At 66.0% G+C, this 43,257-nt stretch carries 45 protein-coding genes and 1 tRNA gene; 32 read left to right on the top strand and 14 right to left on the bottom strand.

All coding sequences use genetic code 11. From position 1 onward, the window contains the following. Window positions 1-167: 167 nt before the first annotated feature. On the bottom strand, window positions 168-950 hold the full coding sequence (locus tag ACFWUP_RS29550) for a crotonase/enoyl-CoA hydratase family protein (protein ID WP_379239253.1): 783 nt from the start codon (window positions 948-950) through the stop codon (window positions 168-170). 79 nt (window positions 951-1,029) lie between these two features. Here ACFWUP_RS29550 and ACFWUP_RS29545 point away from each other — a divergent pair, with 79 nt between their 5' ends. Beyond that, window positions 1,030-2,673, top strand: coding sequence for an acyl-CoA synthetase (locus tag ACFWUP_RS29545; RefSeq protein WP_379239252.1), 1,644 nt, complete (start codon window positions 1,030-1,032; stop codon window positions 2,671-2,673). Window positions 2,674-2,807: 134 nt separating this feature from the next. On the opposite strand, the gene ACFWUP_RS29540 is transcribed toward ACFWUP_RS29545, so the two are convergent. The 4 genes from ACFWUP_RS29540 to ACFWUP_RS29525 form a co-directional block, all read right to left on the bottom strand. Further along, window positions 2,808-3,197: a type II toxin-antitoxin system death-on-curing family toxin gene (locus ACFWUP_RS29540; protein ID WP_379239251.1), complete on the bottom strand. Its 390-nt coding sequence runs from the start codon at window positions 3,195-3,197 to the stop codon at window positions 2,808-2,810. Continuing rightward, window positions 3,194-3,433, bottom strand: coding sequence for a type II toxin-antitoxin system Phd/YefM family antitoxin (locus tag ACFWUP_RS29535; protein WP_379239250.1), 240 nt, complete (start codon window positions 3,431-3,433; stop codon window positions 3,194-3,196). The genes ACFWUP_RS29540 and ACFWUP_RS29535 overlap by 4 nt, the downstream gene beginning before the upstream one ends. 99 nt (window positions 3,434-3,532) lie before the next feature. Then, a complete protein-coding gene (locus ACFWUP_RS29530; protein WP_379239249.1) occupies window positions 3,533-4,735 on the bottom strand; it encodes an acyl-CoA dehydrogenase family protein in 1,203 nt (400 codons plus the stop codon). 15 nt (window positions 4,736-4,750) lie between these two features. Then, window positions 4,751-5,944, bottom strand: coding sequence for an acyl-CoA dehydrogenase family protein (locus ACFWUP_RS29525; protein ID WP_379239248.1), 1,194 nt, complete (start codon window positions 5,942-5,944; stop codon window positions 4,751-4,753). A gap of 186 nt (window positions 5,945-6,130) precedes the next feature. On the opposite strand from ACFWUP_RS29525, the gene ACFWUP_RS29520 reads away from it, so the two are divergent. From ACFWUP_RS29520 to ACFWUP_RS29465, 12 genes are all read left to right on the top strand, one after another. Further along, window positions 6,131-6,319, top strand: coding sequence for a ferredoxin (locus ACFWUP_RS29520; RefSeq protein WP_379239247.1), 189 nt, complete (start codon window positions 6,131-6,133; stop codon window positions 6,317-6,319). 43 nt (window positions 6,320-6,362) lie between these two features. Continuing rightward, window positions 6,363-7,265, top strand: a complete 903-nt coding sequence (locus ACFWUP_RS29515) for a 3-oxoacyl-ACP reductase (protein ID WP_379239246.1) — start codon at window positions 6,363-6,365, stop codon at window positions 7,263-7,265. Window positions 7,266-7,590: 325 nt separating this feature from the next. Next, on the top strand, window positions 7,591-8,355 hold the full coding sequence (locus ACFWUP_RS29510; RefSeq protein WP_379239245.1) for an MlaE family ABC transporter permease: 765 nt from the start codon (window positions 7,591-7,593) through the stop codon (window positions 8,353-8,355). Beyond that, window positions 8,355-9,206 (top strand): MlaE family ABC transporter permease, encoded by an 852-nt coding sequence (locus tag ACFWUP_RS29505; RefSeq protein WP_379239244.1) that lies wholly within the window; start codon window positions 8,355-8,357, stop codon window positions 9,204-9,206. The genes ACFWUP_RS29510 and ACFWUP_RS29505 overlap by 1 nt, the downstream gene beginning before the upstream one ends. 4 nt (window positions 9,207-9,210) lie before the next feature. Further along, window positions 9,211-10,413, top strand: a complete 1,203-nt coding sequence (locus tag ACFWUP_RS29500; RefSeq protein WP_379239243.1) for an MCE family protein — start codon at window positions 9,211-9,213, stop codon at window positions 10,411-10,413. Continuing rightward, window positions 10,410-11,438: an MCE family protein gene (locus ACFWUP_RS29495; RefSeq protein WP_379239242.1), complete on the top strand. Its 1,029-nt coding sequence runs from the start codon at window positions 10,410-10,412 to the stop codon at window positions 11,436-11,438. The genes ACFWUP_RS29500 and ACFWUP_RS29495 overlap by 4 nt, the downstream gene beginning before the upstream one ends. Beyond that, window positions 11,431-12,498, top strand: coding sequence for an MCE family protein (locus ACFWUP_RS29490; protein WP_379239241.1), 1,068 nt, complete (start codon window positions 11,431-11,433; stop codon window positions 12,496-12,498). The genes ACFWUP_RS29495 and ACFWUP_RS29490 overlap by 8 nt, the downstream gene beginning before the upstream one ends. Next, complete coding sequence (locus ACFWUP_RS29485) at window positions 12,495-13,757, top strand: MCE family protein (protein WP_379239240.1); 1,263 nt, start codon at window positions 12,495-12,497, stop codon at window positions 13,755-13,757. Before ACFWUP_RS29490 ends, ACFWUP_RS29485 begins: the two co-directional genes overlap by 4 nt. Next, entirely contained in the window at window positions 13,754-14,956 is a 1,203-nt protein-coding gene (locus ACFWUP_RS29480; protein ID WP_379239239.1) for an MCE family protein, read from the top strand. Before ACFWUP_RS29485 ends, ACFWUP_RS29480 begins: the two co-directional genes overlap by 4 nt. Next, entirely contained in the window at window positions 14,953-16,356 is a 1,404-nt protein-coding gene (locus ACFWUP_RS29475; RefSeq protein WP_379239238.1) for an MCE family protein, read from the top strand. Before ACFWUP_RS29480 ends, ACFWUP_RS29475 begins: the two co-directional genes overlap by 4 nt. After that, on the top strand, window positions 16,353-17,120 hold the full coding sequence (locus ACFWUP_RS29470; RefSeq protein WP_379239237.1) for a hypothetical protein: 768 nt from the start codon (window positions 16,353-16,355) through the stop codon (window positions 17,118-17,120). The genes ACFWUP_RS29475 and ACFWUP_RS29470 overlap by 4 nt, the downstream gene beginning before the upstream one ends. Further along, window positions 17,117-17,602: a h domain protein gene (locus ACFWUP_RS29465; RefSeq protein WP_379239236.1), complete on the top strand. Its 486-nt coding sequence runs from the start codon at window positions 17,117-17,119 to the stop codon at window positions 17,600-17,602. Before ACFWUP_RS29470 ends, ACFWUP_RS29465 begins: the two co-directional genes overlap by 4 nt. A gap of 174 nt (window positions 17,603-17,776) precedes the next feature. Here the strand turns inward: ACFWUP_RS29465 and ACFWUP_RS29460 are convergent, their stop codons facing one another. Both ACFWUP_RS29460 and ACFWUP_RS29455 read right to left on the bottom strand, forming a co-directional pair. After that, window positions 17,777-19,303: a trehalose-6-phosphate synthase gene (locus ACFWUP_RS29460; protein WP_379239255.1), complete on the bottom strand. Its 1,527-nt coding sequence runs from the start codon at window positions 19,301-19,303 to the stop codon at window positions 17,777-17,779. A gap of 45 nt (window positions 19,304-19,348) precedes the next feature. Then, complete coding sequence (locus ACFWUP_RS29455) at window positions 19,349-19,507, bottom strand: hypothetical protein (protein ID WP_379239235.1); 159 nt, start codon at window positions 19,505-19,507, stop codon at window positions 19,349-19,351. Between the two features lie 176 nt (window positions 19,508-19,683). Here ACFWUP_RS29455 and ACFWUP_RS29450 point away from each other — a divergent pair, with 176 nt between their 5' ends. From ACFWUP_RS29450 to ACFWUP_RS29435, 4 genes are all read left to right on the top strand, one after another. After that, window positions 19,684-20,517, top strand: a complete 834-nt coding sequence (locus tag ACFWUP_RS29450) for an alpha/beta fold hydrolase (protein WP_379239234.1) — start codon at window positions 19,684-19,686, stop codon at window positions 20,515-20,517. Between the two features lie 129 nt (window positions 20,518-20,646). Continuing rightward, window positions 20,647-20,883 carry an MbtH family protein gene (locus ACFWUP_RS29445; RefSeq protein WP_379239233.1) on the top strand — a complete coding sequence of 79 codons (237 nt, stop codon included), beginning with the start codon at window positions 20,647-20,649 and terminating at the stop codon, window positions 20,881-20,883. A gap of 76 nt (window positions 20,884-20,959) precedes the next feature. After that, a tRNA-Thr gene (locus tag ACFWUP_RS29440) sits at window positions 20,960-21,034 on the top strand. A gap of 323 nt (window positions 21,035-21,357) precedes the next feature. Further along, on the top strand, window positions 21,358-22,635 hold the full coding sequence (locus ACFWUP_RS29435; RefSeq protein ID WP_379239254.1) for an ATP-binding protein: 1,278 nt from the start codon (window positions 21,358-21,360) through the stop codon (window positions 22,633-22,635). A gap of 34 nt (window positions 22,636-22,669) precedes the next feature. On the opposite strand, the gene ACFWUP_RS29430 is transcribed toward ACFWUP_RS29435, so the two are convergent. Then, a complete protein-coding gene (locus ACFWUP_RS29430; protein ID WP_379239232.1) occupies window positions 22,670-23,302 on the bottom strand; it encodes a Uma2 family endonuclease in 633 nt (210 codons plus the stop codon). A gap of 225 nt (window positions 23,303-23,527) precedes the next feature. Between ACFWUP_RS29430 and ACFWUP_RS29425 the strand changes: the two genes are divergently transcribed. Both ACFWUP_RS29425 and ACFWUP_RS29420 read left to right on the top strand, forming a co-directional pair. After that, window positions 23,528-24,067 carry a hypothetical protein gene (locus tag ACFWUP_RS29425; protein ID WP_379239231.1) on the top strand — a complete coding sequence of 180 codons (540 nt, stop codon included), beginning with the start codon at window positions 23,528-23,530 and terminating at the stop codon, window positions 24,065-24,067. A gap of 146 nt (window positions 24,068-24,213) precedes the next feature. Next, entirely contained in the window at window positions 24,214-24,420 is a 207-nt protein-coding gene (locus ACFWUP_RS29420; RefSeq protein ID WP_379239230.1) for a hypothetical protein, read from the top strand. 212 nt (window positions 24,421-24,632) lie between these two features. Here the strand turns inward: ACFWUP_RS29420 and ACFWUP_RS29415 are convergent, their stop codons facing one another. Together ACFWUP_RS29415 and ACFWUP_RS29410 are read right to left on the bottom strand one after the other, a co-directional pair. Then, entirely contained in the window at window positions 24,633-25,058 is a 426-nt protein-coding gene (locus tag ACFWUP_RS29415; RefSeq protein ID WP_379239229.1) for an HIT family protein, read from the bottom strand. 14 nt (window positions 25,059-25,072) lie between these two features. Continuing rightward, on the bottom strand, window positions 25,073-25,450 hold the full coding sequence (locus tag ACFWUP_RS29410; RefSeq protein WP_379239228.1) for a PH domain-containing protein: 378 nt from the start codon (window positions 25,448-25,450) through the stop codon (window positions 25,073-25,075). Between the two features lie 226 nt (window positions 25,451-25,676). Between ACFWUP_RS29410 and purD the strand changes: the two genes are divergently transcribed. Beyond that, window positions 25,677-26,960, top strand: coding sequence for a phosphoribosylamine--glycine ligase (gene purD / locus ACFWUP_RS29405; RefSeq protein WP_379239227.1), 1,284 nt, complete (start codon window positions 25,677-25,679; stop codon window positions 26,958-26,960). Between the two features lie 99 nt (window positions 26,961-27,059). Here the strand turns inward: purD and ACFWUP_RS29400 are convergent, their stop codons facing one another. Together ACFWUP_RS29400 and ACFWUP_RS29395 are read right to left on the bottom strand one after the other, a co-directional pair. Further along, entirely contained in the window at window positions 27,060-27,242 is a 183-nt protein-coding gene (locus ACFWUP_RS29400; protein WP_379239226.1) for a YegP family protein, read from the bottom strand. Window positions 27,243-27,325: 83 nt separating this feature from the next. After that, window positions 27,326-28,498: a M23 family metallopeptidase gene (locus ACFWUP_RS29395; RefSeq protein ID WP_379239225.1), complete on the bottom strand. Its 1,173-nt coding sequence runs from the start codon at window positions 28,496-28,498 to the stop codon at window positions 27,326-27,328. Window positions 28,499-28,817: 319 nt separating this feature from the next. Here ACFWUP_RS29395 and ACFWUP_RS29390 point away from each other — a divergent pair, with 319 nt between their 5' ends. The 5 genes from ACFWUP_RS29390 to ACFWUP_RS29370 all read left to right on the top strand — a co-directional run bounded on the left by ACFWUP_RS29390 (window position 28,818) and on the right by ACFWUP_RS29370 (window position 33,842). After that, window positions 28,818-29,981 (top strand): pyridoxal phosphate-dependent aminotransferase, encoded by a 1,164-nt coding sequence (locus tag ACFWUP_RS29390; RefSeq protein WP_379239224.1) that lies wholly within the window; start codon window positions 28,818-28,820, stop codon window positions 29,979-29,981. Window positions 29,982-30,138: 157 nt separating this feature from the next. Then, on the top strand, window positions 30,139-30,792 hold the full coding sequence (locus tag ACFWUP_RS29385) for a TetR/AcrR family transcriptional regulator (protein WP_379239223.1): 654 nt from the start codon (window positions 30,139-30,141) through the stop codon (window positions 30,790-30,792). Between the two features lie 6 nt (window positions 30,793-30,798). Continuing rightward, window positions 30,799-32,220, top strand: a complete 1,422-nt coding sequence (purB, locus tag ACFWUP_RS29380) for an adenylosuccinate lyase (RefSeq protein WP_379239222.1) — start codon at window positions 30,799-30,801, stop codon at window positions 32,218-32,220. 106 nt (window positions 32,221-32,326) lie between these two features. Further along, window positions 32,327-32,749, top strand: a complete 423-nt coding sequence (locus ACFWUP_RS29375) for an HIT family protein (RefSeq protein ID WP_379239221.1) — start codon at window positions 32,327-32,329, stop codon at window positions 32,747-32,749. 133 nt (window positions 32,750-32,882) lie between these two features. Next, window positions 32,883-33,842 (top strand): alpha/beta hydrolase, encoded by a 960-nt coding sequence (locus ACFWUP_RS29370; RefSeq protein WP_379239220.1) that lies wholly within the window; start codon window positions 32,883-32,885, stop codon window positions 33,840-33,842. 53 nt (window positions 33,843-33,895) lie between these two features. On the opposite strand, the gene ACFWUP_RS29365 is transcribed toward ACFWUP_RS29370, so the two are convergent. After that, the gene (locus ACFWUP_RS29365; RefSeq protein WP_379239219.1) at window positions 33,896-34,948 is read right to left on the bottom strand and encodes a DUF2330 domain-containing protein; all 1,053 of its coding nucleotides are present in this window, start codon (window positions 34,946-34,948) and stop codon (window positions 33,896-33,898) included. A gap of 114 nt (window positions 34,949-35,062) precedes the next feature. On the opposite strand from ACFWUP_RS29365, the gene ACFWUP_RS29360 reads away from it, so the two are divergent. From ACFWUP_RS29360 to ACFWUP_RS29340, 5 genes are all read left to right on the top strand, one after another. Further along, window positions 35,063-37,210 (top strand): S9 family peptidase, encoded by a 2,148-nt coding sequence (locus ACFWUP_RS29360; RefSeq protein WP_379239218.1) that lies wholly within the window; start codon window positions 35,063-35,065, stop codon window positions 37,208-37,210. A gap of 189 nt (window positions 37,211-37,399) precedes the next feature. Next, on the top strand, window positions 37,400-38,101 hold the full coding sequence (locus tag ACFWUP_RS29355) for a DUF2334 domain-containing protein (RefSeq protein ID WP_379239217.1): 702 nt from the start codon (window positions 37,400-37,402) through the stop codon (window positions 38,099-38,101). 161 nt (window positions 38,102-38,262) lie between these two features. Further along, entirely contained in the window at window positions 38,263-39,687 is a 1,425-nt protein-coding gene (locus ACFWUP_RS29350) for an APC family permease (protein ID WP_379239216.1), read from the top strand. Continuing rightward, complete coding sequence (locus ACFWUP_RS29345; RefSeq protein WP_379239215.1) at window positions 39,684-40,121, top strand: hypothetical protein; 438 nt, start codon at window positions 39,684-39,686, stop codon at window positions 40,119-40,121. Before ACFWUP_RS29350 ends, ACFWUP_RS29345 begins: the two co-directional genes overlap by 4 nt. Before the next feature lie 10 nt (window positions 40,122-40,131). Beyond that, window positions 40,132-41,475, top strand: coding sequence for a dipeptidase (locus tag ACFWUP_RS29340; protein ID WP_379239214.1), 1,344 nt, complete (start codon window positions 40,132-40,134; stop codon window positions 41,473-41,475). A gap of 1 nt (window position 41,476) precedes the next feature. On the opposite strand, the gene ACFWUP_RS29335 is transcribed toward ACFWUP_RS29340, so the two are convergent. Further along, window positions 41,477-42,121 carry an MBL fold metallo-hydrolase gene (locus tag ACFWUP_RS29335; RefSeq protein ID WP_379239213.1) on the bottom strand — a complete coding sequence of 215 codons (645 nt, stop codon included), beginning with the start codon at window positions 42,119-42,121 and terminating at the stop codon, window positions 41,477-41,479. A gap of 97 nt (window positions 42,122-42,218) precedes the next feature. On the opposite strand from ACFWUP_RS29335, the gene purS reads away from it, so the two are divergent. Together purS and purQ are read left to right on the top strand one after the other, a co-directional pair. Next, the gene (gene purS / locus ACFWUP_RS29330; protein WP_056818769.1) at window positions 42,219-42,455 is read left to right on the top strand and encodes a phosphoribosylformylglycinamidine synthase subunit PurS; all 237 of its coding nucleotides are present in this window, start codon (window positions 42,219-42,221) and stop codon (window positions 42,453-42,455) included. Further along, window positions 42,452-43,129, top strand: coding sequence for a phosphoribosylformylglycinamidine synthase subunit PurQ (gene purQ, locus ACFWUP_RS29325; protein ID WP_379239212.1), 678 nt, complete (start codon window positions 42,452-42,454; stop codon window positions 43,127-43,129). The genes purS and purQ overlap by 4 nt, the downstream gene beginning before the upstream one ends. The last annotated feature ends 128 nt before the right edge of the window (window positions 43,130-43,257 follow it).

The raw sequence follows: 43,257 nt of genomic DNA, 5'->3' as shown, positions 1-43,257 counted from the left end.
GCCACCGTTGCTGGAGGCTTCGCCTCGGACGCAACGGCGGCTAACTCGCGGCCGGGCCGCTACGCCGCTTCGCGGCGACCCTCCCTAGGGGTCGGGTGTGGGGGTTGGGAGTGCGGTCATGGCGGAACTGGGGTGTGCGGTGTGGCTGGGGTGCGGTTATGGCGGATTTATGTGCCGGTGAACGTGGGCTTGCGCTTTTCCGCGAAGGCTTTGGGGCCTTCTTTGGCGTCGGCTGACTTGAAGACGGCGGTGCCGAGTTCGGCGTCTACCTTGAAGGCTTCGTTTTCGTGCATGCCTTCGGTGTCTCGGATGGTTTTTAGGATCGCCTGTACGGCTAGGGGGCCGTTGGCGGCGATCATTTCGGCCAGTTCCAGTGCCTTGTCCAGGGCGGCGCCGTCGGGGACTACGTGGCCGATGAGGCCGATCTCCTTGGCTTCGGTGGCCTTGATGTGGCGGCCGGTCAGCAGGAGGTCGGCGGCTACGGTGTACGGGATTTGGCGGGTGAGGCGGACTGCTGAGCCGCCTAGGGGGAACAGGCCCCAACGGGGCTCTGAGACACCGAATTTGGCGCTTTCGCCTGCTACTCGGATGTCGGTGCCCTGCAGGATTTCGGTGCCGCCCGCGATCGCCGCGCCCTCGACGGCGGCGATCAGGGGCTTGGTGAGCCTGCGGCCCTTGAGCAGGGCGTCGATGCGGGACAGGTCCCAGCCGCCACCGGCGAACGAATCGCCGGGGTGTTGGGTGGTCATCGCCTTGAGGTCGGCGCCGGCGCAGAACGCGCCGCCCGCGCCGGTGAGGATCGCGACGCGGATGTCGGGATCGCTGTCCACCTGGTCCCAGGCGTCGCGCATGATTGCCATCATCTCGCCGGAAAGAGCATTGCGCGCCTCGGGGCGGTTCATGGTGACGATGAGAACGTGGCCACGCTTCTCGACCAGACAGTGGGTCATCTGAAAATCTCCTCACAACGTTCGGACGCATTCGCCGAAAACCTTGTCAGAAACAGTAACACGTTCTATTTTTGACCCTGTGAGCTACAACATAGCCGATCTCGTCGAACATGCCGTCGACTTGATGCCCGACCGGATCGTGCTGGTCGGCGAACATCGAGAGTCGACCTACGCCGAACTGGAGGAGCGGGCCAACAAGCTGGCCCACTACCTGCTGGAACAGGGTGTGCGTCCCGGCGACAAAGTCGGAATCTATTCCCGCAACACCGTCGAGGCCGTCGAAGCGATGGTGGCCGTCTTCAAGGCGCGGGCGGTGATGATCAATGTCAATTTCCGCTATGTCGAGAACGAGTTACTGCACATCTTCGACAACTCCGACATGGTGGCGCTGATCCATGAGCGCCGCTACACCGACAAGGTGGCGGCGGTTCGGGACAAGGTGCCCGGGCTGAAGACGGTGATCGTCGTCGACGACGGCACCTCCGCGGACACCCCCGACTACTCGGTCGAATACGAAGCGGCGCTGGCCGATTCGTCGGGCGAACGCGACTTCGAGGAACGCTCGCCCGACGACATCTACATGCTCTACACCGGCGGCACCACCGGCCTGCCCAAGGGCGTGATGTGGCGGCACGAGGACGTCTGGCGGGTGCTCGGCGCCGGCATCAACTTCGTCACCGGCGAGTACACCAAGGACGAATGGGAGCTGGCCAAGATCGGCGCGGCCAACCCGCAGATGGTGCGCTTCCCGATCCCGCCGATGATCCACGGCGGCTCGCAGTGGGCCACCTTCCACAGCCTGTTCGGCGGCGGCAAGGCGGTGATGATCCCCGAGTTCAGCGGGCACGGTGTGTGGCAGGCCGTCGACAAGCACGGCATCAACCTGATCTTCATCACCGGCGACGCGATGGCGCGCCCGATGCTCGACGCACTGGCCGAAGGCAACCCGGAAACCGGTGAGCCGTACGACCTTTCGACGCTGTACGTGCTGGCCAGCAGCGCGGCGCTGTTCTCGCCGTCGCTCAAGGACAAGTTCCTCGAAGTGCTGCCCAACCGGATGATCTCCGACTCCATCGGCTCCTCGGAGACCGGCTTCGGCGGACTTTCCCTGGTCGCCAAGGGCGCCACCCACACCGGCGGCCCCCGGGTGAAGATCGACGCCGCCACCCAGGTGCTCGACGAACAAGGGAATCCGGTGAAGCCGGGTTCCGGCGAGGTCGGCTTGCTGGCGCGCAGCGGGCACATCCCGCTCGGCTACTACAAGGACGAGGTCAAGTCGGCCGCGACGTTCAAGGAGTTCAACGGGATTCGCTTCGCGATCCCCGGCGACTACGCGCGCGTCGAGGAGGACGGCTCGGTCACGATGCTCGGCCGCGGTTCGGTGAGCATCAACAGCGGGGGCGAGAAGATCTACCCCGAGGAAGTCGAGGGCGCCCTCAAGGCCCACCCGGAGATCTTCGACGCACTGGTAGTCGGCGTCGAGGACGAACGCTGGGGTCAGCGGGTCTGCGCGGTCGTCCAGTGCCGCGGCGAATACCGCCCCACCCTGGCCGATTTGAAGCCGGTCCTCGCTGGCGAGATCGCCTCCTACAAGCAACCCCGCAGCCTGTGGTTCGTCGACGAGATCAAGCGCTCGCCCGCCGGAAAACCGGACTACCGCTGGGCCAAGGCGCAGACCGATGAGCGGCCCGCGGATGAGCATGCGGAGGCCGGGTCGGCGTAGAACTGGCGTAATCACGCAATCGGGCTCGTTCCAGTCAGAAAACTGACTGGAACGAGCCGTTTTGCGTGATTACGCCGGACCGATCAGCGGTTGGGCGGCGGTCCTGACACATTCGGATTCAGCCAAGGCCGGGGTCAGTGTTTCAGCGCAGTAGCGAGGCGAGACGCGATCTCGGGGACATCGACAACTGCGCCGCTGGCGACGTCGATCATGAGGTCGTAGGCGAGGTCTTCGTCGAGCGAAGTCGTGTCGATGCCGTTGCGGGCAAGGAAGACGATCGCGCCTACGATGGCAAGGCGTTTGTTGCCGTCGACGAGGGGATGGTTGGCGGCGATCGAGTGTAGGAGCGCGGCCGACTTCTCCCAGATGCCTGGGTAGGCGTCGGTGCCGAACACTGTGGTTGCTGGACGTGCGGCCGCCGATGCGAGCAGTCCCGCGTCGCGCACGACATATTGCCCGGCTACATCCTCGGCGATTGCTCGCAGGTCGGCGACCGTGAGGTAATAGATCTCCGCTTCGCTCACTCGGCGAGCCTGTCGAGCAGGCTCCTGTGACGCTCGGTGAATTGTCGCGATAGCGCGCGGACTTGACTGTCTGCGGTCTCGGCCATCGAGTCCGGCACCACGGCGGCCACACGGCGGCCATGGCGGGTCAAGTGCACGACTCTGCCGGCCTCGGCGGCCGCGATCACGTCGGCGAGGCGCTCCCTGGCTTCACTTACCGGGAGTTCCCAGTTCTCAGGTACGGGGGCTGCAGTCATGTACGAATTGTACATCTTCGCACGAAGTTCGTACGAACTCCGCATTCTGTACGCTCGCACTTCGCGCGGTCACCTGGTGAGGCGCGAGGGCTTGGTCGACTACTGCGCCAGTTCCGCGCCGAGGGCGAGGAGGTGGGGGGTTGCGCCGCCGAGGGCGTATTCGTGGTGTTTGGCGGCGGTGAAGTAGTTGTGGGTGATGTGGTCTCGGTCGATGCCGAGGCCGCCGTGGATGTGGACGGCGGTGTGGGCGACCTTGTGGCCTGCTTCGGCGGCCCAGAATTTGGCGATGTGGATGGACTCGGCGGCGGGGAGGTTTTCCGAGAGTCGCCAGGCCGCTTGGGTGACGGTCAGGCGGAGGCCGTCGATTTCTATGTAGGCGTCGGCGAGGCGTTGGGATACTGCTTGGAAGGAGCCGAGGGGTTTGCCGAATTGTTCGCGGGTGCGGGTGTGTTCGGCGGTGAGGTCCAGTGCTCGTTCGAGGGTCCCGAGTTGGAGGGCGGATAGGCCGAGCCAGGCGTGTTCGCGTAGCCAGGTGAGGATATCGGCGCCGGATTCGATGGTGCCGACCAATTCGGCTGGGGAGTGGGTGAATTCGACGAGGAACTCAGGGGAGAGGTCGACCACCTGCTGTGCGGTGCGGGTGACCGAGGTGTGGGTCGGGTCGACCAGGAATACCGCTGTACGCCCGGAGATAGTGGCGGGCACCAGGATTCGCGCGGCTCGATCGGCGTGGGGGACGGTGGTCGCCCTCCCGGTCAGCGTCCAGGTCGCACTGGTCGCGGACGCGGCAGTGTCGTCGACTTCGGTCCCGTGCAGTGTCGTGCCGTTCTTCGCGTCGGTGCCGACGCCCTCGGTCGCACAGGCGGCCTCGGGTGAGTAGGCCGCCTCGGCGACGATGCCGGGGGCGGCGGTGGTGGCGTGTAGTTCTTCGGCCAGCGCGGTGGTGAGCACGAGCTCGCCCCTGCCTGCCCGAGCCGCCAGCTGCTGCTGCGAGGCATCGCCGAACTTCGCCAGCGCACCCGCGCCGAGGACGACCGACCACAGGTAGGGCACCGCGGCGACGACGCGGCCGAGTTCGCGCAGGATCGCGGTCTGCTCGAGTGCGCCGAAGTCGCTGCCGCCCAATGCTTCCGGCAGTGCCGCTGCCAGCACGCCGGTTTCGGCGAGGGCCTTCCAGAGCTGCTCGTCGAAGCGTCCGGGAACATCGAGTTCACGCAGGCGATCGGCGGTGACGAGTTTGGCGCAGATCTCGCCGGTCAGGGTGGCGAGGTCGGTCTGGGCTTCGGTGGGTGTGAAATCCATGGGGGATACCGGCTTTCAGCGGGCGGAGGCGGGCTGGCGCAGGGCGGTCATGGCGATGATGTCGCGCTGCACCTCGTTGGTGCCGCCGCCGAAGGTGAGAATCAGTGCGGCGCGGTGCATTCGTTCGAGTCGGCCGAGCAGGACGGCGCCGGGGGAGTCCTGGCGCAGGTAGGCGTGCGGGCCGACGACCTCCATCAGCAGGCGGTAGGCCTCGGTGGCGAGTTCGGTGCCGTAGACCTTGCAGGCGGAGGCGTCCCACGGTTTCGGCGCGGCCTCACCGCCCTGATCGGCGCGGCTGGCGATCTCCCAGTTCAGCAGCTTGAGGTACTCGACTTTCGCGTGCACGCGAGCCAGATTCAGCCGCACCCATTCCTGGTCGATCACCCGCGAACCATCGGAGCCGGTAGTCGAACGAGCCCACTCCACGGTCTGCCCCACCGCCAGCGACAACGGCCCGGCGGATGTCAGCGCGACCCGTTCGTGGTTGAGCTGGTTGGTGATCAGCGACCACCCGCCGTTCTCCGGCCCGACCATCGACGAGACGGGTACGCGCACGTCCTGGTAATAGGTGGCGCTGGTGTCGGGCCCGGCCATCGTGTGCACCGGCGTCCAGGAGAACCCCTCGGCGTCGGTCGGCACGATGAGCATCGTGATGCCCTTGTGCTTCTTGGCATTCGGATCCGTACGCACCGCCAGCCAGATGTAGTCGGCGTAGGCGATGAGGCTGGTCCACATCTTCTGACCGTTGATCACATAGTCGTCGCCGTCGCGCACCGCCGAAGTACGAAGTGCGGCAAGGTCGGTGCCCGCGCCCGGTTCGGAATAGCCGATGGCGAAATGCAGTTCACCGGCGGCGATGCGCGGCAGGAAGAACTTCTTCTGCTCCTCGGAGCCGTACTGCATGATGGTCGGCGCCACGGAGTTCAGCGTCAGGAACGGCACCGGCGCGCCCGCGATGGCGGCTTCCTCGACGAAGATCAGCTGATCCATCGTGGTGCGGTCCTGGCCGCCGTACTCCTTGGGCCAGCTCAGCGTGAGCCAGCCGTCGCGGCCCATCTCGCGCACGACCTCGCGGTAGACATTGCCGGAACCGTATTCGCCGGTCTGCATGCTCAGTGCCGCGCGCCGCTCGGGCGTCATCAGCTTCGCGAAATATTCGCGCAGCTCGGCGCGCAATTCTTCCTGCTGCGGCGTATACGCGACGCGCATGCTTCCTACCTCGGTGTCGAGCTGACAAGTCGGGTGGCGGGGCGCAGGGGGTGAGCCCCGCCGAAACCGATCATTGCATACGAACTGGAACATGTTCCAGTATTGCAAGTGATTCGGCGACTGTTCCGCCCCGCGGACCCGGCTGTCTGGGTTAGTGTCGCCAAGACCGTGTGGAAGGAAGTTCTCATGAAGATCATCGTCGATTTCGACCGGTGCGAAGCGAACGGAGTCTGTGTCGGAATCGCACCTGACATGTTCGAACTCGATGACGACGATCAATTGACCGTCGCCAAGGGTGATGTCGCGCCCGATCGCCTCGCCGACGCCGAGGAAGCCGTGGCGCAGTGCCCCAAGGCTGCGCTGAGGTTGGCGTGATCGGCTCTTGTCGGATGGTGGAACACGTTCTAGAGTCGGCCGAATGAGTGTGACGCAGATTTCATTGGAGGGCCGGGTCGCCGTCGTGACCGGTGCGGGCGCCGGGCTCGGTAGGGTCGAAGCTCTCGCGCTGGCGTCTGCGGGCGCGGCGGTGGTCGTCAACGACCTCACCGAGGACGCGGCCGCCGAGACCATCGCCGCGATCCGCGAACTCGGCGGCAAGGCCGAATTCGTCGGCGGCTCGATCGCCGAACGGGCCACTGCCGACGCGCTCGTCGCGACCGCGCAGGAATCCCTCGGCGGCCTCGACATCGTCGTCAACAACGCGGGCATCACGCGAGATCGCATGCTGTTCAACATGTCCGACGAGGACTGGGACGCGGTGATCGCGGTGCACCTGCGCGGACACTTCCTGCTCACCCGCAACGCGGCCGCCTACTGGCGCGCGGCGTCGAAGGCGGCGGGCGCGCCGGTGTACGGCCGGCTGGTCAACACCTCCTCGGAGGCGGGCCTGCTCGGGCCGGAAGGTCAGGCGAACTACGGTGCGGCCAAGGCCGGCATCACCGCGCTCACGCTCACCGCGTCGCGCGTGCTGTCCAGGTACGGCGTGCGCGCCAACGCGATCTGCCCCCGCGCGAGGACCGCGATGACCGAGTCGGTCTTCGAGCAGGCGCCCGACGACGCGGTCGACCCGCTGGCACCCGAACATGTCGCCAAGCTCGTCGCCTACCTCGCCTCGCCCGCCGCCGACGCGGTCAACGGTCAGGTTTTCGTCGTGTACGGGCCGATGGTGGCGCTGATGGCGGCCCCGACGGTCGAGCAGCGTTTCGACTCCGACGGCGCCGAATGGTCCGAGGCCGACCTCGCCGCCACCCTCGGTGGCTATTTCGCAGAGCGTCCCGCCGATCACACCTTCTCGGCCCGCGCCCTGCGCGATCTGGGCTGAGGCCCCTACTGAACGGTTTGCCCGATGTTGGCCCACCGCGTCTCACGCTGAATCCGCCTCCACTGTCGTGTTGATCACTGGTCCAGGTGTTGGTAGACATGAGCGTCGGGGTGTGTGGCGGCTCACAGGAAGGCGAACCGAACCGATAAGCATCCGTTTCAGTTTTGACGGCGATTTTCGAGAAAAAGTCCTGGTCCAACTCGCTCGAAATAGCAGACATTACCGGGAACGTGTTCTAGTCTTTGGGCAGTCTTCAGATCGGGGTGGCGGTGAAGTACGGGTACGCGGACACATCGGTCCGCCCGTCGATTGAGGAGGATTCGCAATGAGCAACCTCCTTGCTGTCCCGTTGCGGGCGGTCGGCGGATTCTTCGAACTCGGCGCGGAAGTGGCGCGCGCCGCCGTCCGCAGGCCGTTCCAGTGGCGCGAATTCGTCGACCAGTCCTGGTTCGTGGCCCGCGTCTCGATCGTGCCGACGCTGCTGGTGGCCATCCCCTTCACGGTGCTGGTGGTCTTCACTCTCAACATCCTGCTGCGCGAGATCGGCGCCGCCGACCTCAGCGGCGCGGCGGCCGCGTTCGGCGCCGTCACCCAGGTGGGCCCGATCGTCACGGTGCTGATCGTGGCGGGCGCGGGCGCCACCGCGATCTGCGCCGACCTGGGCGCGCGCACGATTCGCGAAGAGATCGACGCGATGAAAGTCCTCGGCATCGACCCCGTCAGTCGGCTGGTCGTGCCGCGGGTGCTCGCTTCGATGTTCGTCGCGCTGATGCTCAACAGCCTGGTGTGCACCATCGGCATCGTCGGCGGCTTCGTGTTCTCGGTCTTCCTGCAGGGCGTGAACCCCGGCGCGTTCGTGAACGGCATTCCGCTGCTGACGAATCTGCCCGAACTGATCATCTCCGAAGTCAAGGCGGGTTTGTTCGGGCTGATCGCCGGAATGGTCGCCTGTTATCTCGGACTCGGTGTCAAAGGTGGACCCAAGAGCGTCGGTGACGCGGTGAACCAAACGGTGGTATTCGCATTCATGGCGCTGTTCGTGGTGAATGTGGTTGTCACCGCGATCGGCCTGAAATTCACGGTGCGGTGATGGCGTTCATAGTTCGCAGCAAGTTTCCGCGCACGGTCCGCCGTTTCGAACGCGTGTCGAAATCGACCGACTCCCTTGGTAATCAGGCGATCTTCTTCGTCAAGGCGCTCGGTTCGGTGCCGCGCGCGCTGGTGCACTACCGCACCGAAACCATCCGGCTCATCGCCGAGATCAGCATGGGCAGTGGCGCGTTGGCCGTGATCGGCGGCACCGTGGTGATCGTCGGGTTCCTGACGCTCATGGCGGGCGGCACCATCGCGGTGCAGGGCTACAGCTCGCTCGGCAACATCGGTGTCGAGGCGCTGACCGGTTTCTTCGCCGCGCTGATCAATGTGCGCATCGCGGCGCCGGTGATCTCCGGCATCGGCCTCGCGGCCACTATCGGCGCGGGCACGACCGCCCAGCTGGGCGCGATGCGGGTGGCCGAGGAGATCGACGCGCTCGAGTCGATGGCCATCCGGCCGATCCCGTTCCTCGTCGGGACCAGGGTGCTGGCGGGCATGATCGCGATCGTGCCGCTCTACGCACTCGCCGTGATCGCCTCGTTCATCGCCAGCCGCTTCGCGACTGTGGTGATCTACGGGCAGTCCGGCGGCGTCTACGACCACTACTTCTCGACGTTCCTCATTCCGAGCGACATTCTCTGGTCGTTCGCGCAGGCGATCGTGATGGCGCTGGCGGTGATGCTGATCCACACCTACTACGGCTTCCACGCTGCGGGCGGCCCGGTCGGCGTCGGTGTCGCGGTGGGTAACGCGGTGCGGTCGTCGCTGATCGCGGTGGTCACGGTGACGCTGTTGATCTCGCTGGCCATCTACGGCACCTCCGGCAACTTCCACCTCTCGGGATAGCGTGATGAACACAGCACGGATCGTTGCCGCCCTGCAGGGCGGGCTCGGGCGCAAGCTCGCCGCGCTCACGATGGTCGGCTTGCTCGTCGGGCTGGTGGCCTTCGCGTTCGCGATGTTCCAAGGCGCTTTCACCGCCACCGCGAAGGTGCTGGTCGACGCGCCGCGTTCGGGCTTGGTGCTCGACCGCGACGCCAAGGTGAAGGTGCGCGGCGTCGAGATCGGTCGGGTCGCGGAGATCAACTGGCGTGATGACAGTGCGCAGTTGCTGCTCGAGGTCGACCCCGAGCAGCTGAAGCTGGTGCCGTCGAACGCGGGTGTCGATATCCGTTCGACCACGGTGTTCGGCGCCAAGTATGTGAATTTCGTTGTGCCCGAGCAGCCTTCGTCGAGCTCGCTGAAACCCGGCAGCACGGTCGCGGCGAGTGCGGTGACGGTGGAGTTCAACACGCTGTTCCAGCATCTGTCCGATGTGCTCGCCCAGGTGGAACCGGAGAAGCTCAACGCCACGTTGACCGCGCTCGGCACCGCACTGCAGGGCCGCGGCGACAAGTTCGGCGATTTGCTGGTTCGCTCGGACAACTACCTGCGCGAGATCAATCCGTATCTGCCTACGCTGCAACAGGATCTGGACAAGACGGCTCAGGTGACCGACATCTACGCCGATGCCTCCGGTGCGCTGTTGCGCACGGTGGACAACGCGACGGTTACCTCGAAGACGTTGTCGGAGTTGCAAGCTCAGCTCGATGATGTGCTGGTGAATGTGATCGGGTTGGCCGATACGACCGGTTCGGTGTTGCGGGAGAACGAAACTCAGCTCGTCACCGCGCTGGATCTGCTGCGGCCGACGACCAGCCTGCTGTTCGAGTACGCGCCCGCACTGACCTGCATCATCGACGGCCTCGGCCCGTTGATGCCGGTGGCCGAGGAGATGTTCGGCGGTCGCCTGCCCGGTGTCGGCATGAACACGAACTTCATGTTCGGCGACAAGCCTTACACCTATCCCGACGACCTACCCAAGGTGAACGCCACCGGCGGACCGCACTGCGAAGGCATCCTCGACCGAGTGCCCGACAGCCACGCGAACTACGTGGTGACCGATACCAACCAGGGCGCGCCGTACACGCCGCGCACCGGTTCGCCCGAATTGAACAGCGCACCAAAGGTTTTCCAGCTCTTGCTGGAAGGGCTGCCGGGAGTGACACGGTGAAGAACACGGCGACGACGGTCAAACTCGCGATCTTCACCGTGGTGATGACCCTGGTGTTCGCCGGCTTGGCGATCGTGCTCAGTCAGGCACGGTTCTCCAGTGAGAACGGATACAAGGCGGTGTTCACCAACTCCTCTGGCATGCTGCCGGGGTCGAAGGTCCGGATCGCGGGTGTGCCGGTCGGCTCGGTGACCTCGGTGAAAGTCGGCGACGACGATCTCGCGCATGTCGAATTCGACGTGGACACCAAGTACTCCGTGCTGTCGAGCACCCGCCTGGCGATCAAGTACGAAAACCTGGTCGGCGACCGGTATCTGGAGCTGAAGGAAGGCCCCGGCTCGGCGCGCGAGCTACCCGAGGGCTCCACCATCGGCAAGGAGCAGACCTCGCCCGCGCTGGATCTCGACCTGCTCCTCGGTGGGTTCAAGCCGCTGCTGCGTGGCCTCGATCCGGGACAGGTCAACGACCTGACCTCGGCGCTGCTGCAGATCTTCCAGGGCCAGGGCGGCACACTGGTCTCACTGCTCAACAGTGGTGGCAGCTTCTCCAAGACTCTCGCCGATCGCGACGCCCTGATCGGCAGCGTGATCGACAACCTGAACACCGTGCTGGCCACCATCGACGATCGCGACGAACAATTCACCACCACGATCGACGAATTGCAGCGGCTGGTCAGCGGATTGGCCGCCGAACGCGATCCGATCGGCGCCGCGCTGCCGCGAATCGCCGGTGCCACACAGGAACTCAACGACCTGCTCACCACCGCGCGCCCCGATCTGCGCAACACCATCGAGCAGACCGGCAGGCTCGCCACCAACCTCGACAACGGCTCCGAAGACATCGAATGGGTGCTCGGGAAGCTGCCCGAAACCTACAAGCAGCTCATCCGGATCGGCGCCTACGGCTCGTTCCTGCAGTTGTACGTGTGCGGCACCAACTTCCTGATCGACGGCCCGAACGGCCAGCCGATGGAAGTCAAGATGCCGGGTCTGCAGGCGACCGGAAGGTGTACGCCCAATGAGTGAGAAGAAGTCCTCGGCCGCCACCATCGGCATCGTCGGGATCGTACTGGTGGTGACGATCTCCCTTGCGACGTTGCAGTACACCAAGCTGCCGTTCATCCGCTCCGGCGCGACCTTCACCGCGCATTTCGTCGACGCGGGTGGGCTGGTGCCGGGCGACCCGGTGCACGTCGCCGGTGTGCGCTCCGGCGAGGTGGACCAGGTGTCGCTCGACGGTCCCAAGGTGCTGGTGAAGTTCACTCTCGACGAGTCGATTGTGCTGGGCGAGAAGACATCTGCCGCGATCAAGACCAACACGGTGCTCGGCCGCAAGTCCCTTGACGTGGTGCCGACCGGACAGGGCGCGCTGCGTACCTCCGACACCATCCCGCTCGACCGGACCACCTCGCCGTACTCGCTCAACGAGGCGCTGTCCGATCTCGGCGCGACCGTGCGCGACCTCGACATGGATCAGGTCGATCAGACCCTGGACACTCTCTCTGCCGCCTTCGCCGACACGCCGGGCCCGCTGCGCAACGCCCTCGACGGCGTCACCGCGCTCTCGCGCAGCATCAACACCCGCGACCAGGCGCTGACCGATCTGCTCGGCCGGGCGCAGAACGTCACCAAGATCCTGGCCGACCGCAGTTCGCAGCTCAACGCCCTGTTGCTGGACGGCAACAATCTGCTCGGCGAACTCGACAACCGGCGCGCCGCGATCAACCAGCTCATCGTCTATGTCGACTCGGTCGCCAAGCAGCTGTCCGGGCTGGTCGCCGACAACGAGGCGCAGCTGAAACCGACACTGGACCGGCTCAATTCGGTGCTCGCCCTGTTGCAACGCAACAAGGAGAACCTGTCGAGTGCGCTCGAGAATCTCGGCCCCTACGCCTCGGCGCTCGGCGAGCAGGTCGGCAACGGCCCGTGGTTCAACGCCTACGTGGTGAACGCGACGAGCACCGAGCTGCGAGTGCTGGTGGATGCGCTGGTCTGGCCCGAGCACCTGCCGCAGGACCTGATCGACGTCTTCACGCATCCGGCGCCGCCGGCCATCGTGCCTTCTGAGGAGGATCCGCCGCGATGAACCTTGCCTCGAAAGTGCGTGGCGTGCCGCGCTGGATCATGGCTGTCGCCGCGGTGGTGATCGCCGCGCTGGTCGCGGTCGGGATCTACACCGGCCTCGGTATCGGCAAGACCAAGGTCACCGCCGCTTTCGCCTCGACCACCGGCCTGTACGCGGGTGACGAGGTGCGGATGCTCGGTGTGCGGATCGGCACGATCGATGCGATCGAGCCGGGCGAGGGTCGGGTGCAGGTACGGATGACCGTCGATCGCGGCGTCGACCTGCCCGCCGACGCGCGTGCTGTGCTGATCGCCCCCTCGCTCGTGTCTGCCCGGTTCATCCAGCTCGCGCCCGCCTACACCGGCGGCCCGAAACTGGCCGACGGGGCGCAGATCCCGATCGAGCGCACCGCGGTGCCAGTGGAGTGGGACGACATCAAAGCCGAATTGTCCAACCTCGCAACGGCTCTCGGCCCAGTCGGCGACGACCCGCAGGGGTCCTTCGGCCGCTTCGTCGACACCGCCGCGAACAACCTGGACGGCAACGGCCAGAAGTTCCGTGACACCTTGCGCGAACTGTCGGCGACGCTGAATACGTTGTCCGACGGGCGAACCGACCTGTTCGGCACCATCCGCAACCTACAGAAGTTCGTCGAGGTGCTCTCGGCGAGCAACGAGCAGATCGTGCAGTTCGGCGGCCGGTTGGCCTCGGTGGCCTCGGTACTCGCCGGTGCTTCGGAGGAACTCGGTGCTGGCCTCGACAGCCTGGATGTAGCGCTCGCGGATGTGAAACGCTTCCTCGATGGCAGCGGCGCCGAACTCACCGTCGGTGTCGAGAAGCTTGCCGACGTCACCCAGACTCTGGTCGACAAGCGGCCGGAAATCGAACGGGTGCTGCATTCCGCGCCGACCGCGCTGGTGAACTTCTACCAGATCTACAAGCCCGCCCAGGGTTCGCTCACCGGCGCTGTGTCGCTGAACAATACGGCCAATCCATTGAGCTTCCTCTGCGGTTCCATCCGGGCGCTCGAACACAACGACTCGGACCGGTCGGCGGACCTGTGCGCGGAATTCCTTGCCCCGGTGATCAGTTCGCTGGCGATGAACTACGCGCCGATCATGCTCAACCCGGCCAGTAGCGTGACGGCCTTCCCCGATCAGTTGACCTACAGCCCGCCGAGCTTGGCCGGGCAGGCAGAACCGGATGCGCCGCCTGTGGTGGCTCCGATCACTGTGCCGAATGGTCTTGCCGGGCTTGCGGTTCCAGGAGGACAGCGGTGAAGCGGATATTCTCCGGGCTGGCGGTGGGCGTCGCGGTGACGCTCGGCGCGACCGGCTGTCAATGGGACGGACTGAACTCGCTACCCATGCCGGGTTCCGAGGGCACTGCGCCCGGTTCGTACACGGTGCGGATCCAGATGCCCAATGTCACTACGCTGACCCGCAATTCGCCGGTGCGCGTGGATGACGTCGAGGTCGGCAATGTCACCGGGATCGACGTCGAGGGCTGGCACGCACTGGTGACGGTATCGCTGAATCCCGAGGTGCGGCTGCCCGCCAACGCGATCGCCAAGATCGGCCAGACCAGCCTGCTCGGCAGCAATCACATAGAGCTGTCCGCGCCTACGAACACGCCCGCGCAGGGGCAGTTGCGCAACAACGACGTGATCCCGCTGGAGCGGGCGGGTGCCTACCCGACCACCGAGCAGGTGCTCTCCTCGCTGTCGGTGGTGCTCAACGGTGGCGGCATCGCCCAGCTCGAGACCATCACCAGGGAGATGAACGCGGCGCTCAACGGACGCGAGGCCGAAATCGCCGACCTGCTGCCCCAGCTCAACACCCTCACCACCGGCCTGGACAAGCAGACCGGCGAGATCATCGCCGCGATGAACGGCCTGGACCGGCTCGCGGGCAACCTCGCCGACCAGCAGGACGTGCTGGCCCGCGCGATCGAGGAGATCCACCCCGCGCTGACCGCGCTCGCCGACCGCACCGCCAACATCACCAGGGCAGTCACCGCGCTCGGCGAGCTCGGTGATGTCACCGAGCGGGTCATCCAGACCAGCGGCGCCGACCTGAAGGCGAACCTGGCCAGCCTCGGCCCGGTGCTGGAAACCCTGGCCGACACCGGCACCAATCTCATCGACTCGCTGCGGATCCTGCCGACCTTCCCGTTCCCGATCAAGAACATCGGCAACGCGATCAAGGGTGACTACCTCAATCTGTTCATCACCGTCGACATGACCGGCAAGCGCCTGGACAGCAACTGGCTCACCGGCACCCCGCTGGGCGGGCGCTTCGGCGGCGTGGAAGGTGTGATCGGTAGTTTCGCGCCTTCGACGGCGACCGATGCGGGTGACCCGACCAGACTTCCGGAGGCACCGGCGCCCTCGCTACCCGGGCTGCCGTCGATTCCCGGCCTGCCCGCCATTCCCGGAATCACCGTGCCGCTGCCAGGCCCGGAAGGGGCGGGACGATGAAACTCACGAGGTTCGTCCACGTTCAGCTCGCGATCTTCGCGGTTCTCACCGTGATCGGTCTGGTCGTGATGGGTGGGATGTATGTGCAGATCCCCGCGATGCTCGGGATCGGCCGCTACAACGTGACGGTGCAGCTCGCCGCCACGGGCGGGCTGTACCCGACCGCCAATGTCTCCTATCGCGGCACCAATATCGGCAAAGTCGAGGCGGTACGGCTCACCGCGGCGGGGGTCGAAGCGGATCTGTCGATCGACAGCGATTACCAGGTGCCCTCGGACTCGACCGCCTGGGTGCGCAGCGTCTCGGCGATCGGTGAGCAGTACGTCGACCTGGTGCCCGAAAGTGAGTCCAGCTCAGGCGATCTGCGCGACGGGTCGGTGATTCCGGTGCAGCGCACCAAGCTGCCACAGGATGTCGGGTCGCTGCTCGATCAGACCGACAAGCTGCTCTCCACCGTCGCCGATACGCGGCTGCGGCAGGTGATCGACGAGGCCTTCAAGGCGTTCAACGGCGCTGGCCCCGACCTGCAGCGGTTCATCGACTCGGCTGCCCTGCTGGTGCAGCAGGCCGAGACCGATGTGGAACCGACGAAAAAACTCCTCGAGCAGATCGGCCCGCTGCTGGACACCCAGATCCAGACCGAGGCCGATGTCCGTTCCTGGACAGCAGATCTCGCTACTGTCACCGATCAGCTGCGCGCGCACGATCCATCGCTGCGAAACCTGTTGCACAACAGTCCTTCCGCGATGCAGAAAGTGAACGAGCAGTTCCAGAGCCTGCGCCCGACCCTGCCGCTGCTGATGAGCAATCTGGTCAGTCTCGGGCAGGTCGGGGTGACGTATCACGCTGGTATCGAACAGCTTCTGGTCGTCTTCCCGCCGTTGATCGCGGCGTTGAAAACCGTCATTCGCGGACCCACCCAGTACGGCGTCATGGTCGACTTCATGACTGTCGTCAACGACCCGCCCGCCTGCACCACCGGCTTCCTGCCTGCGGACCAGTGGCGTGAGCCGAGCGACTTCACCCCGATGGACACTCCAGAAGGGTTGTACTGCAAGGTGGCTCAGGATTCGCCGATCGAAGTGCGCGGTATCCGCAACACCCCGTGCATGGAGTATCCCGGTGTCCGGGCGCCCACTCCCGAACTGTGCCGAACCGGGTACGTGCCGCAGGGCACCAACCCGCCGTTCGGCGCGCCGCAGCCGGTAGCCCCGGCCTCGGCCCCCACCGGCGCGTCCACCGGCGGCCTCACCCCCGCCGCCGCGCGCCCCTATGACCCGTCCACCGGTACCTATCTGGGTACGGACGGTCGCATGTACCGCCAAGGTGATATCGCCGCCGACGGCTCGGGGACTGTCCCGGCCAGCTGGCAGGCGATGTTGGAGGAGCAGCAACGATGAGTGAGAACAGCGATCGCCGGCCGCGTCGGCGGGCAGCACGGTCGGCGGGTCCGCCGGTGGGGGATGGGGTGGTCGTCGAGGCGACGGTACCGTCCGCTGCCTCGGTCGAGCTGGGGAAGTCCGCGGTGGCGGCGAAAGAGGATGAGACGGTTGTCGTCGGACTGGCGAAGGGCGCCGCGGCGACGAATGGCGGCGACACCGACACGGCCGTCGTGGAGCTGACGAAGGGTGCCGATGTCGACGACGATTCGGAGCTCGACGAAGAGGACGCGAAGCTGACGAAGCTGGGCCAGATCATCGGCCTCGCCGCGGCTGCGGTGCTCGTGTTGGCGCTGGTCGTCGGCGCCACCTTCACCGCACTCGCCGCCCGTTCGGCCTCACAAGAAGAGGACCTGCGCGCGCAGTACACGCAGACCGCACGTCAGGCGGTCATCAACCTGACCACCATTCGCGCCGACTCCGCGAAGGAGGACATCGACCGGATCCTGTCGGTGGCCTCGGGGGAGTTCAAGACCGAGTTCGACGGTCGCGTCGACCCGTTCATGGACGTGGTGAAGCAGGCGAAGGTGGTCTCCAGCGGCGAGGTCGTCGAGTCGGGGATCGAGTCCGTCGACGAGAACTCGGCGAAGGTGCTGGTCGCCGCGAAGCAGACGGTGAGCAATACGGGTTCGGCCGAACCGCAGTCGCGGCAGTACCGATTCCGGGTCACCGTGTCGCAGGGCGATGCCGGGATGACCGTGTCGAAAGTGGAGTTCGTGGGATGAGCAAGCGCATCAAGATCGTCTTCGGAGCTCTCGCCGCCACCGGCCTGATCGCGGCTATCGTGCTGGGCATCAGCGGCTTTCAGCTGTGGCAGCAGGACAAGACCGAGCAGGCGCGCACCGACGCGATGAGCACGGCCAACCGCACGGTGAGCGCGATGTTCACCTACGAACCCGCCACCGTCGACACCGAATTACCAAGGGCGGCAGACAATCTCACCGAGGAGTTCCGGGCCGAGTACCTGAAGCTGATCCAGCAGGCCATCGCACCAGGGGCCAAGGAAAAGCAACTCACCGTCAAGGCCACCACTCAGGCCGAGGGCGTGGTGTCGGCCGAGCCGGAGCACGCCGTCGTCCTGCTGTACCTGAACCAGCTGACCACCAGCAAGGATTCCCCCCAGGGCACCACCTCGGGCAGCCGCGTCCGAGTGACCCTGGACAAGTCCGACGACCGCTGGCTGGTCGCCCAGGTCACCCCGATCTGACAGATCGCGGCCCGGTGCCGACTGTGCGGATGATCACCAGGCTTCTGTGCAGAACCGCTCTCGGGTGGATTCAGTCGGGCGATGCCGCCACCATCGCCTGGTGATCAACTGTCCAGTGCAGTACCCGAGCCGCCCCTGTGCTGTCCCTGTCGAGCGGGCGTCCGGCGCTGTGTGTCAGCGCTGGTCGGCGGGGTAGGTCTGCTGCTCCTCGCTCATCAGCGCCGACCCGGCGACATTGCCCTGCGAGAGCGCGTCGAGGAAGGCGCGCGCCCAGCGTTCGACGTCGTGGGTGAGGACCTGGCGGCGCAGCGAGCGCATGCGGCGGCGTTTGGTGTCGCGATCGTCGTCGAGGGCGCCGATGATCGCGTCCTTCACGCTGTCCAGGTCGTGCGGGTTGCACAGGTAGGACTGGCGCAGCTCGGCCGCGGCACCGGTGAACTCGCTCAGCACCAGGGCACCGTTGAGGTCGCTGTGGCAGGCCACGTACTCCTTGGCGACCAGGTTCATGCCGTCGCGCAGGGGCGTGACCAGCATGGCGTCGGCGGCGATGAAGAAGGCGATGAGCTCGTCGCGGGGGATCGGGCGGTGCAGGTAGTGCACCACCGGGTAGCCCACGCGGGCGAACTCGCCGTTGATCCGGCCCACCTGACGTTCGATGTCGCCGCGCATCTTGATGTAGCTCTGCACGCGTTCGCGGCTGGGCGTCGCCAGCTGCACCATCACCGTCTCGGACGGATCGATGCGGCCCTCTTCGAGGAGTTCCTGCAGCGCGTTGAGCCGGATGTCGATGCCCTTGGTGTAGTCCAGGCGGTCGACGCCGAGCATGATGTTCTTGGGATTGCCCAGCTCAGCGCGTATCTGCGCGGCACGCTCGCGCACCGAACGGCGACGCGAGGACTCGTCGAGTTCGGCGGAATCGATCGAGATGGGGAACGCGCCGACCCGCACCGTACGGAACCCGACCTGTACGACACCCAGCTTCGAACGCACACCGATCGTGCCGCGCGAAGTGGGCTGACCGGCCAGCCGACGGGCCAGGTAGAGGAAGTTCTGCGCACCGCCGGGCAGGTGGAAACCGATCAGGTCGGCGCCGAGCAGGCCCTCGACGATCTCGGTGCGCCACGGCATCTGCATGAACAGCTCGACCGGCGGGAACGGGATGTGCAGGAAGAAACCGATGGTCAGATCGGGGCGAAGCATGCGCAGCATCTTGGGCACCAGCTGCAGCTGGTAGTCCTGCACCCAGACCGTCGCGCCCTCGGCGGCCACCTTCGCGGTCTCCTCGGCGAACCGCCGGTTGACCTCCACGTAGGCGGCCCACCAGTCCCGGTCGTACACCGGGCGCACGATCACGTCGTGATACAGCGGCCACAGCGTGCCGTTGGAGAACCCCTCGTAGTAGTCCTCCACCTCGTTCGCCGACAGCGGCACCGGATACAGCTCGAGGCCGTCCTCGATGATCGGTTCGACCTCGACGTCGGGCACGCCGCACCAGCCGACCCACGCGCCCTTGTTGGTGCGCAGCACCGGTTCCAGCGCGGTCACCAGCCCACCGGGGCTGCGCTTCCACCTGGTGGTGCCGTCGGGCAGGCGCTCGAGGTCGACCGGCAGCCGGTTGGCGACGACAACGAATCCCGAACCCGATCCGTCGGGTACGAGAGGTTCTTCGGACGGACGGTCGTTGGACGGTTGATCGATCATTTGGTCCACTCACGCATCCTTATGCGTCGCAGGGGTGCGCTGTTCTCAGACGGGGGCGATGCCGAGCATGGACAGCAGCATGCGGCACTCGTCGGCGTCTTCGGCGTGTGCCGCGACGACCTTCTGTGCCTGGCGGGCGGTTTCGTCGGCAAGCGGCTCGAGTTCGTCGTCGGCGATGTCGTTGGCGGTGCTCTTCGCGGCCATAATGGGTTCGTCCTCCCGGTTTCCCTGCGCTCTACCTGCGAGTGATCAATACTATCGGGCGCCGGCGCACGGCCGATGAACTAGCGACGCGCAACACCCCGCCCCGGTGCCGTGTCGTGGCGGTCCCGTTACCGTGGAGGTAGCACTCGATCGACCCCCGCAGAGAGGTTTTCTTCATGCCACTGGCCACGGTGAACGGCATCGCACTGAATTATCAGGTCAAGGGCGACCGTACCAAGGGCACCGACGTCAAGGGCGGTGGTCCGCTGGTGGTTTTGATCATGGGCACCGGTTCGCCCGGTCGTGTTTGGGAGCTGCACCAGGTTCCGGCGCTGGTCGCGGCCGGTTATCGGGTCTGCGTGTTCGACAATCGCGGAATCGCGCCGTCGTTCGAGGCCGCGGGTGGGATGCGGATCGAGGAACTGGTCGCCGACACCGCCGCGCTGATCGAGTTCCTCGACGAAGGGCCCGCGCTGGTCGCCGGGACGTCGATGGGTGCGCGGGTGGCGCAGGAGCTGGCGCTGGCCCGCCCCGATCTCGTCCGCAAGGCCGTGTTCATGGCCGGTCACGGCAGGCTCGACCAGTTCCAGAAGACGCTGTCGGCCGGTGAGCAGGACCTCGACGCGTCGGCGGTGAAACTGCCCGCGAAATTCGAGGCGGCACTGTCGGCGGTGATGAACCTGTCGCCCGCGACGATGGCCGACACCAACGCCGCACGCGACTGGCTCGACCTGTTCGAGTTCACCGTGGGGACGCCCTCGCCCGGTGTCCGGGCACAGCGGGCGATGGACCACGAGTTCGATCGCGTCGCCGCGTATCGTTCGATTACGGTGCCCTGCTTGGCAATTGGATTCGCCGACGACCGGATGATCCCGCCGTACCTCTCCCGCGAAGTAGCCGAGGCCATCCCCGGCGCCCGCTACCAGGAGATCCCCGACACGGGCCACTACGGCTACCTCGAGCGCCCCGAGGCGGTCAACAAGATCCTGCTCGACTTCTTCGCCGCCTGATCGACCGGGCGAGGCAGCATCGGGTAACTGCCTACCAGTAGCGTATGCCTTGCTAGGGTCGACACAACGCTCGTGGCTTAGCGGCCGCGCAGTGATCCTGTACACAGCGCCAGTATCCAGTGAGGTGAAATGAGCACCAACCCCTTCGACGACGAGGACGGCCGCTTCTTCGTTCTGGTCAACGATGAAGAGCAGCACTCCCTGTGGCCCGCGTTCGCGGAGGTCCCGGCGGGCTGGCGTGTCGTGTTCGGCGAAGAAAGCCGGGCAGCGTGCGTCGAGTACGTCGAGAAGAACTGGACCGACATGCGGCCCAAGAGCCTGCGTGACGCGATGGCAGCCGACGACGCCGCCCGCGCCAAGTCCTGACCTCCCACACCTACCGCGCGACATATCCAGTGTCGCGCGGTAGGCGTTCGCGGCTATGATGGTCGCCGCAGTACCCGCCTCCTTAGCTCAGTGGTAGAGCACCGCTCTTGTAAAGCGAAGGTCGTCAGTTCAATCCTGACAGGGGGCTCCATCTCGAAATAAGGCTCTGGCCCTGGTCAGGGCCTTATTTGTGTGGCCTCATCCATGAGGAGATCGCTTCCCACGCTGCGCTGCTTGCGGTTCTGGGATGGCCGACGCCGACCAATGTTGCTAACATTCATGTTACTAACACTGAAGTTAGTGCTATTCGGCTGACACTCGGAAGGCGGCGGCATGGCGGAATTCGTGGGCAGGCGGCATGAGCTCGAGACGTTGAACCGTGAGCTGGGCAAGGTGACGGCTGGCATCGGCGGGGAGCGGCCTGGGCGGTGCATGATGCTTCGAGGGCGCCGCCGGGTCGGTAAGTCCCGATTGGTGGAGCGGTTCGCTGAGAAGTCCGGTGCGCCGTTCCTCTTCTATGCCGCCACGGGTGCCTCGCCGACGGCGGACCTCGAGCGGCTCAGCCGGGACGCGCAGTCGTCAAGTCTTCCGCTGGCGAACCTGCTGTCCGCGGCCCGTCCGGCCAGCTGGGATGCCGCGTTCGATGTGCTGGCGGCAACGTTGCCGGACGACCGGGCGAGCGTGGTTGTCATGGACGAAGTGCCTTACTTGATGGATGGGGAAGGTGCCTTCGAAGGCATGCTTCAGCGCGCGTGGGACCGAGTGCTGGAAACGAAGCCAGTGTTGTTGGTTCTCATCGGCTCCGACCTGTCGATGATGGAGGCGCTCAACAACTATGGGCGCCCGTTCCACCAGCGCGGACGAGAGATGGTGCTCGGGCCGCTCAACCCGGCTGAGGTAGGTCAGATGCTAGGCCTCGATCCGGCAGCGGCCTTCGACGCGGCCTTGATTACTGGTGGACTGCCCTTGATCTGTACGGAATGGACGCACGGTGCCGGAATGTGGGACTTCCTTCACGCCGCGCTCAGCGATCCGGTGTCAGCCTTATTGGTATCGGGGGAGCGTTCGCTCGCTGCGGAGTTTCCGCAGTCGGTCCAGGCTCGCTCCGTTCTGTCGGCGATCGGGAGCGGGGAGCGGACGTTTGCCAACATTGCCCGTGCCGCAGGCGGGATCGGTGCGACCCCACTTCAACGATCGCTGGAGATCCTTGCCGACAAACGTGTGATCGCGGCGGAATTGCCGGTGTCGTTGCACCCCTCGAAGGATCGCCGCTATCGGGTCGCGGATCCCTATCTCTGTTTCTGGTTGAAGTTCTTGGATCCGGCGATGGCGGAGATCGAGCGAGGTCGCGGTGATCTGACGCTGAGTCGCATCCGCGAAAGCTGGACGAGTTGGCGTGGGAGGGCTGTCGAACCTCAGGTACGTGAGGCGCTGGCACGGCTGCTGCCCGATGCGAACCTTCCCGCCGCACCGGCCATCGGGGGCTATTGGACTCGCACCAACGATGTGGAGATCGACATCGTCGGTGCGGACCGTGCGCCGATCGCCAAGGAGTTGTTGTTCGTCGGATCGGTCAAGTGGTTGGAGAACTCGCCGTTCGATCGGCACGACCTCGCCGCCCTGCTTCGACATCGGGCCGCGCTCACTCCCGATCCGGTGCCCGTTGTCGCAGTTTCGCGCAGCGGGATCGACTGCTCAGGGCTCGACGGTGCGTATGGTCCGGCGGATCTGATCTCGGCGTGGTCTACGTGAGTGCGTTGACCTTGCGATAAGGACCCGGGTGGTCCTAGTAAGCGAGGCTTTCCGCCGGGATAGTGAAGGGGAACGGGAGGTGGTAGGCGAAATCGCCGGCGCCGACCCACTGCGCGACCGGCTCGTAGTGGAAGGCCCGCAGTGGCGTGACGCCGACCGGGCGGCGCTCCGGCGCGGGCAGCAGGGCATTGATCCGGATTGTCACCGACTGTTCTCCGGCATCGACCTCCCAGTACCACGGGATTCCAGCCTCGGCGTAGCGGGTGGTCTTTCGGTTCATGTCCTGGACGGAATTCGACGGTGACAAGATCTCACCCGCGATGACCACCGCTGACGCGGGGACATCCTGATCCTGGTCCGGCAGGCAGCTGTACAGGATGAAGTCGGGCTTCAGGAAGTCGTTCTTGGCTGTGAAGAAGATCGGCTGCTCGACGTCGGCTTCGAAGCATTCGTCGCGTTCGGCCCGCACCACCGACCAGGCGGACTCCAACGCGTTGCGCAGGCGCACGGCCGCTCGCTGGTTTCGGCGAGGCCCGGTGTGCGCCCAGATGACGCGACCGCGGTCGAGTCCTTCCACGCACTGCGCGATGGCATCGGGCAGCGCCAGGAATTCCTCCCATGTGAGCGTTTCGGGGAGCTCACCGGTGCTGCCGAGGTCTGCGGTCACTCTGCAAGGCTAGCTGTCCGGTCCTGGCGGCGGTGGCGGAAGCGAGAGGCAACCCTGACGAGACGATGCGACCACCTGGTCGGTGATCAGAGGGGCATACGTTAAACCTGGTGAGTTTCACTGAATTCTGTTGTCGTGAACGTGCCCGAAACATGAAGTCTTGCCCTGAATCTGATGTCAGGTAAGGTCCGGCGCGTTCGTATTTTCAGATAGAGGGGGAAAATCTTGTCGATCTCGACGATCACCAAAACTGTTCTGTCCGTGGCGACCTCGGCTGCCGCGCTACTCGGCGCTTCGGTTGGTGCCGGTTCGACCGTGCACGCGGCACCGCTTCTTCCCATGAATGCCCCCGAGGGGCCGGTCAACAGCTACCTTATCGGCGAAACTCTGAACTGCTTCGTCGATTACAGGATGTGGGTCGCCCGTGATCCCCAACAGCCGCACCGGGTAGTTGGGAATATCCAGCCGACGGGGGTTCGGTCCACTATTCCGGGTCTGCCTGCACCGCAACATTGTTCGACCACAGTGGCTGTGTCCTCGTCGACCGGAGCCATACCCCTTGCTGCCGTGACACTGCAATGGGCATTGCGATTGGAGGCCGATCAGGGCGGTGGCCGACCGATCGAAGTCGATCTGCCCTACGAACCCAATTCTGGGTGGGTACGGATGCAGGTCGGTCCGGGCCTTGGTTTGACCAGCGGTACCGCCATCTACACAGGCCCGCTCGATATGTCTCTCCAGCCGCAAGCGGGGCTCTACCTCTAGAAGCCTTTAAGAAGCGCGCCGCCGTTGAGCACGTGGTCATGAAGTGCGTTTCGCGGTTTGTTCGGCGGGGGCTCGCCCGTATCCTGGCCAGAACTCGATCTTCGTAACACCGAGTAGCCCATCGAAACCGATCGAAGGGAACGACGTTGGGCGAACAGAATGAATGGTCTCCCGCCGAACAGGCCGCGCACGTGCGTTCGCTGCTGACCGAAGTGATCAAGGCGGCCCGCACCAATATCGGCACCGTTTCCGACCCGAAAGCGCAGGCGCTGCTCGAGACGACGGCGGAAGTGTGCGGTGGGCTTTGCCATGCCTATGATGATTATGCGAAACGGGAGCCTGCCTGGCGGTGAATTCCGTGCCACTGGATCGCCTGTCTGTCGACGACCATGATGTTCTGAAAATCGTGGAGGTTCAGGTAGATGAAGTGCTCACTGCCCCGCCATCCGCACCCCTTCCACTCCGCTCGATCGACTGAGAACGGGTTTTCGTCCTCTTTCGCGCACAACAACCGCTCGACTTCTTAGACGCACGGTGGGGTGGTTCGGTTCCATCGAAACGAAAATCAGGCGGGGACGCCTGCTCCGTAGCCGAGGTCGCGCAGGGCTGCCTTGATCTTGGTTTGGGCCTCGTCGAGGGAGTCGGGGGTGGGGTCGGTGGTGGCGCCGGAGATGTCGAAGTCGCCCATCGAGTAGGCGGGGAAGACGTGGGTGTGCAGGTGGGGGACCTCGAGGCCGGCGATGAGGAGGCCGGCTCGGGGGGCGTCGAAGGCGAGGCGGACGGCCTGGCCGATTTTTTGGGCCAGGCCCATCAGTCGGGCCACTACGGCGGGATCTACGTCTTGCCACTGGTCGATTTCCGCGCGCGGGACGACGAGGGTGTGGCCCTGGGTGACGGGGGCGATGGTGAGGAAGGCGACGAACTCGTCGTCCTCCCAGACGAAACGGCCGGGGATCTGACCTGCGATGATCGCGCTGAAGACGGATGCCATACGGCCGAGCCTAATCAGATGGACACGAAATGGGACAGGATGCCCTGGACCTCGTAGATGTCTACCTGGCGGTTGAAACGCTGCTTGACCGGGTCGTTGCCGCTGCCGATCCAGATGTAGAGCTCGGCGTCGAGGTCGAAGGTGCCTGCGGTTTCGACGGCGAAGTGGCTGATCGAGCGGTAAGGGATGCTGTGGTAGCTCACCTTGCGGCCGGTGACGCCCTGTTTGTCGACCATGATCAGGCGGCGGTTGGTGAACAGCATGGCGTCGCGGACCAGGATGAACGCGGCGTACACCTGCTCGCCCTGGCCGAAGAGTTTGGCGTATTCCTGCTGGGCGGCGGCCGGGTCTATGCGCCCGGCGTTACCCATCATTCCGTCGAGCAGGCCCATGGTGTGCTCCCTCTGCGTCTGGGTTCCATTGTGGCCCAGAAGGACCGGGGGGCGGAACAACTCCGCTGAACGGACAATGAACGGCGGATCGGTCGGGAAATCGACCGAAGTGGCGAAGAGTGGATGCTCAGCGTGGCCGATTCCGTGAACTAGGGGTTCGCGATGTGGGATGTGCGCGGCCAGGGGCGTGCGCAATGCGTGCGCAATGCGCGACTAATCTAAGGCCGTGCGCGTACTCGTCATCGGTTCCGGAGCCCGTGAACATGCCCTCGTCCTGGCGCTGCGCCGGGATCCGTCCGTGACGGCGGTGATCGCCGCCCCGGGCAACCCGGGCATCGGCCAGCACGCCGAGTTACGCCCGGTCGACCCCTGCGCGGCCGAAGACGTCGCTGCGCTGGCCGCGGAGGTGGCCGCCGACCTGGTGGTGATCGGTCCCGAGGTGCCGCTGGTGCTCGGGGTCGCCGACGCGGTGCGCGCGGCCGGGTTCCCGGTGTTCGGCCCGTCGGCCGACGCGGCGCGGATCGAGGGGTCCAAGGCGTTCGCCAAGGATGTGATGGCGGCGGCGGGTGTGCGGACCGCGCACAGCGAGATCGTCGACAGCCCGGCCGAGCTGGACGCGGCGCTCGACCGCTTCGGCCCGACCTGGGTGGTCAAGGACGACGGGCTCGCCGCGGGCAAGGGCGTCGTGGTGACCACCGACCGGCACGCGGCCCGCGACCACGGCGCCGAACTGCTCGAACAGGGGCACCCGGTACTGCTCGAATCGTTCCTCGACGGGCCTGAGGTTTCCCTGTTCTGCCTGGTCGACGGCGAAACCGTGATCCCGCTGCTGCCCGCGCAGGACCACAAGCGCGTCGGCGACGGTGACGCGGGCCCCAACACCGGTGGCATGGGCGCCTACACGCCGCTGCCGTGGCTGCCGGCGGAGACGCTGAACGAGATCGTCGAAGACGTGGTGAAGCCCGTTGCCGCCGAGCTGGTCGCGCGTGGCAGCTCGTTCTCGGGTCTGCTGTACGCGGGTCTGGCGATCGGCGCGAACGGCCCGGCTGTCGTCGAATTCAATTGCCGCTTCGGTGATCCCGAGACCCAGGCGGTGCTGGCGCTGCTCGACAGCCCCTTCGCCGAACTCCTGCACGCCACCGCGACCGGGCGCCTGGCCGAGGTCGACGCGCCGCGCTGGAAGGACGGCTCCGCGATCACCGTGGTGCTGGCCGCCGAGAACTACCCGGCGCGGCCGCGCACCGGTGACGTGATCACCGGTGCCGAGGACAGCGCGCTCAAGGGCGAAACCCTTGTGCTGCATGCCGGTACGGGCCAGCGCGAGGACAAGGCGCTGGTGTCGGCGGGTGGGCGCGTGCTGAATGTGGTCGGTGTGGGTGCCGATCTCGCGCAGGCGCGGGAGCGGGCTTACGCGCGGCTGGCGGGGATCAAGCTCCCCGGCGGTCATTTCCGGACCGATATCGGCGCAACCGAAGTTGTTGTGCCGGAACGCATTACCGTCGCGGGATAATCAGTGCGGTCGGTGATCAGCGGCGCGAAACCGCTGATCACCGTCGAGCGACTGGACGACCATCATGGGGACCGCTGTGCTGAGGACTGCGGACGTCGGTCAGACGGTGAGGTCGATGATGTCGGCGCCGGGGGCATTCGTCTGAATGGAGGCAATGCCTTTCTTGGCGCCTTCTTTGCTTTCGTATCCCTGACTCTCGAGGACGATTTCACCGTTACCGGCCTTGAGGTGGAAGTGGAACTTGTCGGCCTTGTCCTTGAATACTTCGAACTTGCCTGCCATGGTTGCCTCGCTTTGGTTCGGAGGGAAACGCTCGACAGGCTCCACAATAACTGTGACGTAATCTCCGCGGTCTCAGCGTGATGTCAATCGAGACGCAATCCGTGCACCGCCAACCAGGCTTGCGGATCCACATGTTGACCGTTTTGCACGATTTCGAAATGTAGGTGCGGGCCGGTCGAATCGCCGCGGTTGCCGATGCGCGCGATCTGCATTCCGGCGGGGACGCGCTCGCCCTGAGAGACGAAGAAGTCGTACATGTGGCCGTAGATGCTGATGGTGCCGTCGTCGTGGCGGATGCGGACCCACAGGCCGAAGCCCTGCGCCGGGCCCGCCTCCACCACGGTGCCGTCGGCTACGGCGTAGATGGGGCTGCCGATGGGGCCCGCGATGTCGATGCCGCGGTGCATGGTGCCCCAGCGGGAGCCGAAACCGGAGGTGAACGCGCCCTTCGCGGGCAGGCTGAACCCGCCGACGGATGGGGTCGAGCCGGGCACCATCGCGCCGGGGACCACCGGGGCCCGCTGGCCCATCCAGTCCTGCCATTCACCCGACGCCGCGGCCGCTGCCTCGGCCTTGGCGCGTTCGAGGGTGGCGCGGGCCGCCGCGGCGACCACGTGCGCTTCGCGGCGCTTCTCACCTGCGTCGATGGCACGAAGCATGCGGCTGCTCGATTGGGGGTTGGGGAGCAGTTGCGGGGGATAGGCGATGGCCACGTGCACGGCTTCGCCCGGTGCTAGCGGGGGCCCGTCGACGGCGTTGCCGAACTGCTCGTCGGCCGCCACGAACACTGCGACCGCGAGCACGCCGGCGATCAGCACGCGCCGCTCGACCAGTACCTGACGCACCCGCTCGCGACTGGGCCGCCGCGCCCACATCCCCTCGGCCTGCGCCTTGGGTCGCCGCCAGAAAACCTTGCGCACCTCACCACTGCGCAGCTCGCCGGCGATCTCGCCGACCACCGGATACCGCGCGGCCCACTCGGCCATCCGATCCCGCGCCGCGACCTTCGACGGCAACTGCTCACGCCAATTCGCCTGCAGGATCCGGCCATTGACACTGACGGCCCGGCTCGCCCGTTCGGCACCTGTGCGCGATCGCGCCACCCCGTCGGCGTCTGTTCGTTCGGCACGTGTGCGCGATCGCGCCGCCCCGTGGGCGTCTGTTCGTTCGGCGTGGACGGCCGAATCGCTGGCCGTCGCGGACATGCCTGCCGCCGCGGCTTTTCCTGCGGATCTGACCGATGTCGCGGTGCCCACTGCGGATTCATTCGCCGTCGCGGTATCGGGAGGGGAGGTCGCTGGTGTCGTGGCGGGAGACCCGGGCTCGGCTGGCGTCGCCGAACCTGCCGTGGACCCGCTGGTGGCTGCGGCCGACCCCGTTGCGGCCGGTTCCGTGTCGCCGTCGGACGTGCGAATGTCGGCGCCAACGTCGGTCCCTGTCCGCTTCATCTCGCCCCCGCGCCCCGGCCCCGCCGCGACCACAGGGGTCGCGACGGTGGCTGCGTATTCGCTGTCGGAGCCATTGTGCCGACCATATCTGTGAACGTCCGCAATCGGGTGCTCTACCGTCTCTCGAGTGTCCCGAGAATCGCGCCGGTCGGCCATTGCCCCGTTCTACGTCATGGATGTGTGGAAAGCGGCCGCTGAACGCGCCAGGTCGCACGGAGATGTGCTGGTGCTCGCCGCCGGGCAGCCCTCGACGCAGGCGCCCGCACCGGTGCTGCGGGCGACCAGGGCCGCCATCGATCACGAATTGCTCGGCTACACCGAGACATTCGGCATTCTGCCGCTGCGCGAGGCGATAGCGGGGCATCACAGCGAGACCTACGGCTACGACGTGCATCCGGACGAGGTGGTGGTGACGACCGGGTCGTCGGGTGCGTTCACGCTGATCTTCCTGGCCGCATTCGACGCGGGCGACACCGTGGTGGTGGCGCGTCCGGGCTATCCCGCTTACCGCAACACGCTGTCCGCCCTCGGCTGCGAGGTCGTCGAACTGGACTGCGGCCCGCAGACCCGATTCCAGCCGACCGTGGCGATGCTCGAGGCCCTGCCAGCGCCACCCAAGGGCCTGGTGGTGGCCAGCCCGGCCAACCCGACCGGCACCATGATCGACCCCGCCGAACTCGCCGCGCTGGCCCGCTGGTGCGACGAGCACGGCACGCTGCTGATCTCCGACGAGATCTACCACGGCATCACCTACGCGGGTGCAAGCACGCCTACCTCCTCGGCGTGGGAGTTCTCCCGCGAATCGGTGGTTATCGGGTCGGTGTCGAAATATTTCTCGATGACGGGCTGGCGGCTCGGCTGGATGCTGGCCCCGGCCGACCTGCGCCCGGCGCTGCAGCGACTGGCCTCGAACATGACGGTGTGCCCGCCCGCCATCTCCCAGTACGCGGCCGTGCACGCGTTCGGACCGGAAGCCAAGGATGAACTGGACGGGCACGTGCGTCGATACGCGCGCAACCGGTCGCTGCTACTGGAGGGTTTGCCCGCGATCGGAATCACCGATCTCGCGCCCGCCGACGGCGCCTTCTATGCTTACGCCGATATTGGTCATTTGACCGACAATTCTCGCGCCTGGTGCGCCGAGGTTCTGGCCGAAACCGGCGTCGCGTTGGCGCCCGGACTCGATTTCGACACCGTCAATGGAAACCACACGGTCCGTTTCTCCTTCGCGGGTGCTACGGACGACATCGCCGCAGCTCTGGAGCGTCTGGGACGGTTCATGAAGGGGTGATCCGGTGTCGTGTCAACAGTGATGTGCGACAACAACTTTGCGTAGTACGAACACATCTGTGCCGGGATACGGTAAAACTCAGTTATCCCGAATTCCCAGTGTTTCCCCGATGACGATTGCGCACGGTTGAACTGATGATGACTGGCACTGTTGCACGGTGACCACCGCAACGACTCCGAAAGGCGAACGACGTCGTCAGGCTCTGGTGGCGGCGGCGGCCGAACTGTTGCTCGAGGGCGGATTCGACGCCGTACGACATCGCTCGGTGGCCTCGCGAGCCGATCTTCCACTCGCGTCGACCACCTACTATTTCGAATCGCTGGAAGACCTGATCGCCCGCGCCGTCGAGTTCAGCGGCGCGATCGAACTCGACGCGATGCGCCGCCGGGTCGGTGAGGTGAGCCATCGCAGGCGCGGCACCGAGGCGACCGTCGAACTCGTGCTCGACGTGCTCGTCGGCCCCGACGACGGCGACCTCGATGCCCGTGGCCAGCTCATCGCCCGCTACGAACGGTCGGTGGCCTCGGCCAGGCACCCCGAGTTACGCGAGGTCCAGCTCCGACTACGCACGCAGCTCGAGGAACTGCTCGCCGACGTGCTGCGCCGCTGCGACCGAGTGGTACGCCCAGAGCAGTTACGCAGGCTGGTGGCCGTCGTCGACGGTGCGGTGGTCGCCGCGCTGATCGAAGGCCATCCCGAACCGCGCCGCCCCGCCCGCGCCGGTTTGCTGGAAATGATCGACATCGTCGCCCCGCCCGTGGTCCCGAACATGATGCCCTCCCAGGCCGAACGGGTGCGGCAATTAGACTGAGGTCTCGTGAGCCTCGTCCCGAATGTCCTCGCCACCCGATACGCCAGCCCGGAGCTCGTCGCGCTCTGGTCGCCCGAGAACAAGATCGTGCTCGAGCGCAGGCTGTGGCTGGAGGTGCTGCGCGCGCAGGCCGAACTCGGAATCGATGTCCCCGCAGGGGTTGTCGACGATTACGAGCGCGTCATCGACCAGGTGGACCTGGCCTCGATCGCCGACCGTGAGCGGGTCACCCGCCACGATGTGAAGGCGCGGATCGAGGAGTTCAACGCGCTCGCCGGGCACGAACACGTGCACAAGGGCATGACCAGCCGCGACCTCACCGAGAATGTCGAGCAGCTGCAGATCCGCCTGTCCCTCGAGCATGTCTACAAGCACGGCATCGCCATCGCGGCGCGGCTGGCCGAGCGGGCCGCCGAGTACCAGACGCTGGTGATGGCCGGTCGCTCGCACAATGTCGCCGCGCAGGCCACCACGCTGGGTAAGCGCTTCGCCTCCGCCGCCGACGAGATGCTGGTCGCGCTCACCCGCGTGCAGGAACTGATCCAGCGCTACCCGCTGCGCGGGATCAAGGGCCCGATGGGTACCGCCCAGGACATGCTCGACCTGCTCGACGGTGACGCGAACAAGCTCGCTGCCCTCGAACAGCAGGTCGCCACGCACCTCGGCTTCGCGAATGTGTTCACCAGTGTGGGTCAGGTGTACCCGCGCTCGCTGGATCACGACGTGCTGTCCGCGCTGGTGCAACTGGGTGCGGGGCCGTCGTCGTTCGCGCACACGATTCGGCTGATGGCCGGGCACGAGCTGGTCACCGAGGGTTTCCAGCCGGGCCAGGTCGGGTCGTCGGCGATGCCGCACAAGATGAACACGCGCTCGTGCGAGCGGGTGAACGGCCTTCAGGTGATCCTGCGCGGCTACGGCTCGATGGCCGCCGAACTCGCCGGCGCGCAGTGGAACGAGGGCGACGTGTTCTGCTCGGTGGTGCGCCGCGTCGCGCTGCCCGACGCGTTCTTCGCCATCGACGGGCAGATGGAGACCTTCCTGACCGTGCTCGCCGAGTTCGGCGCCTACCCGGCGGTGGTCTCGCGCGAACTCGACCGGTACCTGCCGTTCTTGGCGACCACCCGCATCCTGATGGCGGCGGTGCGCGCCGGCGTTGGTCGGGAGACCGCGCACGAGGTCATCAAGGAGCACGCGGTCGCCGTTGCGCTGGCCATGCGTGAGCAGGGGCGCGAACCGGATCTGCTGGATCGTCTCGCCGCCGACGAGCGGATGCCCCTGGATCGTGCGGGGCTGGATGCGGCGCTGGCCGACAAGGCGGCGTTCATCGGTGCGGCTTCGGACCAGGTGTCTGAGGTAGTCGCGCAGGTGCAGAAGCTGGTCGAGGCGAATCCGGAGGCTGCGCGGTATTCGCCGTCGCCGATTCTGTAGTTCAGCTCGGGTGAACCGGCGTAATCACGCACTTCGCGTCGTTCTGATCAGTTTTCTGACTAGAACTCGTCGAATTGCGCGATTTCGCCGGGGTTACCGTACGTGGGTGAATCCGTACACGATCTTCGCCGACATCATCGCCGGGGCCGCCCCGTCCTCGAAGGTTTACGAGGACGACGACGTCCTGGCCTTCATGGACATTCGTCCTGTGACGCCCGGGCACGTGCTCGTGGTGCCCAAAGTTCCCGCGCCGAGCCTCGCCGATCTCGATCCCGCCTTGGGCGGCAAGCTCTTTCAGGTCGGCCAGCAGATCGCCGCAGCCTTGCGCAGCAGTGAGGTGGCGGCCGACGGGGTGAACTTCTTTCTCGCCGACGGGGTTACGGCCGGGCAGGAAGTGTTCCATGTGCACCTGCACGTGATCCCGCGGACGCCAGGTGACGGCTTCGGCCTGCGCGCCAGGCCGACCTCGCCCGCGCGCGCTGACCTCGATTATCTGGCCGGTTCGATCCGGGGCGCGCTCACCCGCTGATATTTCCGGGCGAAGCGGTCATTGCAAACCGGAGAGTTTGCTGAAGAAACGCCCGAAACGCCGAATGCTTTCAGTTCGTTCATCTGTGGGTTACCTTGGACTGTCATTGGCATGCGGTTATGGAGGGTAGATCGTGCGTCGTACAGGTGTTGCTGCTTCAGTGCTGGCTATTGCTCTTGCGTTGATAGGACCGGCGGTGGTGCACCCGGCGACGGCGTCGGCCGCCGAGATCATCGGGGTGCACGCGATGACCCCGAACCGGACCGCGATCACGGTCACCTCGCCCGCGATGGGCCGAAATATCGATCTGCAGGTCCTGCATCCGGCGGGCGGTGGCTCGCGCGGCACGTACTACCTGCTCGACGGGCTCGACCCCGGCATCGGCCAGAGCACCTGGACCAACGCCACCGACGCCGAAGCCTTCTTCCGTGGCAAGAACGTCAACGTGGTGCTGCCGATGGGTGGGCAGGCCAGCTACTACACCGACTGGATCGCCGACGATCCGCGCTTCGGCCGGTACAAGTGGGAAACGTTCCTCACCAGGGAACTGCCGGGCCTGATCGACGGCCACTTCAACGGCAACGGTGTGAACGGCATCGGCGGGCTGTCGATGGGCGGCAACGCGGCCTACATCCTGGCCGCCCGCAACCCCGGCCTGTACCGCGCTGTCGCCGGTTACAGCGCGTGTCCGGATATCGCTATGGCGGCGGGGGCGATGATGTTCTCCATCGCCAACCGTGGCGGCAACCCCGGCAATATGTGGGGCGCGCCCGGTAGTCCCGAATGGGCCTCGCACGATCCGGCCCTGATGATCGAAGGGCTGCGCGGTAAGGCGCTCTACATGTCGACCGGCACCGGCATCCCCGGCCCGCACGAGGCCGAACTCAAGCCGACGCTGGCGGAGAACATCTTCTTGGGCGGGCCGATCGAGCTGGGCGTCAACACCTGCATGGTGGCCTTCGACCAGCGCCTGCGTGCGGCAGGCATCGGTGCGAAGATCGACTACCACCCGGTGGGCACGCATTCCTGGTCCTACTGGCAGGACGCGCTGCACCACTCCTGGCCGGTCATCGGGCCTGCTCTCGGCGCCTGAGCATCTCCACCCGCGGCCCGGTTCTCCACCTGGAGAACCGGGCCGCGGTGCGTTCACGGCTCGCGTGAAGAAGTCGCTGACCGGCGGCGCAGGACGACGCTCGCGATTACTCCGAGCACGGACAGGCCGGTGATAATCAGGACGTAACCGGCTGGAAGGCCGAGGATTTCGACGTATTCCTTGGTGACTATGCGGTCTCGGACCGGGACGTCCTTGCTCGCGGGTGCCAGGAGGAAGTCGGTGGTGATGGCAGCGGGGTCGGGGATTCGGATCGAGAGTTCGGTGAGGTAGTTGTGGCCTGCCGCCAGGGCTTTCAGGTCTGGGTCGGTGGGTTCGGTTATGGGGGAGGCGAATTCGGTGGTGGTGGTCTGGGAATTCGTGTCGGGGTCGATGCGGGCGATGCGGTGGTCGCTGAAGATGTAGAGGCGCACGAACTGGGGTGTGGTCGCCGCGGCTGACATGCGCATCGGGTAGACGAGGCGGTCGGAGTCGAAGGTGAGGCGGACCGGGTCGAGGGCGCCGGAGAGGGGCTTCGCGCTGGTGAGGCGCATGGCGACGAAGGACCAGCCTTCGCGGAGGTAGGGGTCGAGGGTGGCGCTGACCTCGGGGCGGAGTTGATAGCCGTTGGTATCGAGCCACTCTCGGACGCCGGTGAGGTCGCCGCCGCGCAGGGTGGTCGCCTCCAGTGGGCCCAGTTGGACCTGGCTCAGCACGTCGGGGCCGGAACCCGGTGCGGCGCCGGACGAATCGCCGCCGAGGGAACCGCTGCCGAACCAGTCGTACTCGGTGACCCGTTCGGGTGCGGTCATGCGCGTCAACTCGGTGAACGAGGCCGCTGTCCCGGCCGAGACGGTCGCCGGTGTCGGGGTCGGGACGATCAGGGCCGCATCGGCACCCTCGAAGCGCATTCCCAGCCGCATGAGGATGGTTTCGCGTTTGCCGTCCCAGCCGAGGACGGCCGTCTCGCTGTCCACCCGCGCCGAACTGTCCCCGCTGACGATGCCGCCGCACGCACACGCGTTCGCCGACATCACCGCCCCGGATCCCGCGGCCAGCGCCACTCCGACAGTCACGACCAACGATCGCAGTGCGTACCGCATCCCCATGCGGTCAGGTTACGCAGGAGCGGCCGTCGGCAGATGCGCAGAAATACTCAGTCTCGGGCGCCACGGGGGCCGAGTTGGCGGGCCCGGTTGGAGGGGGACGGCTACGGTGGACGGATGGCTGGCGAGAATGAGACCGTGTCGGCGCCGATCGCGAAGCGGGCGCCCTTCGAGCGGGTCCACCACGGTGACACGTTCGTCGACGACTACGAGTGGCTGCGGGACAAGGAAGATCCCGAGGTCATCGCGTATCTGGAGGCGGAAAACGCGTTCACCGCGGCGCAGACCGACCAGCTGCAGCCTCTGCGCGACAAGATCTTCGACGAGATCAAGGCCAGGACGCAGGAAACCGATCTCTCGGTGCCGACCCGGCTGGGCGACTACTGGTACTACTCGCGCAGTTTCGAGGGCAAACAGTACGGCGTGCACTGCCGCTGTCCCGTCGACGCGAAGGCCGAGGGCATCGACGCCTGGACGCCGCCGCAGCTCGAGGTGGGTTCCGCGATCGAGGGTGAGCAGGTGCTGCTCGACAGCAATATCCTCGCCGAGGGCCTCGACTTCTTCGCGCTCGGCGCGTTCTCGCTGAGCCACGACGGCAACCTGCTGGCCTACTCGGTCGACAGCTCCGGTGACGAGCGCTACACGCTGCGGATCAAGGACCTGCGCACCGGCGAACTGCTGCCCGACGAGGTAGCGGGTGCGGCGCCGGGTGCGACCTGGTCGCTGGACGGCACGCACATCTTCTATCAGACGGTCGACGAGTCGTGGCGGCCCGACACCGTGTGGCGCCACCGCGTCGGCACCGGTTCCGACGCCGACGTGACGGTGTTCCACGAGCCCGACGAGCGCTACTGGGTGAGCGTCGGCGCGACCCGCTCCGAGAAGTATCTGATGATCTGGCTCGGTTCCAAGATCACCACCGAGGGCTGGGTCCTGGAATCGGACAACCCCGAGGGTGAGTTCCGGGTGCTGCTGCCGCGTCGTGAGGGCGTGGAGTACTCGGCCGAGCACGCCGTGATCGCGGGTGAGGACAAGTTCCTGATCCTGCACAACGATGTGGTCGACGGGGTGAAGGCCGAGAACTTCGTCCTCGAGATCGCCCCGGCCACCGACCCGTCGGACATGACGATGGTGATCGGGCATCGTGATGACGTGCGCCTGGAGGACATCGACGCCTTCGCCAACCATCTGGTGCTCGGCTATCGGCGCGACGCGCTGCCGCGGCTTGCGGTATGGCCGCTCACCGACGAGGGCTTCGGCGAGCTGACCGAACTCGACTTCGGGCTCGAATTGTTCTCCGCCGGTGCGGGTTCGAGCCCGGAGTGGGAGCAGCCGACGCTGCGGGTCGGCGTCACCTCGTTCATCACACCGATGCAGGTGTTCGACTACGTGCCCGCCACCGGCGAGCTGCTGCTGCGCAAGGAACAGCCGGTGCTCGGCGGTTACGACGCGAACGACTATGAGCAGCACCGGGATTGGGCCATCGCCGCCGACGGCACCCGGATTCCGATCTCGATCATCAAGCGCAGTGGGCTGCCCGAAGGCCCGAAACCGTTGCTGCTCTACGGTTACGGCTCCTACGAGGCCAGTATCGATCCGTCGTTCTCGGTGTCGCGGCTGTCGCTGCTCGATCGCGGCGCGGTGTTCGCGGTGGCGCATGTGCGCGGCGGCGGCGAGATGGGCAGGCTCTGGTACGAGCACGGCAAGACGCTGCTGAAGAAGAACACCTTCACCGACTTCGTCTCCTGCGCACAGCATCTCATCGACACCGGTGTGACCGCACCCGACCGTTTGATCGCCGACGGCGGTAGCGCGGGTGGGCTGCTGATGGGTGCCGTCGCCAACCTGGCACCGGAGCTGTTCACCGGCATCCTCGCCAACGTCCCCTTCGTCGACCCGCTCACCTCCATCCTCGACCCGTCGCTGCCGCTGACGGTGATCGAATGGGACGAGTGGGGAAATCCCTTGGCCGACAAGGATGTCTACGAGTACATGAAGTCGTACTCGCCGTATGAGAACGTCGAAGCCAAGGACTACCCGGCCATCCTGGCGATCACCAGCCTCAACGACACCCGCGTGCTCTACGTGGAGCCGGCCAAGTGGGTCGCCAAGCTGCGCGCCACCAAGACCGGCGACAACGAGGTGCTGCTCAAGACGGAGATGACCGCAGGTCACGGCGGTGTGAGCGGGCGGTACGAGAAGTGGAAGGAAGTCGCTTTCGAGTACGCCTGGGTCCTGGACCGCGTGGGCCTCGCCGACGCTTAGGGCAACCGACAACGACGTGCCCGGGACGCAGCCGTCGTCCCGGGCTCGGGTGCTGGTTGGCCGCGATGGTCGAGTTCGCGCGGCGTGACAAGCGACGCACCGCGGCAATTGCGAGGAGTGCGCCGAAATTCGTTCGGGCGTCATCGAGGTAGCACTCGGGTGTCATCTCCGGGTGTCACTGTGGGGTGCATGAACGCTGAGTTGATCGTTTCGGTGTCGGGGATCCGGGATACGACTCGCGATGCCGCGATCGAGTTCGCGGCGGCGATGGACGAGCGGGGTGTGCGGCTGTCTCTGCTGGTCGCGCCCCGATTGAAGGGGAAGTACCGGCTGGTCGACGACCCGGCCACACAGTCGTGGCTGCGGGGGCGGCGCCTCGAAGGTGACGCGATCGTGCTGCACGGGTACGACCAGGCGGCCACCAAATCGCGGCGGGCGGAGTTCGCGGATCTGCCGCGGCACGAGGCCACGCTGCGACTGAAGGCCGCCGATCGGGTGATGGAGCGGGTGGAGTTGCGCACCCGGCTGTTTGCCGCGCCGCGCTGGGACGCCTCGGCCGGTGCGCTGGCCGCGCTGCCCGACGTCGGGTTCCGGATGGCGTTCGGGCTCACCAGCATGCTCGATCTGGAACGTGATGTGGCCCAACGGGCGCGGGTGTACGGGATCGGTGAGGGATTCCGGGCCGAGCCCTGGTGGTGCCGGGCGCTGGTGATGGGTGCCGAGCGCACCGCCCGGCGCGGTGGGGTGCTGCGGCTGGCGGTGTCGGCGGCGCAGTTGCAGCGCTCTGGTCCGCGCCAAGCCATGCTCGACGCGGTCGATCTCGCGCTCTATCACGGTGCCCGCAGCGATGTATACCGCTGGGAGCCCGACACCGCGGCCAGAGCCGCCTGACCGGCCGTCGCCGCGCGCGTACTGGCGATCAGCGCGCGGCGGCGGCCTTTTCACGCCCGGTGTTTCCTGCCTGTCTGCGCATATCCGCGGCGGTACCATCCACGAGCAGTTGTTCGAGTGGTTTCCGCTAGTTGTGTACAACGCAGCAGGAGGCAGCGCTGATGACGGGCTCCGCGACGAAAGTCGCGACGACGACGAAATATATGTCCTGGGTGACATTGGCGCTGATGACCACGAGTTCGGTGGCAAGTCTGCGCTCGGCACCGGCAATGGCGGTCTACGGATTGGCCTGCGTATTCCTCTACATCATTCCCGCGATTCTGTTCCTGATGCCGACTTCGTTGGTCGCCGCGGAACTGGCGTCGGGATGGGAAGGGGGAGTGTACAAATGGGTCAGTGAGGGTTTGAGCAAGCCGCTCGGGTTTCTGGCCGTCTGGTGCCAGTTCGCCATGACGATTTTCTACTATCCGAGCCTGTTGGCTTATGTGGCAAGTACTTTCGCCTACATCATTCATCCGTCGCTGGCGTCGAACGGCGTGTATGTGGCGATCGTGATCATCACGATCTACTGGGCCGGGGTGTATGTGTCCTCGCAGGGGACCAAGACGGTGGCCGGGTTGTCGAGTGTCAGCCTGGTGATCGGCACGCTGATTCCCGGTGCGGTGCTGGTCATCCTCGGCCTGGTGTTCCTCGGCCAGGGCAATCACTCGGCGGCACCGATGGATTCGAGTCACCTGCTACCGGCGTGGACCGGCCTGGCGAGCCTGGTGCTGATCGTGAACAACTTCCTGTCCTACGCGGGGATGGAAATGAACGCGGTGCACGTATCGTCGCTGCGCAATCCGGGTAAGGAATACCCGAAGGCGATGTTCCTCGCGGTCGGCTTGGTGCTGGTGATCTTCATTCTGCCCGCGCTGGCGATCAGCTGGGTGGTGCCGTCGGAGAGTTTGAGTCTCACCGCGGGTGTGATGCAGGCCTTCGACGCCTTCTTCAACCATTTCAGTATCGGCTTCCTGACCCCGATCATCGGATTCGCTTTGGTGGCAGCGGCATTGGGTGGCATGCTCACCTGGCTGGCCGGGCCGTCGAAGGGGCTGTTGCTGATCGGGCGCAGCGAGGGATATCTGCCGCCGATTCTCACCCGACTCAACGAACACGGTGTGCAGCAGAACATGTTGGTGGCCCAAGGTGTGGTGACGACATTGATCGCGTTGCTCTACGCGTTCATTCCCAATGTCTCCAGCGCGTATTGGATTCTGTCGGTGATCACCACGCAGGTGTATCTGATCATGTACGTGCTGATGTTCGCGGCGGCCGCGAAACTTCGCAAGGACAAACCGGATCACCCGCGCGGATATCGGGCGCCCGCCCTGTACGCGCTGTGCGGCCTCGGTGCGGTGTCCTCGGTCGCGGCGTTCGCGATCGGGTTCGTGCCGCCGTCGCAATTCGGTAGTGGCAATCCGCTGGTGTATCTGCTCATCGTGGGCGGCGGAATGGGCATCGTCGGACTGCTGATCCCCTACCTGTTCTACCGAAATCGCCGGGACAGTTGGAAATTCGTCGTGCCGAAGGGAGAGCAGGTATGACCACCGGAGACGCGCCCGATCACAAGCGGCACTGGATCTATCTGACCGCCGGTGTGCTGCTGGTGGTGTTCATGCTGACCGGGCTGTTCACCTTCACCCAGATCCACCGCAGCGGCCAGGTCGACGCGAAAGCCCAACAGCTGCACGACAATCTGGCCGAGGCGGGTCTGCCCGCGCCGGATGCGAAGGTCATCGCCGATGCGCTCGGTGAGGACGGCGGTTCGGTTTGCCAGAACCCCAACGATCCGATGATCAAGGCCAGGTACCAGTCTGCGATCACCAACGGCGCGGCCGGACCCGGTCAGCGACCGGTGATCGCACCGAATCAGAGCGCGCAGGCGGTATCGCTGACCATCCAGGTCTACTGCCCGGAGCGCCTGCAGGACTATATCGACCATCTCGACACCCTGAAGCTCGATGACACGACGAAGTGAGGCGTGATCGATGACCGATGTTGATGTGTTGCGCAGCAAGGTTTCCGGCCTGATGGGTCAGGCGAAAGCCGATCTGGCCCGGCTGGTTTCGTTCAAATCCGTGGCCGATCCGCGCCAGTTCCCTCCCTCGGGGTGCGAGCAGGCCGCGCAGTGGGTGGCCGACGCGTTCGCCGCGGCGGGCCTGCCCGATGTGGGTCTGCACGAGACGCCCGACGGGAGCAAGGCCGTCATCGCGTCCAAGCCGGGGCCGCCGGGAACGCCGACCGTGCTGCTGTACTGCCACTACGACGTGCAACCCCCACTCGGCGACGATGCCTGGCACACGCCGGTGTGGACCCTGACCGACAAGAACGGGCGCTGGTACGGGCGCGGCGCGGCCGACTGCAAGGGCAACATCGTCACCCATCTCACGGCCCTGCGCGCGATCGGACCGGACTTCCCGATCGGGATCAAAGTGGTGGCGGAGGGCTCGGAGGAGCAGGGTACGGGCGGGCTGGAGAAGTTCGTCGTCGCCAATCCCGCCCTGCTGCAATCTGATGCGATTCTGGTCGCCGACTGCGGCAACTTCGCCGTCGGCGTCCCCACCTTCACCCAGACCTTGCGCGGGCTCGTGAATGTCGTGCTGACCGTGAAAACCCTGGAAGGTCCGATGCATTCAGGGATGTTCGGCGGACCGGCGCCGGACGCGCTCGCCGCGATGATCCACCTGCTGTCGTCGCTGCGAGATGGCAAGGGCAACACCACGATCGACGGACTCACCGATGATCAGAAGTGGTCCGGCGCGCAGTACCCGCCCGCCGACTTCCGATCCGACGCGGGCGTGCTCGACGGTGTCGACCTGCTCGGCAGCGGCACCGTGTCGGACATGCTGTGGTCGCGGCCCGCCATTACGGTGCTCGGAATGGATGTGCCCGCCGTCGTCGGGTCGTCGGCGGCGATCCAGCCGAGCACCCGCGCCCGGCTCAACCTGCGCATCCCACCGGGCACCGAACCGAAATCGGCCTACGACTTGCTGGAGAAGCACCTGCGCGCGCACCTGCCGTGGAACGCCCACCTCGATATCGAGTTCGAATCGCTCGGCGAACCCTTCGTCGCCTCCGAACACGGACCCGCCCGCGACGCGCTGGCCAAGGCGATGGCCGACGCCTACGGGCGGCCGGTCACCACCGAGGGGCAGGGCGGATCGATCCCGCTGTGCAATGTCTTCCATGACACCTACCCGAAGGCCGAGATCATGCTGATCGGTGTCGAAGAGCCGAAATGCCTGATCCACGCGCCCAACGAGAGTGTCGACCCGAGCGAGATCGAGCACATGGCACTGGCCGAGGCGTTGTTCCTGACCAGCTACCGCTGACTCAGAACTGGCCCTGGTCCTCGGGTTCGAGGACGCGGAACTCGGTGCCGGCCGGGGCCATTTCGGTCAGTCTGCCGAAGTAGACGCCGTAGGCGGACGGGTCGATGATGCCGTGGTGGATGGGGACCGCGGTGCGCGGATTGACCGCGCGCAGGTAGTCGACGGCCTCGGAGATACGCATCCAGGGGGCGGCGGCCGGGATGGCGAGGACGCCGACCGGGACCGGGGGTACCCACAGTGAGTCGCCGGGGTGGACGAGCTGGGCGGGGTCGGCCTCGGTGCCGAGCTGGAAGACGGTGTTGTCGATCACCGGGATCTCCGGGTGGATCACCGCGTGCCTGCCCCCGCCGCCGGTGATCTGTAAGTCGCCGATATCGAGCACCTGACCAGCTGAAACCGGCTCCCAGCCCTCGCTGCGCTGCTGGGCGGTCTGGGGGTCGGACAGCAGGCGGGCGCCGGGATTGTTCTCGATGAGATCGCCGATGCGGTTCGGATCGATGTGATCGGGGTGCTGGTGGGTGACCGCGATCGCGTCCAAACCGGTGATGCCCTCGAACCCGTGCGCGAAGGTGCCGGGGTCGAACAGCACTTTCACGCCGTGCAGTTCCACGAGGATGCAGGAATGTCCGAAGTGGGCGATGCGCATACCCGATGCTAAGCCGCCGTGACCCCGGAACGCGGGCACGACGGCCCTGTCAACTAAGATTTCCGAGGTAACCCCCACACCACTTGAGGAGCAACGCGTGGCACGAGTCGTGGTCGAGGTCATGCCGAAGGCCGAGATTCTGGACCCCCAGGGACAGGCCGTGGTCGGCGCCCTCCCGCGTCTGGGGTTCGCCGGAATCTCGGATGTGCGGCAGGGCAAGCGATTCGAGCTCGAGGTGGACGACAGTGTGTCGGACGCTCAGCTCGAGCAGATCGCCGAGGCGCTGCTGGCCAACACGGTGATCGAGGACTGGAAGGTCGTTCGGGTCTCGTGAGCGCGCGTATTGGCGTAATTACTTTTCCCGGGACGCTCGACGATGTCGACGCCGCTCGGGCGGTTCGGTTGGCCGGCGCCGAGGCTGTGAGCCTGTGGCATGCCGATGCCGATATCAAGGGTGTCGACGCCGTGATCGTGCCCGGCGGGTTCTCCTACGGGGACTACCTGCGGTGCGGTGCCATCGCGCGGTTCGCGCCGGTGATGGGCGAGGTCGTGCGTGCGGCCGGGCAGGGTCTGCCGGTGCTCGGCATCTGCAACGGCTTCCAGGTGCTGTGCGAGGCCGGGCTGCTGCCGGGTGCGCTGACCCGCAACGAGGGACTGCACTTCATCTGCCGCGACGAGTGGTTGACGGTGGAGGGGACCGATACCGCGTGGAGTTCGCGGTATGAGTCGGGTGCGCAGATTCTTGTTCCGCTGAAGTCGGGCGAGGGTCGGTTCCAGGCTTCGGAGAAGGTTCTCGACGAGCTCGAGGGTGAAGGGCGCGTGGTGTTCCGGTATTCGGGTGAGAACCCGAACGGTTCGCAGCGTGGGATCGCCGGGATTTCCTCGGCGAACGGACGGGTCGTCGGTTTGATGCCGCACCCTGAGCACGCCACCGAGGCATTGACCGGGCCGAGTGATGATGGTCTCGGGATGTTTTTCTCGGTGATCGACAGTTTTGTGAAGGCTTGAGAACTGGGGTTTGAGTAGTCCCGGATGGTTTTAGGCTGTGTTTGTTGGAGCGCTGGCGCGCTCGAGCGCGGCCCCCTTGGGGCCGCGAGTTAGCCGCCGTTGCTGGAGGCTTCGCATCTTCGCAACTG

This window comes from Nocardia sp. NPDC058658 (assembly GCF_042716665.1).
In the GTDB taxonomy this organism is placed as follows: domain Bacteria; phylum Actinomycetota; class Actinomycetes; order Mycobacteriales; family Mycobacteriaceae; genus Nocardia.
The sequence above is the reverse complement of the archived record's forward strand: the minus strand, read 5'-3'. Positions and strand labels throughout refer to the sequence as shown.

Excerpts from the sequence above, each read along its gene's own strand:
- ACFWUP_RS29550 (WP_379239253.1), bottom strand. The coding sequence starts at position 950 with ATGACCCACTGTCTGGTCGAGAAGCGTGGCCACGTTCTCATCGTCACC.
- ACFWUP_RS29535 (WP_379239250.1), bottom strand. The coding sequence starts at position 3,433 with ATGACTGCAGCCCCCGTACCTGAGAACTGGGAACTCCCGGTAAGTGAA.
- ACFWUP_RS29530 (WP_379239249.1), bottom strand. The coding sequence starts at position 4,735 with ATGGATTTCACACCCACCGAAGCCCAGACCGACCTCGCCACCCTGACC.
- ACFWUP_RS29525 (WP_379239248.1), bottom strand. The coding sequence starts at position 5,944 with ATGCGCGTCGCGTATACGCCGCAGCAGGAAGAATTGCGCGCCGAGCTG.
- ACFWUP_RS29520 (WP_379239247.1), top strand. The coding sequence starts at position 6,131 with ATGAAGATCATCGTCGATTTCGACCGGTGCGAAGCGAACGGAGTCTGT.
- ACFWUP_RS29515 (WP_379239246.1), top strand. The coding sequence starts at position 6,363 with ATGAGTGTGACGCAGATTTCATTGGAGGGCCGGGTCGCCGTCGTGACC.
- ACFWUP_RS29510 (WP_379239245.1), top strand. The coding sequence starts at position 7,591 with ATGAGCAACCTCCTTGCTGTCCCGTTGCGGGCGGTCGGCGGATTCTTC.
- ACFWUP_RS29505 (WP_379239244.1), top strand. The coding sequence starts at position 8,355 with ATGGCGTTCATAGTTCGCAGCAAGTTTCCGCGCACGGTCCGCCGTTTC.
- ACFWUP_RS29500 (WP_379239243.1), top strand. The coding sequence starts at position 9,211 with ATGAACACAGCACGGATCGTTGCCGCCCTGCAGGGCGGGCTCGGGCGC.
- ACFWUP_RS29490 (WP_379239241.1), top strand. The coding sequence starts at position 11,431 with ATGAGTGAGAAGAAGTCCTCGGCCGCCACCATCGGCATCGTCGGGATC.
- ACFWUP_RS29485 (WP_379239240.1), top strand. The coding sequence starts at position 12,495 with ATGAACCTTGCCTCGAAAGTGCGTGGCGTGCCGCGCTGGATCATGGCT.
- ACFWUP_RS29475 (WP_379239238.1), top strand. The coding sequence starts at position 14,953 with ATGAAACTCACGAGGTTCGTCCACGTTCAGCTCGCGATCTTCGCGGTT.
- ACFWUP_RS29470 (WP_379239237.1), top strand. The coding sequence starts at position 16,353 with ATGAGTGAGAACAGCGATCGCCGGCCGCGTCGGCGGGCAGCACGGTCG.
- ACFWUP_RS29465 (WP_379239236.1), top strand. The coding sequence starts at position 17,117 with ATGAGCAAGCGCATCAAGATCGTCTTCGGAGCTCTCGCCGCCACCGGC.
- ACFWUP_RS29460 (WP_379239255.1), bottom strand. The coding sequence starts at position 19,303 with ATGATCGATCAACCGTCCAACGACCGTCCGTCCGAAGAACCTCTCGTA.
- ACFWUP_RS29455 (WP_379239235.1), bottom strand. The coding sequence starts at position 19,507 with ATGGCCGCGAAGAGCACCGCCAACGACATCGCCGACGACGAACTCGAG.
- ACFWUP_RS29450 (WP_379239234.1), top strand. The coding sequence starts at position 19,684 with ATGCCACTGGCCACGGTGAACGGCATCGCACTGAATTATCAGGTCAAG.
- ACFWUP_RS29445 (WP_379239233.1), top strand. The coding sequence starts at position 20,647 with ATGAGCACCAACCCCTTCGACGACGAGGACGGCCGCTTCTTCGTTCTG.
- ACFWUP_RS29415 (WP_379239229.1), bottom strand. The coding sequence starts at position 25,058 with ATGGCATCCGTCTTCAGCGCGATCATCGCAGGTCAGATCCCCGGCCGT.
- ACFWUP_RS29410 (WP_379239228.1), bottom strand. The coding sequence starts at position 25,450 with ATGGGCCTGCTCGACGGAATGATGGGTAACGCCGGGCGCATAGACCCG.
- ACFWUP_RS29400 (WP_379239226.1), bottom strand. The coding sequence starts at position 27,242 with ATGGCAGGCAAGTTCGAAGTATTCAAGGACAAGGCCGACAAGTTCCAC.
- ACFWUP_RS29365 (WP_379239219.1), bottom strand. The coding sequence starts at position 34,948 with ATGGGGATGCGGTACGCACTGCGATCGTTGGTCGTGACTGTCGGAGTG.
- ACFWUP_RS29360 (WP_379239218.1), top strand. The coding sequence starts at position 35,063 with ATGGCTGGCGAGAATGAGACCGTGTCGGCGCCGATCGCGAAGCGGGCG.
- ACFWUP_RS29355 (WP_379239217.1), top strand. The coding sequence starts at position 37,400 with ATGAACGCTGAGTTGATCGTTTCGGTGTCGGGGATCCGGGATACGACT.
- ACFWUP_RS29350 (WP_379239216.1), top strand. The coding sequence starts at position 38,263 with ATGACGGGCTCCGCGACGAAAGTCGCGACGACGACGAAATATATGTCC.
- ACFWUP_RS29345 (WP_379239215.1), top strand. The coding sequence starts at position 39,684 with ATGACCACCGGAGACGCGCCCGATCACAAGCGGCACTGGATCTATCTG.
- ACFWUP_RS29340 (WP_379239214.1), top strand. The coding sequence starts at position 40,132 with ATGACCGATGTTGATGTGTTGCGCAGCAAGGTTTCCGGCCTGATGGGT.
- ACFWUP_RS29335 (WP_379239213.1), bottom strand. The coding sequence starts at position 42,121 with ATGCGCATCGCCCACTTCGGACATTCCTGCATCCTCGTGGAACTGCAC.